We start from the raw sequence: 56,717 nt of genomic DNA, 5'->3' as shown, positions 1-56,717 counted from the left end.
CGCTCGGGTTCGGTCTCGCGCAGCACGCTCCCCGCGACGCGCTCCATCACGTAGAACTCGCAGTCGAGAATCGACTCGTCCTCGCACGCGAGCACCGTCGGCGGGACTCGCACCGTGGTATCCTGAAGGGCGTCCATCACCCGATACTCTCGAAGAACGTCGTGAGCGGTATCGGCGGTCTCACCAGGCGGCGGCCGACGGACCACGAGGTCGCGCTCTCCCCACTCCACGAACAACGTCTCGTTCGAGTGCCCTTCCTGATGGTGTTCGATGCGGTATTCTTCGACAGAACCTAACTCCTCTTCGAAGTAGCTCGCCAGCGCCTCCTCGTCGACGATTCGGGAGAAGTACGCTCCCTCGGCCCCCTCGGTGTCGTCACTGCCGCTCATGCGTTCCACCATAGCGGGTGTGGTCGTTTTGTTACCATTGGTAGGTCTGTTCGTAGACATCGTATGAATAACTGGGGGTTCACGGGGGTAGCGATTCGTTGGGTGGCCCGATCGTTTTACAATGGTGTGTGCCGATGTATCTGCATGAAGTACGACGACTCGGCGGCCGCACGCGAGGCGACCGACCGCGCCCGCGCGTTCATGGAGGAGGTCGTCCTGCCCGCGGAGCGCTCCCACGCCGGCGGCGAGTCGGTTTCGCACGAGACCATCGCCGATCTGCGCGAGCAGGCCCGCGAGTACGATATCTACGCACCGCAGATTCCCGAAGCGCACGGCGGGATGGGGATGGCGTTCCGGGACGTGCTGCCGGTGTTCGAGCAGGCGGGCCGGAGCCTGCTCGGCGCGCCCGCGATGCGGGTCGACGCGCCCGACGAGGGCAACATGCATACGCTCGAACTCGTCGGCACCGACGACCAGAAAGAAGAGTGGCTCCGGCCCCTGGTCGCGGGCGAGATTCGATCCGGGTTCGCGATGACCGAGCCCGCTCCCGGGGGTGGGTCGGACCCGAAGATGCTCCGGACGACCGCCGAGAAGGAGGGCGACGAGTGGGTCATCGACGGCCACAAGTGGTGGACCACACAGGGTGGTGCGGCCGATGTCCTCCTCGTGATGGCGCGCACCGATCCCGACGCCCACCCCTACGCCGGCTGCTCGATCATCCTCGTGCCGACCGACACCGACGGGGTGGAGATCGTTCGCGACATTCCCCACCTCGGCCAGAGCCTCGTACCCGAGAGCCACGCCGAGATCACGTTCGACGGCGTACGGGTGCCCGAGGAGAACTTGCTCGGTGCCGAGAACGCCGGGTTCGACATCGCACAGCAGCGACTGGGACCTGCCCGACTGACCCACTGCATGCGGTTTTCGGGGATGGCCGAGCGCGCACTCGACGTGGCGAAAGCGTACATGGACGAGCGCGACGCGTTCGGATCGTCGCTCGCGGACAAGCAGTCACAGCGCTTTTCGATCGCGGAGGCCGAAACCGAACTCCACGCCGCCCGGACGATGGTCCGCGACGCGGCCGAGAGGATCACGGCCGGCGAGGAGGCCAGAGTCGAGGTCTCGATGAGCAAGGTGTTCGCCGCGCGGGTGGCCCAGGAGACCATCGATCTCGCTGTTCAGTGCTGTGGTGGGGCGGGGATCGGTCGGGACCTGCCGCTCGCGGACTTCTACGAGGCGGTGCGGGCGTTCCGGATCATCGACGGCGCGGACGAGGTTCACAAGCGCACGATCGCACGTGCGGCCTTCGAGAACACCGACCCGGCAGAGATCGCGGCGATCCCGCAGTTCGGGAATCCGGCCGACTGACTCTTCCCCTGTTTGCCCCGACTCCCGTCCTCGATCGAGAACGTGATCGTGACTCAGTAATGGGGCAATCATCAACGCGCAGTAGTTGTGACTCCCAAGAATCGAGAGTGTAGCCCGCCGAATACACGTCGGAGCTACGCGCTCGATCCCGGGACTGTGGAGACAGTAAGACATTGAAAGTAACGAACGTCTATTCACGAATCGATAATACATCGACTACCTTATCACGTTTCAGGATATAATATAGGCATCGGAAACGTTTCGTTATGGATGGGACCCATGCAGTGATACTTGGCGGTGAGGGGGCGGTTGGAGAGACACTCGCGGTGCAGCTCGCCAACGGTTCGCCAGCAGTGACGTTTCTCGCTGGCGACGCCCATGCGGCCGACCGCGCGGCTGAAGCGGGCGCTGACGCCCGCGTGGCCGACCCGAGCGAGCCAGCCACGCTCGACCGTGAGGACATCGGTGAGGCGGACATCGCCATCGTGACCTCACGCCAGGACAGCCAGAACCTGTTGCTCGCACAGTTTCTCCGTCTCCAGCGGACTGGGCGCGTGATCGCACTCGTGAACGACCCCGCAAACCTCGACGCGTTCGCCGAGGCCGGTATCGAGACCGTCTGTGCCTCGACGGCACTTTCGACCGCGCTCGATCGGCAGCGCCGTGGCGTCGAGGCAGTCGAAACCCAGTCCTCGTCAAATCGAGCGACTGCAGATCGGCGCACGGAATACGAGGAACCGACGGACGAACCGGAACGTGAACGACTCCGATCAGGCGGGGCGGGAGGCGACGCGTAGTGCCGAAGAGTCTCGAACGCGACCTCGGACTGATTTCGGTGCTCGCCATCAGCATCGGGGCGATGATCGGGAGCGGCATCTTCATCCTGCCAGCGGTCGCGGTCGGGTACGCAGGCCCGGCGGTCGTGCTCGCGTACGTTCTCGCCGGGATCGTCGTTCTTCCGGCAGCGCTCTCGAAATCCGAGATGGCGACGGCGATGCCCGAATCGGGTGGGACGTACATCTTCATCGAGCGCGGTATGGGGCCGCTCTTGGGGACGGTTGCCGGTATCGGAACGTGGTTTTCGCTGTCGTTCAAGGGTGGACTGGCGTTGGTCGGCGGGGTGCCGTATCTCCTCTATCTGTTCGATGTCCCGCCGACGATCACGACGCCGCTGGCGCTCACGCTTGCCGTCATTCTCGTGCTCGTGAATCTGCTCGGGGCCAAGCAGACCGGTCGCGTACAGGTCGTCATCGTCGCTGTGATGCTCGCCGCACTCGGCTGGTTTGCGGTCGGTGGGACGCCATCGGTGCAGCCGGCAAACTACGCGGGATTCTTCGAGAGCGGTATCGGGGGGATTCTCACGGCTACCGGACTCGTGTTCGTCTCGTACGCGGGCGTGACGAAGGTGGCGAGCGTCGCCGAGGAGGTCGAAAACCCCGAGCGGAACATCCCGCTTGGCATTCTCGGCTCGCTCGGGTTCACGACGGCGCTGTACGCGCTGATCGTGATCGTCATGCTCGGCGTCACCGACACGTCCGCCATCGCCGCCTCGGATGCACCGATGGCAGTCGCCGCGGAGGCCGCACTCGGCCCTGCAGGCGTCGCTGCCGTCGTGGTTGCGGCGCTGCTCGCGCTGGTGAGTACCGCCAACGCCGGTATCCTCTCGTCTTCACGATACCCGTTTGCGATGAGTCGGGACAACCTCGTTCCCCCGTCGCTCGGGCAGATCAGCGACCGCTTCAACACACCGAGCGCATCGATCACCCTCACCGGCGTCGTCCTGCTCCTCCTCATCGCGTTCGTCCCGCTCGAAAGCATCGCCAAGTTGGCGAGCGCGTTCCAGATCCTCGTGTTCGTCCTCGTCAACTTCGCCGTCGTTGCGTTTCGCCGCGGCTCGATGGAGTACGAGCCCACGTTCGAGGCACCGCTGTACCCCTGGATGCAGGGGTTCGGCGTCGTCGGTGGACTGCTCTTGCTCACGCAGATGGGGACCATCCCGCTCCTCGGAGCCGTCCTCATCACGGCCGGAAGCGTCGCGTGGTACTTCTGGTACGCCCGCGACCGCGTCGAGCGCGAGGGGGCCGCCGTCGATGCCGTCCGGCGTGAACTCGGCAAGCAGGCCGTCGAGCGCACCCGTACAGCCGTCAGCCCGACCGGCGAGAGCTACGAAGCGCTCGTTGCGGTCCCCGAAGACGTGGACCCATCACACGAGGCGGCGCTCGTGGACGTCGCTGCGGATCTCGCAGCCCCGCAGCACGGACAGGTGTCGGTCGTCCGATTCGACGAGGTGGCCGACCAGGTGCCTTTGGAAGCTGCCGCCGAGCAATCGCCCGCCGACATCGAGTTCGAGGAGCGGACGGGCACGCTCGCCACCGATGTGAACGTTCCCGTTCACGTGAGCGAGGTCGTGAGCCACGACACCCGCCACGCGCTAGCTCATCACGTGACCGAGACCGGCGTCGACACGCTGGTGATGGAACGGGAAGCAGGCGGCCTCCGCGACCGACTGTTCGGCTCCGACGCGGACTGGGTGCTCGAACACACCGACTGCGACGCGGTGCTGGTGGACGACGACGGCGAGGGACTCGGAACGGTCGACACCGTTGCCGTCATCACCGACGAGGGGCCGTACGACCCGGCGAAGATCGCCATCGCGGACGCGATCGCGACGGCCCACGATGCCGAGGTGACCCTCGAGTACGCTGTCGAGGAGTTCGCTTCCGAGGAACAGCAGCGGACGATCACCGACTACCACGAGGAGGTCGCACAGCTCTGCTCGGCACCCGTTCGAACCGGTGTCGTCGCCGATGGCGGGACCACGCCGCTCGAAAGTCGGGCGGCCGATGTCCTCGTCGTCAGCACCGAAGGACAGCGACTCGTCGCCGATGCCGACTGTCCGGCGCTCGTCGTCCGCCCGCGCGAGGCGACGAAACCCGGATGGCTCGGTCGTGTGCTCGAGCGCTGGCTACTGTAGCTGAACGACAAACGCTTTCGTGGGAGGGGCCGCGTACTCAATCCATGCCACAGCGCGATTTAGACGAGTTGGATCGGTACGTCATCTATCGGCTCCAGGAGAACGCTTGGGAGACCTCGGCCGCCGAGATCGCCGCGGATTACGGTGTCTCGCCGAGTACGGTCCGCAACCGCATCATTCGTCTCAGGGACGACGACGTCATTCAGGGGAGTCATATCGACGTCGACTACGAACGCGTCGGCTATCAGCTGTTCACCATTATCTTCTGTACCGCCCCGATCCCGAAGCGCGAACAGCTCGCTCGCGACACGTTGGAGATCCCCGGTGTGGTCTCGGCCCGGGAGCTGATGACTGGTGAAGAGAACATCCACGTGGTCGCCGTCGGGCGTGATGGCGACGACCTCAGCCGCATCGGGCGGGACCTCGCCTCGCTCGGTTTGGAGATCGTCGAAGAAGAACTGGTACACAACGAGTACTTCTGCCCGTTCCACTGGTTTGGGCCCGACGAAGAGGCTACCGACGACGCGTCGTCCCAGCCTGAGCCGAACGAGGAATGATCGACCACCGAGAATGACTCGCCGGAGCAGTGAAGCGAGGTGGACAGAGTTCGGCGGGCTGTGTCCGGGACTACACGGAACGGCAAACTGAGGCAACTTCACCGTCGCAATCGCCTGTCTTCTAAGTCACATAGAGTCGAACCTCAGCAACCACTTCGAACACACTTCCCAGATACGGATACCATAGTTATTCGAGTTAGTGTCGGAGACAGGCAGCGAACTTTTCCTCGCTCACCGCCATCATCTCCCATGACTGTCGACGCCGACGATCTCCGGTTTGCGGCTCGGGTCATCCGCGAAGCCGACACCGCGGTGGCGATGACCGGCGCGGGCGCAAGCACCGCCTCGGGAATCCCCGACTTCCGGGGCGACGACGGCCTCTGGGACCGACACGATCCCGACGATTTCCACGTCTCGCGGCTCGACCGCGATCCCGGGGGATTCTGGCGCGACCGGCTCGCCCTCCACGACGAGATCTACGGCGACGCCATCGAACCGAACGCGGCCCACGAGGCACTCGCCGATCTCGAATCCACGGGCCACCTCGATCGGGTCGTGACCCAGAACATCGACGGGCTCCACGTCGCGGCGGGCTCTGAAGGTGTCGTCACGATCCACGGTTCGGGCCAGCGTTCGGTCTGTCGGGACTGCGGACGGCGTGTTCCGGCCGAGCCCGTCCGCGAGCGCGCTCGCGATGGCGAACTCCCGCCACGGTGTGAGGAGTGTGAGGGCGTGCTGAAGCCTGGCGTCGTGCTGTTCGGCGAGTCCCTCCCCGAGCACGCACTGTTCGAAGCCCAATCGCTCGCCGAGCGCGCTGACGTCTTCCTCGTCGCCGGCTCGTCGCTCACAGTCGAGCCCGCGGCGTCGCTCCCCCGTACGGCGGCCGATCGCGGTGCGACGATGGTGCTCGTCAATCTGGAGCGCACGCCGCTGTCGGACCGTGCCGAGTACGACTTCCGGGCGGACGTGACCGACGTGCTGCCCCGACTGCGCGATGCGGTCGTGACGGGCGATCCGCACGACCCGAAAGACCCACCGGGGACGGGCCGGCCGTAGACTTCTGCGCTGGCCGCCGTCGCGTGCACGCAGCGTAACCAGCCGGTGGCGAGCCCACCGCACAGCCCGTTCGGACCCACGTCTACGCTGTGAACGGCGCGAACGCTTTTAGTTCGCCCCGCTCGAAACGAACGTGATGGAGCTCGACGATCATGCCGAGGAGCTCGCCTCCACCCTCGGCGTTGACAAAGCGGAGGTCAGAGCGGATCTCGAAAAGTTGGTGAACTACAGCGTCCCGATCGACGAGGCGAAGGACAGCCTCCGGCGGAAGTACGGCGACGGTGGTGGTGGCGGTGAGCCGTCGGCCAGGTCGATTGCGGACGTCTCGACCACCGATTCCGCGGTCGCCGTTCATGGGGTGGTCCTCACCGTCGGCAAGCGCTCGATCCGATACCAGGGTGACGACCTCGTGATCCGCGAGGGCGAGATCGCCGACGAGTCCGGGACGATTTCCTACACCGCGTGGGAGGAGTTCGATCTCACACCGGGTGACACGGTCGAGATCGTCGGCGCTGGCGTCCGTGAATGGGAGGGCAGCCCCGAACTCAACCTCGGTTCCGAGACCACCGTCGAGATCGCCGACGAGCCGCTCGACGTGCCGTACGATATCGGTGGCGACACCCACCTCTCGGCGCTCGCGCCCGGTGATCGTGGTGTCGCGCTCGAGGTCGCGGTCGCGGAGGTCGAACGCAAGACCATCGACGGCCGCGACGGCGAGACCGAGATCCTGAGCGGCGTGTTCGCCGACGGGACGGGACGACTGCCGTTCACCGACTGGGACCCGAACGACGCGATCGAGGAGGGGACGTCGGTGGGGATCGAGAACGCCTACGTCCGGGAGTTTCGCGGAGTACCGTCCGTGAACGTCTCGGAGTTCTCCACGGTGGAAGCGCTCGACCGCGCCGTCGAGACCGGTGACGGCGCACCACGAATATCCGTCCGCGAGGCGGTCGCCTCCGAGGGGCTGTTCGACGTCGAAGTGGCAGGCAACGTGCTTGAGGTTCGGGATGGCTCGGGGCTGATCCAGCGGTGTCCCGAATGCGGGCGCGTCGTCCAGAAGGGTCAGTGTCGATCACACGGCGACGTCGACGGCGAGGATGATCTCCGAGTGAAGGCGATCGTCGACGACGGCACCGACTCGCTGACCGCGGTGCTCGGGACCGACCTCACCGCCGCGGTGTACGGCGGCGGGATCGAGGCGGCGCGCGAGGCCGCCCGCGACGCGATGGATCAGGAAGTCGTCGCCGACGACATCCGCGAGTCGATCGTCGGCCGGGAGTTCCGCGTCCGTGGAACCCTCTCGGTCGACGACTACGGTGCGAACCTCGAAGCGACCGAGTTCGAAGCGTGCGACGACGATCCTGCCGACCGGGCCCACGAGCTGCTCGATTCGACCGACGCGGTGGCGGCCGACGGTGGAACGCTCGACGGCGTGTCGCATGACGGGACGATGGGAGACGGGGTTAACGAACCTCGACGGGGAGACGAATGAGTACCCGTCCACAGCGCGAGACCGCCTACCGGGTGTTCGCCGCGGAGTTCGACGACACGACCCTCTCGTACGCCGAAAGCGACGAGGAGCGCGCACCGAACTACGTCGTGACGCCGACCGGCGCGCGGGTCAACCGTCTCTTTGTGGTGGGCGTCCTGACCGAGATCGAGTCGGTGAACGAGGAGCAGCTCCGCGCGCGAGTGGTCGATCCCACCGGCGCGTTCGTGGTCTACGCCGGCCAGTACCAGCCCGAGGCGCTCTCCTTTCTCGAACGCACCGATCCGCCTGCGTTCGTCGCCGTCACCGGGAAGGCACGCACCTTCGAGCCCGAGGACTCCGATCGAGTATTCACCTCGATCCGTCCCGAGTCGCTCGCCGCGGTCGATGCCGCGACCCGGGACCGCTGGACGATCACCACTGCCGAGCGGACCGTCGAGCGCACCACGACGATGCGCGACGCGCTCGATCATAACGAGCGGGGTGACGCGCTCCGCGAGGCGCTCGAAGCAGAGACCGTCGAGACTGGCCTCGCGGCCGGTATCCCGCGCGCGATCGAACACTACGGGACGACGCCGACGTATCTCGACGCGGTGCGGGGAATGGCGCTCGACGCGGCGCGGGTGGTCGCGGGCGAGCGCGAGGAAGTCGGCTCGCTCACCGTCGCCCCCGACGAAGGCGATGCGCCCGAACCCGAGGGACCCGATCGCGACGAGATCGATCCCGACACCGCCGACGCGACCGATCGTGACGAAGCCGATCGCGGCGAACCAGCGGCCGCCGCGGCGTCGGACGACGACGCTACCGTCGGAGCCGAGTCGACGCCGACGGCCGAATCGTCCGACGAAACTCGGACGAACTCGGGGCTAGACTCCGATACGACGGCCATCTCGGACGATGAGAGCGAGCCCGTTTCCGGAACCGACGAACCGGCCACCGTGGAGACGACGGCCGAACCAGGCCAGGCGTCGGAGACAGACCGTGCGACCGACACGGACCGAGCGACGAGCGAAAGCGAGGTCGACGCCGGTGGGACGCCAACCGACCCATCCATCGAGGACGGCGAGCCGATCGGCGAAATGGACGAGACCGAGGCGAGCGTCGACGAAGCCGACAACGGGGCGGACGAGGAAGCTGCGGCCGACGTCGATCTCGATGACCCCGACGCGTTCGAACTCGACGACGAGGTGCGCGAGCAGGTCGAAGCGGAGTACGGCACCGACTTCGAGAGCGCCGCGGAGGTCGACGGACCAGGCGAGGCCGACATCGAGACGCCCGACCCTTCGGAGAGAGACGAGGAAATCGAGGTGTCCGATACGACCGACGAAGCAACGACCGAGGCCGACGAACCCGAACCGTCGGGAGCCGATGGGAGCGACGACGGCGAAGCTAGCGAAAGCGACGAAGCCGAGGCGACGGACGATGCCGAGGCTGAGGAGGGCAACGAGGTGGACGCCGACACCGAACCGGAAGAGGCGGTCGTCGCGGTGATGCGTGACCTCGACGACGGCGACGGTGCGGACCGTGAAGCGGTCGTCGAGCGCGTGATCGAGGAGTACGGGCTGACTCCCGACAAGGCCGAAGACGGCATTCAGGACGCGCTGATGAGCGGCGAGTGTTACGAGCCCGACGACGACACGCTCAAACCCATCTGATGGCGCGGGCCGAGTCCGGGCGCGTCGAACCCGTGCCCGGCGAATCCGTTGCCGTGATCGAGGGCGATGACGAGCGCGCACTCTGCGTGGCGGACTACCACGCCGGGCTCGAAGCCGGGCTGGGTCGACAGGGCGTCGAGCTTCCGAGCCAATCACGCGAGCGGCGCGAACACCTCCTCTCGTTGCTCGATACGACCGGTGTCGACCGCGTCGTGTTCCTCGGCGATCTCGCCCACGCGATCGGCGGCGCACGGGGAGCCGAACGCGACGAACTCACGACACTGTTCGCCGCACTCGACGGTCGGGCGTCGGTGACGGTCGTGAAAGGGAATCACGACGGCGAGATCGACTCGTTGGCCGACGATGTGGGGATCGAGATCGACGTGACACCGACCGACGGCACCACGTTCGGGGACGTGGGACTCTCACACGGCCATACGTGGCCGAGCCAGGAGGTCCTGGAGTGCGAGGTGGTCTGTATCGGCCACGAACATCCGACCGTGCGCCTGGAAGACGACGTGGGCGGGAGCCGGGCCGAGCGCGCCTGGCTCCGTGGTCGGCTCGCCCCGGAGCCGTTTCGCGACCACCACGACGAGGAACTCGCGATCGACGGCGAGTTGGTGGTGTTCCCGGCGTTCAACGATCTATCGGGCGGGACGTGGGTGAACGTGCCTGGCCAAGAGTTCCTCGCACCGTTCTTGCCGGACGGACTCGCGGAAGGCGAGGCGTACCTGCTCGACGGGACGCGCCTCGGCACATATCGGGACGTCTGAATCAGCATTCCCCGTTAGCCTATCGTGAGTGCACGCAATCGGCGGACGCTATCGCGCTGGGAATCGTAGTCGTCAACGAGGCCATTGCACTCAGAATCGAGAACAGCTCGATGCTGAGTTTCTCCGGCATCGTGGACTATGAGACCGTCGCCGACGTGGTGCGGGAACGACAGCGTGCGCTCGAAAACTGATCGCCGATTCTGCCGAAACGCCGACGAGACGGAGTTCTTAATCGGCTCGCGCTCTTTTCCACTCCAATGGCAGACAGCGAGGCCGCCGACTCTGCGGCGGCCTTCACGCATCTCGGCAGCGCTGTCAGGACGGCGCTCTCAGAACGCGGATTCGAGACGCCAACCGAGCCACAGCGCAAGGCGATCCCGCCGCTCGCCACCGGCCGAGACGGACTCGTGATCGCACCGACGGGGACCGGCAAAACCGAGACCGCGATGTTGCCGGTGTTCGACGCGGTCGCCGGGACGGAACGGTTCGGCATCTCGGTGCTCTACATCACGCCGCTCAGGGCGCTCAACCGCGACATGCGCGATCGGCTCGACTGGTGGGGCGATCAGCTCGATCTGGATATCGACGTGCGCCACGGCGACACCACCCAGTACCAGCGACAGAAACAGGCCGACGACCCACCGGACGTGCTCGTGACGACGCCCGAAACCCTTCAGGCGATGCTCACGGGCGAAAAACTCCGGAAAGCGCTTTCGGATGTCTCGCACGTCGTGATCGACGAGGTCCACGAACTCGCGGCGTCGAAGCGCGGAGCCCAGCTCACGATCGGGCTCGAACGCCTCCGCGAGCTCGCGAACGCGTTCCAGCGGATCGGGCTCTCGGCGACCGTCGGCGACCCCGGCGAGGTCGGCGCATTCCTCACCGGCGGTCGGGGCTGTGAACTCATCGAGGTCGATGTCGGCAGTCGACTCGACGTCAGGGTTCGCGAGCCCCACGTCACCGACGAGGACGAACGGCTCGCGGGCGAACTCGCCACCGAACCCCCGCTCGCGAGCCACGTCCGCGCGATCCGCGATCTCGTCGCCGACAACGAGTCGACGCTGATCTTCGTCAACACCCGCCAGACCGCCGAAGCGCTCGGTTCGCGGTGCAACGCGCTTGACCTTCCTATTGGAGTGCACCATGGCTCGCTCTCGAAGGAGGCCCGGATCGAGATCGAGGACGCGTTCAAGGCTGGCGAACTCGACGGACTCCTTTGCACGTCCTCGATGGAACTTGGAATCGACGTGGGACGGGTTGATCATGTGATCCAGTACCAGAGCCCTCGTGAAGTCGCCCGCCTCCTCCAGCGAGTGGGGCGGGCGGGCCACCGCGCCGACCGGCTTTCGTCCGGAACTGTGCTCACGACCCGGCCGGACGACACACTCGAAGCGCTCGCGATCTGCCGGCGCGCGCATGAGGGCCTCGTCGAACCCGCGGAAATCCACCACGGCAGCCTCGACACGGTGGCGAACCAGATCGCGGGGCTCGTGATGGACTTCGGCGAGATCGCCGCAGCGCGGGCCTACGAGATCGTCACTCGTGCCTATCCGTTCCGCGACCTCTCGCGCGAGCGGTTCAAAGAGGTCGTCCGCGAACTCTCGGGCAATCGGATCCTCTGGCTCGACGAGGAGGCCGACCGTCTCGAAAAATCGGGCGGCACGTGGCAGTACTTCTACGCCAACCTCTCGATGATCCCGGACGAGGAGACCTATACTGTGGCCGACATGGCCTCCGGTCGGACGATCGGCACGCTCGACGAGCGCTTCGTGGTCAACTTCGCCGGGCCAGGTGAGGTGTTCATTCAACGGGGCGAGATGTGGCGGATCGCGGAGGTCGACGACGAAGAGAGCGAAGTGAAGGTGAGCCCGATCGAGGACCCCGCGGGCGAAGTGCCTTCCTGGACCGGTCAGGAGATCCCGGTGCCGCAACCGGTCGCGGGCGAGGTCGGCGCGATTCGCGGACGGGCAGGCGAGTCATTTTCCGGGGGAGCGTCGCGAGATGGGGTGGCGCGCGATCTCGTCGATCGCTATCCGACTGACGAGTACACCGCGAGCGAGGCGCTCGGCCCGATCGAACGCCACGCCGAGACCGACGCACCGATGCCGACCGACGACCGGATCGTGGTGGAGTTCGAGAACCGCGACGCGGTGGTGAACGCCGCGTTCGGTCACACCGTGAACGAGACGCTCGGGCGCGTGCTGTCGGCGCTGCTCGGCCAGCAAACCGGCTCTTCGGTCGGGATGGAGATCGATCCCTACCGGATCGAACTTGACGTCCCCCGCGGCATAGCGGGTCGAGATATTGTCGAAATTCTCGAAGAAACCGACCCCGCACACGTTGAGGGGATCATCGAACTCAGCCTCAAGAACTCCGACGCGCTGAAGTTCAAGCTCGCCCAGGTCGCGGCCACCTTCGGCGCGCTCAAGTCGTGGCAGGGCAACGAGCGGTTCGGTCGGGATCGGCTGCTCGCGGCGCTCGAAGGCACACCGGTGTACGACGAGGCCGTCCGCGAGGTGTTCCACGAGGATCTGGCCATCGAGATTGCCGGCGAGATCCTCGCGGCGATTCAGAATGGCGAGATCGCGATCGAAACCCACGGCGGGCGCACGCCGATCGGGATCGATGGCCGATCGTCTGGCACGGAGCTACTTGCGCCCGAAAATGCCGATGCGAGCGTGATCGAGACGATCCGCGAGCGGATCCGGGAGGATCGGATGCGCCTGCTCTGTCTGCACTGCGAGGAGTGGGAGCGCACCCAGGAGGTGGGCCGGATTCCCGACCAGCCCGAGTGTCCGCTGTGTGGGTCGACCCGGATCGCGGCGCTCAACCCGTGGGCCGAGGAGGTCGTCGCGGCCGTCCGGGCCGACGAGAAGGACGACGAGCAGGAAAAGCAGACTCAGCGCGCACACCAGGCCGCGACGCTCGTCCAGAGTCACGGCAAGCAGGCCGTGATCGCGCTCGCTGCCCGCGGGGTCGGCCCGCACAACGCCGCCCGAATCATCGCGAAACTCCGCGAGAACGAGGACGACTTCTATCGCGACATTTTAGCCCAGGAACGCCAGTACGCTCGCACCCAGTCGTTCTGGGATTAATGTCTTCAGTAAACGAATTTTAATACACAGTACGTTTGTGAGTCTCGCTGCACTCCTCTGGGAAGAGAAGTCTCGCTCGCCAGTGCGGGATACTGTTAGCCAGTGGAGTCACCGATCTGATCGGCTTCAACAGTCAGTTCACCTCGCCGAGTGAGCTTATACATCCTCCTGCGACCGTCTTCGTGACTTGTGACGTAGCCTGCTCCTTCGAGCTGCTGCAAGTGTTCATACATTGTGCTCCCCTGGACGCCAACCTCGCTCGCGAGCGCGTATCCATGCCGGGGCTTGTCCGCGAGGAGAGCGAGGATGGTCCGTTTGGCGTCCGTCAGCGTCAAACTCATTCACAGAGATGTTTCTTTAGGTCGGTCATAAACTATACATACCTAATCACCTATGCCTAGGTAGAAACCTATGCATTCGGGAGTAGAATGAAGAACTCAAGTCACCGAGAACGAGAAGGGATAGATGATCGGATGTACTTCGTTGACCTCACTGCTTGTGTTTCTCAGGCGACTTCTATAGACGGTTTGCTAGATGAGACGAGTGGTCTCTGGTCATCTATCTACGACCGAATGAGCGATAGTGAGGTCCTCTGGGTCATTGCCCCAAACGACTACCGAGGCGGTCGAATGTGGCCTGCAGCGATGGCAATAGCAGACCATGCCAGAGGGGAGGCAAACCTTGTGCTGAAGAACACCATCACTGTCCATCGATGGGAAGACCGAGGGGCAGACATGGAGAGCGCATACGACGAGATTCTCTTCTTTGTCAAGAACAAGCGCGAATATCGGTTCGAGAAGGACCGAATACGTGTTGCACACGTCTACGAAGGGCACGAGTGGGGTGGGGAACGGAGGAAGGGCAATAGTGCATACCATGACCAGAAAGTGAGTCGGTACAATGAGAACGGCAAGGACCCAGGCAACGTCTGGCTCAAGGAAGATCGGACACAAACAGACAATCAAGAGATCGACGAAACGGGACCGATTCCCCTCGAAGAAGCAGTCCGTCGATGCGTTATCGTTGGTTCAGACGAGGGTGAGGCCGTCTACGTCATCAACGGTGGCGACAGCCTCGTGGATACGGTCACAGGCGAAGACCGGGTCGTTGAGAAACTCGCTCACACGAACCTTACCGGAGAAGTGACCAATTGATGCCAGACATCGACACCTTCGACCAGTTGGACGTACACTGGGGGTCAAGTGAGAATATGGAAGCCGTTGAGGACGGGTCAATCCAGTCTGTGATTACATCGCCCCCCTACTGGAACTTGAAGGACTACGGTCACGAGGACCAGATAGGCACGAACGATGAGTCATACAATCAGTATCACGACCGGATGCAGACAGTATGGAGCGAGTGTTACGACAAACTCGCCGACGACGGGACGATGTGGATTGTCGTTGACACCGTGATGGAGCGGGGGGACCTCCAACTCCTCCCATATCACATCGCTGAACGAGCAGAAGAGGTAGGCTTTGTTCTTCAGGACGTGGTCACCTGGTACAAGCCGACCGCCATCGCAGGGATGACCGCCCGGAACGTCGTGAACAAGAAGGAGTATGTCGTCTACCTCTCTAAGTCGAAGGGCCACAAGTTTCGTGAGGAGCGTGGTTCAAACGGTACTGAAGACCCCGCGGTGGAGACCGGACATCGGCTCGGCAATCTCTGGCGGCATCCAGTGAAGCGGGGGTCGGTCGGCACGAACGTCCTGCACAAAGCACCGTTCCCTGTCTCGCTCAGCAACCGAATCGTTCAGGTCTCAACAGATGAAGGGGACACCGTCCTCGACCCGTTCTTCGGAAGCGGCACGACTGCGTGCTCAGCTCTTGACCTTGAGCGGGCGTGCATCGGGTACGAGCTGAACGAAGAGTTCAGAGCTGTCATCGAAGAGCGTCTCGCCCCCATTCAGCAACAGTCGCTGGCCGACTTTTAGCGGACTTCGAACCAGCAGACAGCTAAACCCACTATCCACTCATCCGTGCGGTCTCGTTTCGTTCACCGAACTGAAGACCTATCTGTTTGCGTAGGTAGAAACCTATGCATCGATATTCTCGGATCTATTCTATTTGCAGAGACGGTGTCCGAATCAGTATGTGGTAGAGAAAGACCCCTGGACAGATACGCTCGGATTCACAGACTTGGGCACTGCAGACCGTAAGAAGACGTTGGAAGAGGTGAAACGATTGATAGAGAATCTCGGAGACACTCACCCGGAAGTGTTTGATGACGAGGCAATCACTCCCCAAGACTATTCACGGGAACTTCGGGACGCCGTCTTCTCCCTTGGAGGAATGTATCGACAGGGCCACGGAGCAGACAACGAGGATGTCGTGCGTGACGTTTTCCTTGAATCTGCAGAGGAGCAAGGTCTACTAACGTACGTTGACCAGCGAGGGAGTGAGCGTATCGACTTCAAAGGGAGGCTGGATGATACTGGTGAATCCTTCGCGATGGACGTGAAGGGTGGTGAGGGCCAGTCCATCGGCCACCTATTAGTTCCGAGTAACACTGACGTGCTGATGCTATGGTCCGAGAGAAATGCACGAAACACAAAGTCACCGTCCTCACGTTTGAACGAGGTCATCAATAGAGCTGTCCGCTGGGGGTTCAACCAATCGCAGGACCCGAGCTATATGGTTATTCGAGACCCACCAGCAGGTGCCGTCACTAACGAGGGGAGCGTAATCCCTGATGTAGTCGTATTCCCCAAGCACTTCCCAACGCCAGGCAACCCTGATCCGCAACTTCCTGTACTTGACGACATCCACTTCGTCGAAATCCTATTTGATGTCCTCACAGGCATCAACGATATCGAAGACGACCGTATCTTGAAACACATCTGGTGGCATGATCTGAACTTTAGCGACGGACGAATCAACAAACGCATCTGGAATGCGTTCGACGAAAGTATCGAACTTCCAACACATTCGATCGACTTCTCGCGTATTTCAGACGTTGTGTAGCTCTTTACTCACTCACCGACGTATGACTTGACTCGCGCGGATTGTACCACGACAGAATCGTGGGCGACTCGAATCAACCATACGGGTAATGACAATCAGTACGCCTCCTTGCCCACAACCATGTGGAGGGCATAGTGCGCATCGTCGTTCGCGCATACGTTCAACAGCGCGTCACGGGATACACCGATGGCCAGCTCTGAAGGAGCAGCTCACGGGTCAACGATCGCGCTGTACGCCCGCTCTTGTGTACGTTCTAGCCAATCACCACGTAGCGGTCCCTATCGCGCTCTCGCCGTTGTCCCATCCGTTTCGCAACTGTTATTGTTCGATTCGGACATGATCTGGTATGGCCGATCTGCCGCCCCGTCGGTGGCTCGTGCGGGGGCTACTCGGGGCGATCGTGGTCTCGCTGTTGCTGTTCAGCGGCGTGCTGACGCTCTCGTACGAGGAGCCGACGCTCGAAGCCGACGTCACCGAATCCGCGCCGGAGGGCGATACGGTGGTCGCCAGCCAGGGCTGGAACGCACGCAACGTCTCGCTGCCCGGCCGCCCGGCCCGGCTCGTCTCGGTTAACGAATCGGGTGCCGTTGAGTGGACACACGACGGGCCGGACGGGGTCGATAACTGGTTTTACGACGTCGACCCGCTGCCGAACGGCAACCTGCTGGTCGTGAACCCGGTCCAGGGCAACACGGTGGTCTACGAGTACGATCCTCGTACTCAGAAACGGGTCTGGACCGAGCGGTTCGATCTCGTCGACATCCACGACGTCGATCTCATCAACGGCGACGAACTCCTCGTCGCGGGTATCAACTACGACGAGAATCGCCCGAGCCGGGATCGGGTGTTCGTCTACAACCGCACTGCCGACGAAGTCACGTGGAAGTGGCTGTTCAAGAACCACTACCCTGCCGACGCGGACAAGGGAGTCCGAACCGAGGACTGGACCCACGTCAACGACGTCGATGCGGTCCGTGACGGCGAGTTCCTCGTCTCGGTGCGCAACATGGATCAGGTGATCTCGATCAACCGTTCGACGAAAGATATCGAACTGCGCCTCGGTGCGGACGACGACCACGACACGCTGTACGAACAGCACAACCCGACCTACTTCGAAAGCGAGAACGGGACGCCGACGATCCTCGTGGCCGATTCCGAAAACGACCGGATCGTGGAGTACGCCCGCGTCGGCGGGCCGCCGGGCGAGGGCGAGTGGAAACGCACCTGGACGCTGACCGGCGATCTGAACTGGCCCCGTGACGCCGATCGCCTTCCCAATGGCAACACGCTCGTGGTGGACTCGATGAACCACCGGGTGATCGAGGTTACGCCGGCCGGCGAGGTGGTCTGGGAGATGGACGCACCGTGGGCCACCTACGACGCCGAGCGGATCGCTCACGGCGACGAGCCAGGCGGACCGACCATCACCGATCAGAACGCCTCGGGGAACGTCACGCTCTACGGCGGGAGCGAGACGGGCGTCTCCGGCGCGCCGACGATTCCGAGTGTGGTCAAGGGTGTGGTCGCGAAAACGCCACTGCCGGCCGGAGTCACGGGTCTCGCCGAGAGCTGGCGACGGGTTTCGCCGTGGTTCAAGCCGACGTGGATGCCGATCTGGGCGTTCTCGATCGTGGTGGTCTCGCTGGGCGTCCTGTTGGTCTGGGGTGTCGGCGAAGGAGTGTATCAGCGTCGGCGCATCCAGCGACGACTCGCGGGTTCACTCGGGAACGTCCGCCACCGGCTGGAGCGCGGTCGGTGACGTCAGGCTGGCGCGATACCGACCGTCGACGACAGGATCTCGTCGCTGCCGACCGACTCCCAGAGAAAGCTTTTACCCTCCCTGCCAGTAGTCCGCGTATGAGCAAGCCGGACATCCAGGAGTGTGTCGAGTGCGTCGCGCCGGCCGACGCGTTCGCGCTCATCGGGAACGAGACCCGGCTGAGCATCCTCGAAGCGCTCTGGCGCGCCGACGAGGAACCCGTGCGGTTTTCGACACTCAACGACGCGGTTGGGATGCGCGACAGCGCACAGTTCAACTACCACCTCGGGAAGCTCACCGACCAGTACGTCCGGAAGACCGACGAGGGCTACGAACTTCGGAACGCCGGTGCGAAGGTCGTCCGGGCGGTGCTCGCGGGCTCGTTCAACGAGCATCCGCGGCTCGAACCGTTCGCGATCGACGACGGCTGCACCAGGTGTGGCGAACCGCTCGTCGCGAGCTATACCGACGAGATGCTGGCGCTCGACTGCCCCGAGTGTGGCCGCGCCCACGGCGAGTACTCCTTCCCGCCTGGCGGGCTCCACGACCGCACCAACCCCGAAGTACTCGACGCGTTCGACCAGCGGGTGCGCCACCTCCACTGTCTCGCGAAGGACGGCGTCTGTCCCGAGTGCAGCGGCCGGATGCGTACCGAAATCTCGAAGGAGGGCGAGTGCTGTCTCGGGGTCGGACTCCGGGCGGATCACGTCTGCGAGCAGTGCGATCACAGCCTCTGCTCGGCGATCGGGCTGAGTCTGCTCGATCGCTCCCCCGTGGTGGCGTTCTACCGGGATCACGGGATCGACCTCGGGGCGACGCCGTACTGGCGACTCGACTGGTGTGTGAGCGACGATCACACCACCGTGCGCTCGACCGATCCGTGGAAGCTCGAAATCGACGTCGCACTCGGCGACGAACGACTCCGCGCGACCCTCGACGAGGACCTGGCGCTCGTCGACACCCGGCGCACCGACGCGTAATTGTCACGATCGTTTTGCCGCTTCGCGGTGTGCTCGACCCCGCTATCTACTGAAATCGAGTTCAGTAACACTCGTTACAGAAATTGTCTTCAGATTACACTTATTGGGGTAGGGACCGTGTCTCTACCTGTATGAGGCGACAAACGACTCGGCACGGGCGGACCGGGGAACCGCGGCTGGACAGACCGATCGGATGGGACGAGCTGGCGGTCGTGAGCGGGGTGGCGCTGCTCATCCCGGTACTGCTGTGGGCGATCACCTATCCGGTGCTCGCGGCGGGCATCGCCGCGTTCGTGGGTGGGACGTACGTGCTGGCACGGATCGGGGCGCGGCTCGTCCGGGAATCGTCCGGCGGCGAGACCGACGAAACTGGCGAAGCGGGCGGCGCGGGCGGTACGAGCGGTCGGGTGGCCGACTGAGAGAGCGAGCCGACCTCACACAAATACGGCGAGGATGCCCTTCCCTTTAGGGGTGGGAGGAATCGCGTAAACTGTGTCGTGGAAGGCCACAGCCGCCGGTTCCGCTGTTCCTGCTGTCTGACTCCCGACCAATACCCACTTAAACTAACTCATCTTAATGTGAAGTGTCGATGGAGATCCGCCGTACCGTCCCCGTCAAGCTCAACGTTCCCGACGAGCGGCGCAATGACCTCCACGAAACGGTTGACCAGTTCCTCTACTGCGCGAACCGTACGAGTGACTTCGCGTGGCACAACAGCTACCGCGACGAATGTGTTACGTCGAAGGCGAAAGCGGAGCGGGCGATGTACGACTCGCTCCGCGACGACACCGACCTGACGGCGAACCTCGTTCAGAAAGCCACTCGCCGCGCCATCGAAGCCGTCAAGTCCGGCGTCGATAGATGGGCGAAGCGAAAGCGTACTTCGTAACCCTTCTTCGACGCTCCGAGCGTCGTGTACGACAAGCGGAGTGCGACGTTCTACCGTGACCACGCTTCGCTTTCGACGGTCAACGGGCGCGTCGAATGTGAGTACGTCCTGCCGTGTGATACCGAGCGCGACACGCCCCACGCGAAGTACCTCTTGAACGGGGATTTTGAGTTCCGCACGAGTACGCTCCAGTACCGTGAACGGACGGATGAGTTCTACCTACACGTCGGCCTTCGTCAGTACGACAACGATGAGGATTCGACAACCACTGGGAACGGAACGGTTCTCGGGGTTGACCTCAACGTTGACGGGCATCTCGCCGTTACGTCCACCGGACTGTTCGGTGAATCGGCGGACTACATCAACCACCGACGACGGCAATTCGAGCAGGTGCGCGGCGACCTTCAGCAAACGGGTACGGAGTCGGCTTACGACACGTTACACCGCCTCAGCGGCCGCGAATGGCGATGGGTCGAAGACCTGTTGCACCGCGAATCGAAAACACTCGTCGCCGAAGCCGTCAAGCACGGTTGCTCGACCATCGCGTTCGAGGACTTGACCGACATCCGCGACCGCATGGCGAACGCCAAGAAGTTCCACGCATGGACGTTCCGGCGACTGTTCGACTATACGGCGTACAAGGCCGAAGAACGTGGTATCTCGGTCGAGCAAATCAACCCAGCGTACACTTCGCAACGGTGTTCGCGGTGTGGAACCACGCTTTCGGAGAACCGTGACGGCGACTCTTTTTCCTGCCGGAAGTGCGGCTACGAACTCCACGCCGACTACAACGCGGCGAAGAACATCGCTCGCAAACACGTCCGTTCCGGGCAGAAGTCTCGGGATGGATGGGCCACCCGTCAGTTGGCCCTGAAGTCGGGGATGCTTTCCGCAAACGGTTCGTTTGAACCTGCCGAACCCGTCAGCGATGGCGCACCGGCTGAAGCGGGCGTCCACCGACAAGCCCACGAGTTTACTCGTGGGTAGCTGACTCGAAGGTCGGCTCGACGGACTCGCGTGCGGCTTCGAAGTGTTCTTCCGTGATACGGATTTCGTCGGCGTGCGTTTCGGCCTCCTCGGGATCGTACGCACCCGCGATCTCGCGGATCGCACGCATCGAGGCCGATCGACAGAGCGCCTCGATATCCGCGCCGGAGTAGCCCACGAGATCGGCGGCCAGCGCGTCGAGATCGACGTCGTCGGCGACCGGCTTCTCGCGGGTGTGGACGCCGAGGATCGCGCGTCTGGCGGCCTCGTCAGGCGCGGGGACCTCGACGTGGGACTCGATCCGGCCTGGGCGGAGGAGTGCGGGATCGATCGCGTCCCGGCGGTTGGTGGCGGCGAGCACCATCAGATTGGGGTTCTCCGCGAGCCCGTCGATCTCGGTCAGGAGCTGGGAGACCACCCGCTCGGTGACTTCGTGTTTCTCGCCGCGCCCGCCAGCGATCGCGTCGATCTCGTCGAAGAAGACGATCGCGGGCGCGGCCTGGCGCGCCCGATCGAACACCTCACGGACTGCTTTCTCACTCTCCCCGACGTAGCGATCGAGGATCTCGGGGCCCGCGACCGAGATGAAGTTGACGTCGCTCTCGCCGGCGAGCGCGCGGGCGAGCATCGTCTTCCCGGTGCCGGGCGGCCCGTAGAGCAACACGCCGGCGGGCGGATCGGTCGCGGCCGCTTCAAATAGCGCACCGTACGAGAGCGGCCACTCGACCGCCTCGGTGAGGGTCTGTTTCGCGGCGTCGAGCCCGCCGACATCCTCGAACCCCACGTCAGGAGTTTCGGCGACGTACTCGCGCATCGCGGAGGGGTCGACGGCCGCCATCGCGCGCTCGAAATCCGCCCGCGTGACGTCGAGTTCGTCGCGCTCGTCGCGGCCCCGGAGCGCGGCCATCGCGGCCTCGACCGCGAGCGATTCGAGGTCCGCCCCGACGAACCCGTGGGTCCGGCCGGCGAGCCGATCGAGCGAGACGTCCTCGGCGAGCGGCATCGAGCGGGTGTGGACGTCGAGGATCTCGCGTCGGCCCACCTCCCCTGGCACGCCGATCTCTATTTCCCTGTCGAACCGGCCGCCCCGCCGGAGTGCGGGATCGATCGCGTCGACCCGGTTGGTCGCGCCGATCACGACCACTCGGCCCCGATCCTCCAGCCCATCCATCAGCGTCAGTAGCTGGGCCACCACCCGGGTCTCCATGTCGGCGTCGTCGCCGCGCGCGCCGCCGATCGAATCGATCTCGTCGATGAACACGACGGCGGGCTCGTTCGCGGCCGCGGCGTCGAACGCTTCGCGGAGCTTCTCCTCCGACTCACCTTTGTACTTCGAGACGATTTCCGGTCCCGAGATGGTCGAGAAGTGGGCGTCGACCTCGCCTGCCACCGCCCGCGCGATCAGCGTCTTCCCGGTTCCGGGCGGCCCGTAGAGCAGCACGCCGGAGGGTGGATCGATCCCCAGCTCCTGGAACAGTTCGGGCTCGGAGAGGGGGAGTTCGATCATTTCTCGCACTTGATCGAGTTCGTCGTCGAGGCCGCCGATGTCCTCGTAGGCCACCCGGGGCGCGCCGTCGCCGCCGGTCGTGTCGGTCGCGGGAGCCGTCCCTGCGTCACCGGTGGCCCCCGTCTGGGCAGGCTCGCTCGACGCCGCGCTCCCGCTGCGGGTCGTGACCCGCGTCTCCCGCGTCACCCGAACGGTGCCCTCCGGGCGTGTTGCGGTGATCGAAAAGGCCGTCGGTCCGAGGCGCTCGATCCGGAACTGCTCGCCCGCCTTGATCGGGCGATCGAGCAGTGCACGTTTGATCAGCGCCGCGAGATCGTCGGCTGCGGCGTCGACCGATCCCGGAACGTCGATCGTGATCCGATCGGCGTCGGCGACCGACACCGGTCGGACACGGACCGTATCACCGACGTTCACGCCGGCGTTGGTCCGGGTATCGGCGTCGATCCGGACTGCATCGCCGGCGAGATCGCCCCCAGCGGGCCAGACCTTCGCCACGGTGGCGTGTTCGCCAACGACTACGACGGTGTCGCCGCTGAGGACGCCCAGCGAGCGCCGCGCGGATTCGGGGAGTCGCGCCACCCCCCGTCCCGCGTCGCGTTTCTGTGCGCCAGACACCGTGAGTTCGACGCCGTCGTCGTCCGCACCGGACATACTGCGGCTTGTGGACCGACCGTCTTCAGCGTTCCCACCCGGAGTAACGTATTTGATGGTCGGCGACCGAAATCACGACATGGTGGTCGAAACCGAGCGCGACGGCACGACGTGGTACGAGTGCGAGGAGTGCGGGCTCATGTTCGACGACACCGAGGACGCGACACAGCACGAGTCGAACTGCGACGCCGAGGACCCGAGTTACATCCAGTAACGGCCGGATTCCTGAATCCCGCCTGTTCGGCCGATCGCGTCGTCGTTAGGTCGTGTCGGGAGCGATATTCGATTACCACTATTAATCGGCGTAATACTTAATCCGAATCGTCGCGTAGTCGGGAGTATGGCGGAAAAGAACATCGACGAGGACGAACTCGACCGGACCGAGGCCGCCGACCGCCTCCGCGAGATCGCGGACGATCTCGAATCGGGCGAGGATTTCGACGTCGATATCGGCAACAAGACGATCTCGCTTCGTCCGCCCTCGGTCATCGGCTTCGAGGTCGGGGCACGGGAGAGTTCCTCGATCCTTCGTGGCCGTCGTGAGTCGGTGACGATCACGATGGACTGGAGGCCGGACTGATGGCGGTCCTCGACAGCGTCATCTTCTTTCTCCTCAGTCTGATCCTCGGGACAGTAGGAATTTACGCCGGGGTTCGACTCGTCGCCGACCGTGACGTCGGCTACGTCAACGCCGCCATCACGGCTCTGATCGGCGCGCTAGTGTGGGGTTTGGTGAGTTTCTTCGTCGGCTGGATCCCGCTTCTCGGGCCGTTGCTGATGCTCGTTATCTGGATCGGCGTCATCAACTGGCGCTATCCCGGCGGCTGGGTCGCCGCGGCCGGGATCGGTCTCGTCGCATGGGTCGTGGTCTTCATCGTAGCGTACGTGCTCGCGACGGTCGGGTTCGTCACGCCGGACGCGCTCGGCGTCCCCGGAATCTGAACCGCCCGACGGCCTCTCCTTCCTCCGATCGGTCCGCTACTCCTCGGCGTTCTGCTGGACGTCCGATCGTGCAACGATGTGCTCGATACCACCGGTCGTCGCTAGTAGGAAGTCGGACTCTCGACGAAGTCCGGGATTTCGTCCTCGTCGTAGTCGCGGTCGGCGACCACCATGTCCCGGTAGCTCTCGATGATCTCCATGAACTCCGCTTCTTCCTCTTCAGGCACGCCCACCTGATGGAGGCTCTGTCGAATCGACGTGGCGACGATATCGAAGTCGTGTTCGCTGACATCGAGATCGGCGTGTGCTTCGTCCATGTCGCGGCCCGGATAGATCTCCGGGCCGCCGGTTGCCTCGATGGACCACGCCGTCACGAGGTACTTGAAGCCCGCCTTCCCGCCCTCCTCGTGGAACTCCTGCACCGCGGGGTTCTGGTTGGCGGCGTCGTTCTCGTACAGTCGATCGACCAGATCGTCTACCGCTCCAGCAATGCCGTACGCACCCCCGAGGCGCTCGTACAACGATTCTCCGCCGTCGGTCTCCGACGCCCCCGGTTCGATCTCCGTAGTCTCTGGTTCGGACACGGCCCTGATTCGCGCCGGTATATAATAATTATTCTGCGGGTTTGCTCCGCCGACGCATTACCGTGGTTGTGTTTATCTATCAATGCACGGTGTGATCGGCAGACTTCCGCCAGTAACGACTGCCGGAGCCATAATAGATCGGTCCGGTCGAACGTCATCGGAACCGAAGTTGTTCGAGAACAACGTCTTTCGGGTAAATACATACCCTCGAATCTGTATGACGCGAACACACGGCTCTCGAAGCCGTTCGACGGGTCACTCGCTCTCGACGATCTCGAAGGATCGTTCGCCCATGTCGTCTTCCTCGAAGACGAACACTCGGCCACGGGCGGTCTCGGGGTCGGCGTCGACGATCGTTCGATAGCCCGTCTCGTGGACGCTCACGCCCGGGAACAGCGTGGTCTCCTCGTCCTGATCCAGCAGGACGCGTCCCACGCCCGTGTCCGCGATGATCGAGTCGGCGGTCGTCCGGTCGTTGACGTAGACCAGTACACCTTCGGTTTCGGTGGGATCGGTGACGAGGACGTGGACCTCCTTGCCCGGTGCGGTCGTGAGCTCGCCGGTGACCGTCTCGGGAACGCCGCCGTAGAACACCTCGCGGCCATCGGTGTACTCCACCACGATCCCAGCATCGGTGAGATCCACTGGAAGGGTATCCGGCGAGAACTCGCTGCGCTGGCTCATGCGGACAGTAGCGACGCCACCAGCAAAAGCGACGTGCTCGAACGCCGACCGGCAGCGGTAAGTGCGACTGTCCGGGAGCCTTCCACATGCACGGACGTGCGAGCGCGCCGGCTGCGGGCACGATCGTGAACGCGCTCGCCACCGGTTGCGGCGCGGCGTTCGCCATCGATCGCGAGACAGCCGCGACGGTCGAACTCCACGACGAAGGGGGTGTCACCGGTGAGATCGACGGCGCACCGGACGCCGACACCCGGCTGATCGAGCGGTGCGTCGAACTCGTTATCGCGGAGTACGGTGACGGTGAGGGGGGGCACGTCCACACCGAAAGCGAGGTGCCGATGGCTGCCGGCTTGAAGAGTTCGAGTGCTGCGGCGAACGCCACCGTGTTGGCGACGCTCGACGCGCTCGGCGTGGCGATCGACGACGGCGAAGGACACACACCGGACGGCAGCACGGTGGCAGTATCGCGCGAGAGGGCCGCCAGGCTCGGCGTACGCGCCGCCCGCGAGGCTGGCGTCACTGTGACGGGTGCGTTCGACGACGCGAGCGCGAGCATGCTCGGTGGTGTCACCGTCACGGACAACACGAGCGACGAACTCCTCGCGCGCGAGACGATCGCGTGGGACGTTGCGGTGTGGACGCCCGACGAGCGCGCGTTCAGTGCCGACGCCGATACCGCGCGGTGCGAGCGGGTCGCACCAGTCGTGAGGGTGGCGACCGATCTCGCGCTCGCCGGCGAGTACGAGCGGGCGATGACCGTGAACGGTCTCGCGTTCTGTGCGGCGCTCGACTTCCCGACCGAGCCGGCGATCACTGCACTCGGGAGCGTCGAAGGGGTTTCGCTCTCCGGGACCGGCCCGAGCTACGTCGCGGTCGGCGACCGATCCGGAGTCGAGAAGGTACAAGAGGCGTGGGACGAGTACGAGGGACATACATGGCTGACGACGACCCGGACCGACGGTGCATGGACGGGATGAGCCTCGACGAGCTGCGGGCGGAGATCGAGTCCATCGACCAGGAACTGGTCGAACTCATTGCGCGACGCACGTACGTCGCCGAGACGGTCGCCGATGTCAAGCGCGAGCGCGACCTTCCGACGACCGACGAGCGACAGGAGGAACGCGTGATGGAACGCGCCGGCGAGAACGCCCAACGCTTCGGCGTCGACGACAACCTCGTGAAGGCGACTTTCCGGCTGCTGATCGAACTCAACAAGGTCGAGCAGCGCGACAACCGATGACGCCGACCGCCGTCCGTCACAGCAGCAATCGGCGAACGTAGCGTCATTCCCTTCGGTCGAGCGCGAACTCGACCCTCACGGAGAGACCGCGAGTGAGAAGTCAGATCCGCAGATGTGCGGGCGGATCGACGACTTCGAGCTGTTCGAGCAGACCGAGCCGATCCTCTTCGAGCCAGATCTCCGCGATCTCGTCGCCGTCGATCCGGTAGGTGGCCATCCCGGTCCACTCGGCCGTGTGGCCCGTCGGCTCGACGTCCCGATACTCGCCCGTGTGAGTCCCGCTGACCGTGTATCGGACGGCGACCGTATCGTCTTCTGCGATCACGGCGTCGGTCGTCCCCGAGTAGTCCGGGAACGTCTCGAAATGTGCGTCGAGGTACGCGAGGATCTCCTCGTGGCCGTGCAGCTCCTCCTGCGCCCCGTGCTCGACGACGTCCTCTGCGAGGAGTTCCGAAAGTGTGTCCTCGTCCCGCTCGTTGAACGCGTTCAGATAGCGCCGGACGAGTTCCGTGTTTGTTTCTGTCGTTGACATTGTCTCGCCTCCGTCGCGCTCCGTTCGACGCCACCACCCATCGCTCGTTGGCCTCGTCGGGAGTGCGTACGGACTTCGATGGCTACCACAATAATCGTTACCGTGGATCATGATTGCTTTGACCGAGACGATCACCGGGAACGTCGAGCGGGGCCGGTGTCGATTCACCCGCCGTCGCCGTACGCCGCACACACCGCATCGAGCGTGTCGTGGTGTTCGGTGGTGTGGGGTGCGGTCAACGGCGAGATGCTCACCCGACCCTCGACCACCGCACGGCGGTCGGTGCCTTCCGGGTCGGGGACGTCGCCTTCGTCCATGCGCTGCCAGATGTGATCGCTGAGGGTGATGGTCGAACCGTCGCGGACGGCGTCCATCTCGTAGACCGTCGAGGGACGGGTGGTCTCCATCGCGGCGCGATCGCCGGTCGCGCGCTCGGGGATCGGCGCGTTCACGTTGAGGTAGTCGGCGTGCTCGAACACGCCGTTGCCGGTGGCGTTGTCGACGAGGTGTGTCGTCGCCCGAATCGCCTCGCCGTACTCGGCCTCGCGGGCGGCGTACTCCCGGAAGTCGATGTCGCCGCCGGGGATGTAGAGCGAGACCGCGATCGCGGGCACATCGAAGAAGGTTGCCTCGACCGCGGCGCTGACAGTACCGGAGCGGCCGAGGACGTACTCGCCGAGGTTCGCGCCCTGGTTGCAGCCCGACACCACGAGATCGATGTCGGGACAGAGCGAGCCGACACCCACCACCACGCAGTCGGCGGGTGTCCCGTCGACCGCATAGCCCAACTCGTGTTCCTCGACGGTGACGCGGTTCGAGAGGGTGCGCCCGACCGCGCTCTGGTCGTCGGCGGGCGCGACGACCGTGACCTCACAGGCTTCGTCGAGGGCCTCGTAGAGCACCTGGAGGCCCGTGCTCTCGATCCCGTCGTCGTTCGTCAGGAGAACGTGCATGCGCCGCATCCGGGCGGGGGTCGCAAAAGCGCACCGGCGAGGCCCGACTACAGCCCGCGAATCCCGTCGACGATCCGATCGCGGTGGGTCGCCTCGTCGACGTCGAGTGCGACCTGCGTGTTCGGAAGGTCGTCGGTCGCCCCATCGATGTCGGGCGCGATCGCCCCACGGAAGGGGCCGTCGCCAGTGCCGACTGCGACCGGTACCTCCCGGTAATCGAGCACGTCGTCGAGGATGTCGACGATCACGGTCGCGTCGTGGATCGCTTGGTCGCCAGCGAGCGCGCCATCGCGGATCGCATCGATCTCGCTGTACCCGAGCCACGCGCCGAGCGTGCGCTGGGGCTCGTCTTCCGCCACGAGTTCCTCGATCGTCGCAACCGGAATCGTCGCTGCCTCGGTGACGTCGAGGCCGACCACCTTGGGCGTCGCGCCACGGAACACCCGAGAGACGGCCTCGGGATCGACGTAGAAGTTGAACTCCGCCGCCGGGGTGACGTTGCCGGGACACAGCGCCGCACCGCCCATCAGGTAGATGTCGTCGACGGTCGCGGGGAGGTCCTCGTCGATCGCGATCGCGGTCGCGAGGTTGGTCTGGGGGCCGATCGCGACGATCGTGAGGTCGTCGCCGTACTCGCGGACGCGGTCGCGGATGAACTCGACGCCGTGCTGGCTCACGGGCTCGCTCGTCGGTTCGGGCGGGTTGCCGGTGATCCCTTCCGGCCCGTGGATCTCTTCTGCGGTTTCGAGGTCGCGACACAGCGGACCGGCGCAGCCACGCGCCACGGGCACGTCGGTTCGATCGAGGAGTTCGAGGATCGCGAGCGCGTTGTGCGTGGTGTTTGCGACGGTAGTGTTGCCGGCGACGGTGCTCACGCCGACGACCTCGATCTCGTCGCTCGCGAGCGCGAGCGCGAGCGCGACGGCGTCGTCACAGCCGGGATCGGTATCGAAGAGGACCTTCTGGGTCATGTCCCGCTCTCGTGGGCGATCGGTAAATACTGTGGGACGGAACCCGTTTCACTCGGATGCAACCAGCGAACGTTCCTGCGTCCTGGCACAGCCACCGACTGCACAGCACGTCATACGGGAATCCGGTCGACGACCGTCTCGCCGTCGACCACGAGGTTGTAGGCCTCCTCGTCGTCGTTCCAGAGCAAGAGACCGTTCTCGAATCGCAATAGTGCACCGTACTCCGCTGCCAACAGGTCACGATTGAGCGCCGACTCGCGCACGCAGACCGCGTAGTGGTCGGTTCGTTCGCTGCCGTCGCTGATCTTGAACAGCGGGTTGTCGCCCGCCGCGAGCGAGTGGCTGAGTTTCGCGGCCACGAGATCGACTCGTTCGGAGACGTGGCCCTCCGATTCGGCCATCTTCGCCGTACGGTTTGCGTCGGGCGTGAACTCGATCCGTCGCCGGCCGTCGGTGCGGAGTATCGAGGAGGAGTACTGGACATCGACGTTCACGAACTCGCCTGGCTCGGCGTCGGGACCGCTCGCTGCCTCGTCGAGGCGGCGTTGAAACGGTGGCACGGCGAGATCGGATTGCACGTCGAACGACCAGCCGCGGTCGGCCGGCGCATGGCCTGGCCACAGCCGCACCGACGGCGCGTAGATCGTCGCCGACCCCTCGTCGGCCACGCTTCGCTCGACCTCCCGAAGACCGATCGACGTCTCGCGGTCGGCGGGGGCGAGTGCGACCAGCGAGCCATCCTCGCTGAGCGCATCGAGCGCGCGCTCGACGATTTCGATCGGTTCGTCGAGCTCGCTCAGCACGTTCGCCGCCAGCACGAGATCGTACTCGTCGTCGAACGCGAACTCCTCTATCGAGGTGCGGTGGATCGTCGGACGGAAATTCCTCCCAGTCCCGTCGAGCAGCGCGTCGAGCACGTCGGCGGCGGGACTCGGCTCGACTGCGTGATACTCGACGAGCGCGTCGTCGGGGAGGAGATCGGCGAGTCCGAGGGCGGGACCGCCGACGCCAGCGCCCACGTCGAGAACGCGCAGCCGGCGGGACAGTAGCCCGTCGGCGGCGAGATCGGCGAGCACGTACTGGATCGCGGCGTAGTAATCCGGGAGGTGGTAGATCGCGTACGCGAGCGCCGTCTCGGTGTCGTACTCTACCGGTGCACCCGCGAAATACGACTCCTTGAACGCCCGGATGCGCTCACGGAGGCCGTCGCCGGATTCACCATCGGGCCATCCCGGCCCGTACCGCTCGACCAGCATGTCTTCGAGCCGCCTGGCGTGGGACTCGGGAAAGCGCTCGACACCCTCGAAGTCGAGAGCGATCGGCTCTGCGGAAACTGGAACGAAGGTCCCGTCCGCCCGCTCGACGAGTCCGAGATCGACCGCCGACTCGCGGAGCACGGTCCGAACGACGGCGGGGTGGGGCTGGCCGTCGACGTACTCGTGGATCTCCTCGGGATCTACGGGTCTGACCTCACGGAGGTACTTCGCGTTCGAGCGGATCGCCTCGCGCTGCTCGTCGTTCATCGCTCGACCTCACGGCCGCCGGCCGGATCGTCGCCCGGTTCGTCGTCCGACTCCCCAGCGCGTGCGTCGCGTGCCTCGCGGTAGAGCTGCTCGAACTCCTCGCCGTCGGCGTCGACGATCCGCTCGGCCGCGGCGGCGACCGCTTCCGCGCCGTCGAACGCAGTTTGAATCTCGCCGTAGACACCTGGTGAGCCCGAGAGAACTTGCTCGGCGAGCGCATCGAGCGGACCGGAGATCGGGGTGTGGAACTCCTCACGAACGTCCTCGGCGGCGAGCGCGTAGGCGAGCACTGCGGCGTGGGTGCGGGCTTGTACCGTGGCCATCGCCTCGTCGTGTTCGGCGGGTGTGGTTTCGAAGAGATCGTTCTCGACCGCGAGCGCCGTGCGGATCTCGTCGGTCACCGGACCGAGCGCGTCGGCGACCACGGCAATGGTGCCTGGCGCGTTCTCGGGTGCGAACAGCGGGTGGACGCTCATCCGCTCGCGGTCCGCGGCGTGTTCGGCCATTGCCGCCACGGGAGCGGCCATCACTCCCGTGACGTCGAGTATCGCGCGGTCGGCTTGCAGGGCGTGCACGGCGATGCGTTCCTCGATCGCCGAGATCGGGACCGCGAGACAGACCGCATCGAAGTGCTCGTCGCTGTCGAGTGGTATCGTCCGTCCGTCGATTGCGTCGGCAGCGGCGGTTGCGGCGTCGGAATCGGCGTCGGTGAAGGCGACATCGGTGTCCGCCGCTCGTTCCGCAATGACGGTCTCGGCGAACCACCGACCCATCGTGCCCGCGCCGACGACGAGTAGTTTCATTGCTCGCCGTTTCCTGGCGGGCGGCAAAAGCCTGTCCGACCGCTATCCGAGCCGCTCGCGCAGCGTCGATTCGACGGTGTCGGGGTCCCCGATAGCGGCGAGCGAACACCGGAACGGGATTGGCCACGGCAGGCGGCGATGAATCGTCAGTACGCGGTCGGACCGCGTGACCGAGCGGAGCCGCCCGAGCGGGACGAACACCCCGTTCATCGTCCCCGAGGTGTGTACCACGAGACCGGTCTCGAAAAGCGTGTATCGTCGCTCGCGGCCCGTGAAGGCCGCGTAAGCGATGAACACGCCGCCAAACGAGGTGAGGAACGTCGTTTCGGTATCGAATTCGAGGCTGATCATGAAGCTGCCAACGATGAACGCCACGGCACCGACGAACAACAGCGTCCGGACGCCCCATTTGTAACGGGCGTCGGGCTCGGCGGTCCACTCGGCGAGAACGCGCTCGTGCTCGCGGACATGAGCCACGTAGCGGCGCATCGCCACGACGGCCACGAACAGTCCGGCAACTGCGAGCGGGAGCAGATACTGGAGCCACAGAAGAGTCGTTTCGAAGGAGATGACGCCGAACGAAGCTCCGACCATGACGGCCAGCAGGGGAGCCGTCGGAGCAAACACGAGCGCGGAATGGAGGCGGCGTTCGACCAGCCACACGACGGGATTCGTCCGAGTTGCTGCGATGCTGGAACCGACAAGCAGGGCGGCGATAGCAGCCACGAACGGCAGCCGGGTGAGGAGGCCTCGCCCGGTCACCGCGGCAGCGGTGACGAGCGCGACCGTCCCCACGTAGACACCGAGCGCGAGATCGAACGCGTCGATCGGCGGGCGGCGCATGTCCTCTCCAAAAGTCACGCGGCTGAAAATATTGGCGGTCGAAGTTGACCCGTTACTCGACCCGGAGCGCCTTCGGGTAGTCGGTCAGGTTCTCGTAGCCGTCCTCCGTGACGACCACGAAATCCTCGATCCGCACGCCGCCGACATCGGGATCGTAGAGCCCCGGTTCGACCGTGATGACGTTGCCGGGTTCGAGTTCCTCACCCTCGAAGCTCAGGCTCGGCATCTCGTGGACCGCGAGCCCCACGCCGTGGCCCGTCCCGTGGATGAACCCTGTCTCGGTCTCGGGATCTGCTCTGAGCGTGGGCTCGCCGGCGTCCTCGTAGACGTCACAGACCGCGTCGTGGACCTCGGCTCCCGTCGCGCCCGGTTCGACGACGTCGAGTGCCGCCTCGAAGGCGTCCTCGGTGAGATCGTACCACTCCTCGATCGCCTCGCTCGGCTCGCCCTTCACGAACGTTCGGGTCATGTCGGCGTGATAGCCCGTATCGTTGTCCTGCGGGAAGATGTCGACGATGACCGCCTCGCCTGGCGCGATCGGGCCGCTGCCGCGGTCGTGGGGATCGGCGGCGTCCGCACCGCTCGCGACGATAGTTTCGGAGAGCGCACACCCCTCGTGGAGGAGGGTGGTCTCGATTTCGGTCTTCACGCGCTCGGCGGTGAGCGTCTCGCCGTCGTGGACGAGCCGGTTGCCCTCGATCGTGGCCTCGCGCAGGAGCTCCTCGGCGGCGGCCATCGCGCGCTCGTTGGCGCGCTGCGCACTACGGACGTGGTCGATCTCCTCGTCGGTCTTCACGGCTCGGATGTCGGTGAGGACCCCCGCGCCGTCGTCCTCGCTGGTCACCGCGACGTCGCGCTCGCGGAGATCGTCGGCGACCCCGACCGGGAAGCGCGGCGGGACGAGGACGGACGAGACGTCGTGGTCTTCGAGGAACGCCGCGAGCACCTCGCCGGCGGCCTCCCGGCTGCCGGCCCCCTCGGTGTAATCGCTGTGGCGTGCGACGGTGTCGGCCCGGCTCGCGGTCTTCGCGCGGCCGTATTCGAGCGCCGAGACCAGGAGGTGTGTGTCGCCGTCGTAGAGGGTCACGAAGGGGTCGGGCGCGTCGAACCCGGCGAGGTAGCGCTGGTCCGGTACATCGGAGTCGGCGTCGAGAAGATAGCCGTCGACGCCGGCCCCGTCGAGCGCTTCGTCGAGCGTGGAGAGGTCTGGGTCCATGGTCGACCCTCGCCAGGCGCGAACAAAACGGTAGTGCTTCGGCAACACTCGACCTGAGGGCGCGATTATTGTCGTGGATGTGTCGGTCGGGACACATCCGCTCATTGGGGTGGCGCGCGGCTGCGCGCCGCTCGTCGGCGCGCAACTCGCGTGCGAGGGATGACTGAGTGAGGGCCAGCGGCCCGAGCGAAGGAATCGGTTGGGGAAGTGTGTGGACTACGGTTCTCATTTGTGTCGGAAGTCATCCCACACGAGCCAGCTATTTTCGAAAACCCTCACTGAACGCCGGTCCGCTGTTTTCGATAAACGGATTGTTGTCGTGGTCGGCAGCCTGATACCATCCCCGTCCGTGCGGGCGATCATGGACGCCGAAATCCGCGAATCAGCGGTCGGGGGACGGGTCGACGCGCCGCCGTCGAAGAGCTACACCCACCGGGCCATCCTCGCCGCGGGCTACACCGACGGGGAGACCGTAATCGAACGACCGCTCGTGAGCGCCGACACCCGGGCGACGATGCGCGCCGTCGAGGCCTACGGCGGAACGGTCACCGAAACCGACGACGAACTCTCGATCCAGGGGTTCGGCGGGCGACCCGAAACGCCCGCGGACGTGATCGACTGCGCTAACAGCGGCACGACGATCCGGCTCACGACCGCGGCCGCGGCGCTCGGCGATGGTCTCACCGTGCTCACCGGCGACGGCTCGCTGCGCTCGCGTCCGCACGGCCCGCTGCTCGACGCGATCCACGATCTCGGTGGGCGAGCCGAGAGCACCCGCGCGAACGGTCAGGCACCGCTCGTCGTGGGCGGGCCGATCGAGGGCGGGACGGTCTCGATGCCTGGCGACGTCTCCTCGCAGTTCGTGACCGCGCTCCTCATGGCCGGCGCACACATGGAAGGAGGGATCGAGATCGGCCTCGAAACCGAACTCAAGTCCGCTCCCTACGTCGAGATCACCCGCGAGGTGCTCGCCGACTTCGGGATCGACACCCGGTCGACCGATGCGGGCTTTGCGGTCGCGGACGGGCAGTCGTACGCGGCGGCGGACGGCCGGTATCGTGTGCCCGGCGACTTCTCCTCGATCTCGTACCTGCTCGCGGCGGGCGCGCTCGCGGCCGACGACGGGCTCGAAGTCCACGGCGCGTACCCGAGCGCCCAGGGCGACGCCGCCATCGTCGAGATCCTCGATCGGATGGGAGCCGAGATCGCGTGGGATCGCGAGACGGGCGTCATCACGGTCCGGCGGTCCGCACTCTCGGGCGTCGAGGTCGACGTGGGCGACACGCCCGACCTCCTCCCGACGCTCGCGGTCCTCGGGGCCGCGGCCGACGACGAGATGCGGCTCGTGAACGCCGAACACGTCCGGTACAAGGAGACCGATCGGGTGAGCGCGATGGCCGACGAGCTGGCGGCGATGGGCGCACGGGTCGAAGAGACGCCTGGTTCGCTCACGGTCCACGGCGGCGACACCGACCTCCGGGGAGCGCGTGTCGACGGGCGCGGTGATCACCGAATCGTGATGGCGCTCGCGGTCGCAGGGTTGATTGCGGACGGCGGGACGACGATCACGGGCTCGGAACACGTCGACGTCTCTTTTCCAGACTTCTTCGGGGAGTTGGCGGGGTTGGGGGCAGACGTGCAGACCACAGAGTGAGCGGCGAGGACGGACGGCAGCGACACCTGTTCGATCGGTGTCTTCTTTGTCCACCGATGTGATTCCGACTCGTGCTTCGAACCGATCTCGCCGCCACTCTCCGCGAGGACGAACTCGCGCCGGGCATGGTTCGTCCCGCGTGGGAGGACTACTCGTTCGGGAACGTCGCCGACACCGTGCTGTCGCTGTTCGACGACGACGCGAGGCGGCCGCTCCCCGAGGACGTCTTCGACGGCGTCGACACCGAGGGAGTGGAGCACGTCGTCGTCGCACTGGTTGATGGGTTCGGCTGGAACCATTTCCGGCGCGCCAGGCCTGATCACCCGTTTCTCGGAACGCTCGCCGAACGGGCGACGGTGACGCCGCTGACGAGCATCTACCCCTCGGAGACGGCGGCAGCGATCACCACGCACAACACCGCGACCCAGCCCGTCGAACACGGCGTGCTCGGCTGGTGGGCGTACTCGGAGGAGCTCGGGACGACGCTCCAGACGCTCCCGTTCGCCGATGCGGACGACGAACCGATCGCGCACCTCCACGACACCGACGCTTCGGTGCTAGTCGACGAACGATCGGTGTACGACCGGCTGTCCGGCGATTCGATGATCGTCGCCCCGGCGGGCCAGGCGGACTCGTCGTACTCCCGCCAGGCGACTCGCGGCGCGCGCCACCGCGACTACCACAACGTCGCGCAGGGTGCCTACCGCGTCCGCGAAGAGTTGGCGGCGGCGACCGACCCGACGTACTGCTATCTCTACGTGCCGAGCGTCGACTCGCTGGCCCACTACGCCGGCGTCGCTCATCCCGAGACCGACGCCCAGCTCGGCTACGTCCTCAATGCCTTGAAACGGGAGGTGGTCGAACTTCTCGACCCAGCTGTGGCCGAACGGACGCTGCTCGTCGTGACCGCCGATCACGGCGAGGTCGACGCGACGCCCGAGACGACCGTCGACCTGCGGGAACTTGCCCTTGACGAGCATCTTCGCCGGGACGCGAACGGCGACCCGATCCGGCCGCTCGGCGGGCCGCGCAACCTCCAGTTCCACGCCCGCGAGGGCCACCGTGACGCGCTCGTCGCGGCGATCGAAACGGGCCTCGATCCGCTGGATCCGCTGGTGGTGACCCGCGAGGAACTGCTCGCCGAAAACCTGTTCGGCGACCGCGAGCCGAGCGAGCGGTTCGAGCGGCGGTGCCCCGATGTGCTCGCGGTTCCGCGCCACGGGTTCGCCGACATGAGCGACGAGGGACTGTCCTATGTCGGCATGCACGGCGGAATGCACCCCGACGAGATGCTCGTCCCGTTCGCGGCCGCCACGATCGATTTGTTGCAGGAGTAACGGCAGCGGTGGCGTGCGGGCGGTGTGGAGTGGTGCGGTCCTGGTGGACTCGAAGGGCGAGCGCTGAAAACGAAGCACGGAGCCGCAAGCACCACAGGAAGCGACCGAGGAGCGCAGCGCGATCCGCGCGAGTTTTCAGCGTGAGGGCTTCGGGAGTATTGTTCACGAGGTTCCGCTCGCATCGCAAAACACCGTGTGGATTGCAACCTTCAAATCCCCACGCCACAACCCTCGAACATGAACGGCAACGAGTTCGGGCGGCTCTTTCGGGTCACCACGTTCGGCGAGAGCCACGGCGAGGCGATGGGGGTCACCGTGTCGGGCTGTCCCGCAGGACTGGAACTCGACGAAGAGACGGTTCAGGCCGAACTTGACCGACGGAAACCAGGCCAGTCACAGATCACGACCAGCCGCGGCGAGCCAGACGCGGTATCGATCAAGTCGGGGCTTCAGGACGGCTACACCACCGGGACACCGATCGGGATGGTGATCCAGAACAAGGACGCACGCTCGGGCAAGTACGAGCCGTTCATCACCGCTCCCCGACCCTCCCACGGCGACTTTACCTACTCCGCGAAGTTCGGCACCCGGAACTGGGGCGGCGGCGGACGCTCCTCCGCCCGCGAGACCGCGAACTGGGTCGCCGCCGGCGCGATCGCGAAGGCGATCCTCGCGAGCGAGGGGATCGAGATCCGGGCGCACGTCAACCAGATCGGGGAGATCGAGGCCCCCGACGTGACCTTCGAGCAGATGGGTGAGCACGTCGAGGAGAACGAGGTCCGGTGTGCACACCCCGAGACTGCAGACCGGATGCGCGAGAAAATCGACGAATACCAGGAAGCGGGCGACTCGATCGGTGGTTCCATTCAATTCGAGATCCGCGGCGCGCCCCAAGGCCTGGGTGCACCCCGGTTCGACTCCGTGCCGGCGCGGCTCGGCCAAGCAATGTTGAGCGTGCCCGCCGCCACGAGCTTCGAGTTCGGGTTGGGGAAGGAGGCCCGCCGGTATCAGGGGAGCGAGCGGAACGAGGACTGGAAATTTGATGAGGATGGCGATCCTGTCCCTGCGGGCAACGATCACGGTGGTCTCCAAGGTGGGATCACGACTGGCCAGGCCATTCGTGGCGAGGTGACTCTCCACGCGCCGACGTCGATTCCGAAAGAACAGACTACCGTCGACTGGGAAACCGGCGAGGAGAAGACCGCTCAGGTCATCGGCCGGCACGATCCCGTCCTCCCGCCGCGGGGCGTTCCCGTGGTTGAGGCGATGTGCGCGCTCACGATGGTGGATTTCATGCTGCTCGGCGGACGGATCAATCCCGATCGACTCGACGGGAACGTGGGCGAGTACGACACTAACTATCACCCGAGCAGTCCGGAGAACGATCCCGCGTACGCACCGACGAGCGCTGAGTCGACCGAGGACTGAGAACGGAATCGATCGAAGGTCGGGTGTGGCGTCGATACCGACGATGTCGACTGCCGGCGACGTTCCTGTGAGAACGGTTCGTTTCGGTCACGGTCGCCAAAACTGTCGGCCGTCAGCGGCGTCGACCGTGCTGCTGTGGGTTAACATGTTAATGCGCATCTTTAACGCGCTGTCCCCGAACGAACGGCCGTGTCACGTAATACAGTCATGACGGCGATCGGCGTCCTGGCGCTCGGGGCGCTGGTGGCCACGATGGTAGGATCGTACCGCGTCCTCTCGTACATCGCCGCGCTGCTCATCGTCGGCGTCGTCGCGAGTTCGTCGATCGAACGCGGATCCCGCGAACTCGACCTCGCGCCGTACTGGGGACTTCTGGGACTGCTTGCAGCGACCTTCTTCGCCGGCGTGACGGCGATCTGGCTGCTCTGGACGCCTGGCCAGACCGAGTACACCTACGTGTTCGGAATCCCGCAGGCGACGCTCGCGTATCTCGTACTGATCTGGCTCTTCCCGCTCGCCGGGGCGATTCTCTACTCGCTTCGGTTCCCCGCGATCGGCAGCGACGAGATCGTCGACGGGATCATGGAACGGGCGCGGTCGGCCCAAGACGGACGACGACTCCCGCTGGTGCCCGACCGGACCGCTCGAGAGGGTGACGACTAATGTTCCCCCTCCAAGCGGAGATTCCGGTCGCCGACGACCCGTTCGTGTTGCTGTTCGGCTCGGTGTATCTTCTCATGGTGCTCGCCATCGGGGCGTGGGGCTATCTCCAGACCGAATCGACGAAGGACTTCCTCATCACCGGGAAGTCGATCGGGACGTGGGTGCTCGCGCTGACGGCCTTCTCGGTCATCCAGTCGGGCTTCGGGTTCGTCGGCGGGCCGGAGCTGATCTACGCCTTCGGGACGACCTCCTTTTGGATCTTCCTGACAGCCCCTCTGGGATTTCTCGTCACGTGGGTCGTCCTCGCGAAGCGAATGCGGGTGCTCGCGGACGTCAGGGACGTGCTCACGCTCGCCGACGGGATGTACGTTCGCTACGAGAGCGCGTGGGTCCGGGGACTGACCGCGGTCGCGGTCGTCGTCGGCGTGATCGCGTATCTCGCGACGAATCTCGCCGCACTCCAGTACGTGATGCGCGCCATCTTCGGGATCCCCGTCATCTACGGGCTGTTCGGCGGCGCGCTCATCCTCCTGCTGTACAGCGCACTCGGCGGGATGATCGCGGGTGTCTGGACCGACTTCGTCCAGGCGATCACGATGATCACAGGCGCTGTCATCGTCTTTTTCTTCGCGATCTCCTTCGGCGGCGGGATCGGCAACATCTCGCGGAACCTCGCGACCGCGGATCCGTCGCTGATCTCGCCGTTCGGCAGCCTCGGCGTCGATACGGCACTCGCGGTCCCGATCTTCACCGGCCTCGGCTGGTGGGTGCTGTTCTCGATCGGGGCGGCCGGCCAGCCCCACCTCATCACGAAGTTCTACATGAGCCGGAATCTCACCATCCTCCGGTGGGGCGCACCGATCGCCGCCATCTCCTATGCGATCTCGAGTCTGCTCGCGCTTTCGACCGGCCTCTCGCTGCGCGCGATGGTCGAGGCGGGCGAGACGTCCGCCCCCGCGAGCGCCTCGATCGCTGGCCCGGTGTTCGTCCTCGAACACACGCCCGGCGTCGTGGCTGGGCTGATCCTCGCCGCGTTGCTCGCCGCGATCATGTCGACCAGCGACTCCTTTCTCAACATCGGCGCGGCGGCGATCTCGCGAGACATCCCGCGCGCGCTTGGCCGCACTATCGACGACGACCGGACCGAGCTCCGGGTCACTCAGGGCGCGCTCGCCGGACTCACCGTGATGGCCACGCTCGTGGTCTTCTTCTCCGACGAGTTGGTGGGAATCCTCGGCACCATCGGCTGGGGCTTCTTCGCCGCCGCCATCTTCCCGATCGCGGCGCTCGGGATGAACTGGAAGGGCGCGACGAAGCAGGGAGCCATCGCCGCGGCCGTCGTCGGGATGGGGATCAACATCGTGTTCAGCGCAGTGCCGCGGATCGGTCAGGCAGCGGGAGCCGAGGCGTTCGGGGCCGGGATCACCGGATTCTACGACGGACTGTTCACCGGCCTGCCGGTCGGCGCAACCGCGTTGCTCGCGGCCATCGTCGCGTTCGTCGGTGTCTCGCTCGTCACCCAATCCGGCTCGTCCGTTCCGGAGGACGTCGCCGCCGTCATGGAGCGATGAGCCAGCACGAAGTGCGGCCCTCGGCGAGCGTTGAGGGACGATTCACCGAGTGGTTCCGGAATCGGCCGACCTCGCTGGAGTTCTGGGAGGTGCTGATCGGCGAGGACCGACTCGCCTGGTGTTTTGCTGGCGAGTCGTTCAGCTCGCACCTCCTCCGGGCCGACATGGGGGAGTCGACTCGCCGCGCACTCGATGACTGCTCGACGATCGAGGCGGCCATCGGCCTCGACGAACGGAACTTCGCCGTCCCGCTATCGTCCGTGACGGCACTCCGGCTCCGCGAGGGCACTCGGACCAGGCGGGCACGGCTGACGCTCACGTGGGACGACGCTGATGGCGGCACGTCGTGGACGCTCTCGAACACGAACCGTGGCGACGACCAGGCCGATCTCGTCGAGACGCTCGCCGAACACGACGCGCTGGCCGGAGCGGACGTCGAAATCGAATCACCCCGGCTCGCCTTCCTCTGAGGCGAACCGTTTTCCGGACTCCAACTGACGATACCGACGATCAATGACTTGGACACTCACCCTCGACGACGACAGCTACGAGACGGCACGTGAGCGATTCGCGTGGGATCTGCCCGACGACTACAACCTCGCACACGATCTCGTCGGGAAACACGACCCCGACCAGCCGGCACTCTACCAGGCCTCCCCCGACGGCCGCCGCGAGAGGTACACGTTCGGCGATCTCGACGCGCTCTCGGATCGACTGGCGAACGGACTCGCCGAACGCGGGATCGAGCGCGGTGATCGCGTGGCGGTCGTCCTCCCTCAGCGTCCCGAGAACGTCCTAACCCATCTCGCATGCTGGAAGCTTGGCGCGATCTCGCTCCCGCTGTCGGTCCTCTTTGGTACTGACGCCCTCCGCTATCGCCTCGACGACAGCGGCGCGCGAGCCGTCGTCACCGACCCTGACGTGACCGGGACCGCGCTCGACGTGGCCCCCGATTGCGACGCGCTGGAACACGTCGTCGAGGCCACACCCGGTGACGTTACAGACGTCGGAACTCCGTCGGAGGGTGCGGTTGCGTTCGCCGACTGTCTCGCTGACGAGGGGTTCGAGACCGCCGAAACGGACGCCGACACGCCCGCGATCATTCTCTACACCAGCGGCTCAACCGGCCCACCCAAAGGAGTGCTCCACGGTCACGGTGTCTGGGTCGGCCACTGTCCGGCCTTTGCGATGTACTTCGAACACGACCTCGACGGCGTCTACTGGACGCCCGCCGACTGGGCGTGGATCGGCGCGCTCGGCGACCTCGTCTTCCCGGCCTGGCACTACGGCCAACCCGTCGTCGGCTACCCGATGGAGGGGTTCGATCCCGAGACCGCGTTCTCACTGATGGCGGAGTTCGACGTGACGGGAGCGTTCGTCCCGCCGACGGCGATACGGATGCTGATGGGGATCGACGAGCCGGCCGAGCGATACGATCTCGCGCTCGAAGCGATCTGTTCGGGCGGCGAGCCGCTCACACCCGAAATCCTCGACTGGGCCGACGAGGCGCTTGCCGGCGTGGTGGTCAACGAACTCTACGGTCAGACCGAGGCGAATCTGCTCGTGACCAACAGTCAGGACTGGTTTCCGGCCCAGCCAGGCAGTATGGGTAAACCGGTTCCGGGCCACGACGTCGCGATCGTCGATCCCGAGACCGGCGCGGAGCGTCCCCGCGGCGAAACCGGCGAGATCGCCGTCCGACGTGGCGACGACCCGGTAATCTTTCAGGAGTACTGGAACGAGCCGGAAAAGACCGCAGCCGCCACCGTCGACGGCTGGCATCTGACCGGCGATCTCGGGATCCGCGACGAGGACGGGTATCTGTGGTTCAAAGCCCGCGACGACGACCTCATCATCACGAGCGGCTATCGCGTCGGGCCGGGCGAGGTCGAGGCGGCGATCCTTGATCACGCGTCCGTTGAGCAGGTCGGCGTCATCGGCGTCCCCGACGAGACCCGCGGCGATATCATCAAGGCATTCGTCCAGCCCGTCGCGGGCGTATCGGGTTCCGACGAGCTGCGCGAGGGGATACAGCAACTCGTCCGTGATCGTCTCGCGAAGTACGAGTACCCGCGGGAGATTGCGTTCGTCGAGAGCCTCCCGCAGACCACGACCGGCAAGATACAGCGCCGAAAACTCCGCGAGCGCGAATCAGAGAACGGGGATGCGACGACGAAACGCGACTGAGACGAACCGACAGTGCCGGCGCGAGCAGGCCGTTTGGTTCCTCCGCCGTCGCCTCACTCCGTGATCGTGAGGACGCCGTTGTTGGCGGCGACTTCGGTGGCCTCATCGGGGAGTTCGAACTCGAACTGTTCGTCGCTGGCGACCACGATCGCCGTGTCGTCGAGGACATCGACCGCGAGATCGCCGCGATCGGCCCCGAAATCCACGGCGACGAGGCTGCCGTCGTCGTATTCGTATTCAGTGACCACGGTACCCCGGTCGTCGGTAGTCCGCAGTTCCTGGGGTGTCCTCACAGGTATGTATCGGTGATCGCCACGGGTAAGCACCCGGCCCGCAGATGCCGGGACCGTTCACGGGTCGATTCCTCCGTATTGGGTCACCAGTATGGGTTCGCAAGCCACCGCCGTGAGCGGCTGCCAACTGCGCTTGCAGCCACGACGTAGAGGGCGGCGAGCGCCACGACGATCACGGCCGCGAGCTGGAGCGACGAGAGGGCGAGCGTTACGAGCGCACCGATCCCTGCGAGGAGCGTCCCAGCGACCACGAGGCCGGCAACGAGTTGTGAAGCACGCATGGATGGAGCTGTCGGGGGTCGATTACGCGACTCGTTCGTGTTCGCGTTCTGGCTCGCAGGCGCGTTCGATCGACTCGACCAGCGCCGCGAGTTCGTCGACTGACTGGCCGTGGGAGATGTCACCCGAACGGTCGTTCCAGTCGACCACACCGGCCGAATCGAGCTTCGGGAGGTGATTCTGGAGCAGGGAGACGTAGACGGTCTTGCGTTGCTCCGCCGAAACCGCCGTCGGTGCGATGTCGTTTTCCTCGCCCGCGATCGTTCGTGCGAGATCGCCCATTCGGACGTTTTCGTCGGAATCGAGCGCCGAGACGTGGTGAATGACCGCGCGCCGGCGGGCGTTGCTGATCAGCTCGCAGACAGTCTCGGTCGAGAGCGGGATCGACCCGGTCGGCCGATCGGTCTCGTCGGCGGCGCTGAGCCCCGAGAGGAGCCATTGTGGGACGCCCCACGACGAACCAGCCGCGTTGTCGGAGACCATTGTTTTCGTACCATTGGACACGGCCATCGTTCATAAGATTCGCGGTCCGCCCGAAACCGCCACCGGCCGCATCGTTGGGACGGCGACCACGGTTCGACGTTCGCCGCATCCGACCCGCGTCGTTGAAGGGACCACGACGACGATATCGACTATGCCCACTACCGCCGTGCTCTGTGATCCGCCGCACGAGGGAGTCGTTCTGTCCGAGCTGGCGGCGACGACGTCGCTCTCGAAAGCCGAGGCCGCCGACCTCTACGCCGCAATGTGTGCCGACACCCTTCGGGCGGTCGAAGCCAGCGCGAGCGAACTGCTCGTCAACTACCGATCCGACGAGGACTTGCCGGAGGAACGTAGCGGCGAGGACGCTGACGACGCCGAAAGCGCGGTGCGGGCGCTCGCCGACGCGGCGCTCGACGATCCGGAGGCAGCGCGCTACGAGGTTCAGGTCGGCTCGACGTTCGCGGCTCGCATGGGTAACACCGTGAGCCACCTGCTCGATACCGAGGAAGCGGGTTCGGTGGCGGTGATCGAACCCACCGTCCCCTTCCTGACGCGCAGCGCCCTCGACGGGATGGCGATGAAACTCCGTCGGAGCGACGTCGTGCTCGGGCCGACGTCGGAAGGCCGGGTTCACTACGCCGGCTTCGCGTCGCCCATCGATTTCGAGGACGCCGACGCACCGCCCGCGATCGAGACGCTGACCGATCGCGCGCACGACGCCGGCCACGAGGTCGACTTCGGTCCAATGGCCCCCGTCATCGAGACCCGCGAGGACCTGATCGGTGCGCTCTCGCTGATCCGGGCGCGCCGGCGCGCCGGCCGTGAGATCCCGGCACGGACCGCCGCGTGTCTCGACGATCTCGGGGTGGAACTCGTCGAAGACGAGAGCGGCCTCGCGCTTTCGAAACCGAATACCGACAGCGATTAGGTGCGTGGGTCGATAGACCCGAGCGCGGTGGGGTGGCAGAGTGGACTATCGCGCCTGTCTTGAAAACAGGTGGCCCTATGGCCTCATGGGTTCGAATCCCATCCCCACCGATGGATTGCGAACACACCTGCGAGCGCCCTGTGCGCGAGCAACGCGTGGGCAAGCAATCGAGACGCTGGGGTTCGAATCAGGGAGAGCGCAGTCTTCCGAGCGAAGTGAGGAAGGAAGCGATCGACCGTGGTTCGAATCCCATCCCCACCGCGTTTCTCTGAGTCCGCATTCGACTACCGGTTAGCAAGGGTCACGATGAATACTATTTAATATTAGGCAATCCAGTATTCGTTTCGCTGTATGGTGCTCGTCCTCGAAGACACGCTTTTTCTCGTCATGGTCGTTTCGCTGTGGGTCGTCCTTGGACTCTACGGCCTCTCGGCGCTGTGGTGGCTCGTCGAGACCGCTGGCTTCTCGTGGGGCTGGAGAGGTAAAAACAGGACCGAGGAGTGGGGCGTCGAAGACGTCCAGGTCCGGGTGCTCACGATCGGCGCGGAGGCGGTCGTTCAGGGAACGGTGGATTCGATCCCCGACGGAATCGACGACGTGCGCGTAGTGAGTGAGCGAGAAATCGACATCGACGGCGCGACCGTCCACGTCGTCCCCGAGTCGTTCGACTGTACGGCCACCAACAAGGGCCGGGCGCTCGAATGGGCGCGGCGCAACGTCGACTGTGACAAGGAGTACGTGCTCTATCTCGATGAGGACACGCTCGTGACCGGCTTCACTGGACTTCCGGACGCCGATTTCGTCCAGTTCACCGAGAAACCACTCTACACGGGGTCGTGGTTGACGTATTTCTGTGAGGTGTTCCGGGTGGGCTACCAGTTCGAACAGTACGGTTTCCACCGCCTCTCGTACCCGCTGTACGCGTGGGGTGGCGGGATCGCGGTTCGCCACTCGATCGAACAGCAGATCACGTGGGACGTCGCTACCATCACGGAAGACACGAACTTCATCTGGCGGGCCGCCGACCGGAGTGAGGTATCCTATCGTCTCGTCGACGCACGGTTCCGGAACCAGGCTCCGCCCTCGCTCCGGGCGATGATCAAGCAGCGTCGACGGTGGATGTCCGGAACGGTTAGAGACGGTTCGCTGTTGCCCCGACGCTACCGCCCGCTCTATCTCACTCGGGCGATCGCGTGGGGGTTCTCGCCGGTCGTTCCGGCGCTCGTCGCGGCGGCGACGTTCCTTCCGAACGCGTTTCCGTACCGCCGGCTATACACGGTGCTCTCGATCGGACTGTTCGGCATCCTCTTCGTCTACATGTTCGCTGGCGTCGTCGGCTATCGCAAACATCCCGTGCTGTGGCCGGTGTTCGTGGTGCTGACCCCGCTGGCGGCGCTGTTCCACGCCGTCGGGGCGTTGTGGGGCATCGTCCGGCCGATCGAGCGATTCGAGGTCACGGAGAAGGTCTCTCCGACGGAAATCGAAGTCGAGCATCCGGAGCTCGAACCCGGAGCGATCGCGGACCACGACGGCACCGAGCGCCTCGTCAGAGAGTCGACGGACGAGTACAGTTGGACGCCGCTGGATGACGATGGCGAGTGGTTGACGGATGACGACTGAACCACGATCGCACCATCACGGGAACCCACATACCTCGTCGCCCGACGGCGAGCAGCAACCCTTTTGCGCCGACCGATCCATCGGCCGGTATGGCTGACTGGCCGCACGATCCCGACGGCGAGGAGGGCAGCGAGGGGATGCGCAAGTACGGACAGGCGATCGTGGCGAAGAAAGTCGACGACGAGGAGGACTTCCCGCTCGATGTCGCCGAGTTCGTCGAGGCACACGGCGACGACCCGATCCGACTCAACCACGAGCGGGTCGTAAGCCTCCGTGAGATCTTCGACAGCGTCGAGGACGAGGAGATCGGGGACATTCAGACGATGCACCGGCGGGTCGGCGAGGCGATGCGCGCAAACGGGTTCTGGGAGTACACGCCCGGCTCCAACGCGGCGAACCGCGGCGGGGCCTGATCGATAGCTCGTCGCAGATACCGTGGGCCACAGGCGAGCCGATTCGTTCCACGATCGTGTCTGCGGCGAGACGGAAGTGCCTAAACCCCATCGATCGGAGAGGTGGACATGGCTGGCGGCACCGACTCCGGAGCGCACCCGGGACTGTTCTCGCTCCGTGAGATCATCGTTGCGGGCTGGGTGACGGTCGCGTCACTGATATTTTTCAACGTCTTCGTCCGGTTTTTCTACCGCACGATCCTCGACAACGACGTCGGGGTACCGATCCACTGGCCGATCAGCAAGTTCGCGGTTCGGCTCGGCCGTCTCGAGGCCTCGCGCGTCGCGGTGTTGGTCGTGCTCGCGATCGTCGTTTTCACGGTTGCGACCGTGTATCTGCGGTGGTTCGATCGTACCAGCCTCTGGCCGGTCGTCGTTGCCGGGACGGTGCTGCTCGTGCTCACCACGCTCACACAGGGTCACCAAGCCGGACTCATCAGACCGATCGCCAACGGCGGGTCGTACTACCGTGCGGCGGTCACGATCACCGATCCGGTCGCGTTCGTCGAGACGTTCGAGGCGAACCAGCTGGGGCTCCCGCTTCACGCCCGGACCCACCCGCCGGGAGCCGTACTGTCGTTCTGGATCCTCGACACGCTCCTGCCGTCGACACGCGCTGTCTCACTCGCGGTCGGGATCGGTTCACTCGCGCTCTCGGCGCTTCTTCTTCACCGACTACTCGCGACGTACTACCCGCGCGATGTCGCACAGTACACCACATACCTGTTCGTGCTCCTACCAGCGGTCCAGATCTACTACCTCACGACCCTCGACGCGCTCATTACTGTGGCGGCACTCGGCGCGATCTACTGCTTCACCCGCGACTCACAGGTCATAGCGACGTTCGGCACGCTCGCCTGCTTGTTCGTCGCCGCCTCTCAGACGTTCATGACCGTGTTTCTCGGACCTGTGCTCGTCGGGCTCGCGCTCCTGCGCCGCGACCGCATCGCACCCCTCGTCGTGATCGGCCTCTCGTCGCTCGGGATCTACGCCCTCGTGAACGTCGTCTTCGGCTACGACTACATCGCCTCGTTTCTGACCGCTTCTCACCAGCAGAACCCGAACGGGTTCTTCCCGCTCGCCGAGCCGTTGCGCTATCTCACCACGCGGGTTGAGAACGTCGCCGAGATCGCGCTCTTTTTCACGCCGGTCCTCGCCGTGCTCGCGGTTCGCGGGGTGGGTGTGCTGTGGCGGTCCGCACGTGGTCTCAGCAGGATCGACAGCGAGCCCCTCGTCATCTTCGGGATCGCGACCGGATCGCTGCTCGGACTGTTTGCGGTCGGCGTCTACCACACCGGCGAGACCGCCCGCGGCGCGATGTTCATCTACCCGTTCCTCATGCTGCCGGTCGCCGCCGCACTCCGTGCTGCCGACCCCACGAGACGGCGCGAAGCGCTGCTCGCGGCCGCGGTGTTCGGACAGGCACTCCTGATGCAGATCGTTGGGGACTACCTCTGGTGAGGGTGTAGCAATCAGTACGGACGGCTACCGTCACCGGGTCGTTATGCGTCGGGACTCGGCTCGTCGGCGAGATACTTGTGCGCCGAGAACACGATGAATCCGAGAATCGCTGCGTACCAGAGCGTACCGACCCGGATCACCATCGTCGCGCCCGCCGCGACGGATTGGGAGATCCCGAAGGTGAGCAGGAGGCCGGCCATGCTCGCCTCGGCCGCGCCGAGGCCGCCGGGCAGCATGCTGACTGCACCGATCACGGAGCCGAGCGCGAAGACGAACACTCCCACGAGGAGCGCGGCCTCGATACCGAACCCCGCAAGCACGATCCAGAGCGCGACGCCTTCGAGCCCCCACGCGATGATCCCCAGCAGCGTGGCCACCGAGAGCGGACGGAGTCGGAAGAGAGCGTAGGTGCTCTCGTAGAACCGTTCGAGCGACGTGGCGTACTGGCCGACGACCGGGAGCGATGCGGCGGCATCGAGCAGTCGGAGACAGCCCGCCCGCCACTGGAGCAGCCCGATCCCGGCGGCGAAGGCGACCGCGAACACGACCAACACCGTGGGCGAGCGGCCGTAGGCCACGACGCCGACGCCGGCGAGCATGGCGAGCGAGACGAGGTCGGTCACGCGCTCGGCTCCGACCACCGAGGTCGTGAGACTGGCTGGAGTTCCTTCCATGTCGCGTAGCAGCCACGCCTTCCAGACCTCGCCGGCCTTGCCAGGAGTGACGACCATCATCAGCCCGCTAAAAAACACCGTGAGGCTGGTTTTCAGGGGTATTTCGACCCCGAGTTCCCGGAGGTAGAACTCCCACTTTCCGAACCGGAAGGCGTAGCCCACGGTGGTAAGCCCGATCACCGCGGCGAACGCGGGCCACTCGAACCGGGAGAAGGCCTCAATGACCGCACCGGCGTCGGCATAGAGGAAGAGCGCGCCGAACACCACGAGCGTGAGCACCGCGGTGGCCTGGACGCCGTGTTCGCTCACCCACCGTCGGATTCGTCCAGATTGGTCGTCGGTGTCGTCGCCGGGATCCGCTCCACCGGGCCGGTCACCGCTTGCCTCGCGGTACTCCGCCATTACCGCCACCCCGCGACCGCGCGGCGCGCTTGGTGGAGCTTGGTGGCGACGTGGCCGGAGAGGTATCGGCCGCGGCCCCGTGGGACAGTCGTGCCGGTACGGATGGCCTCGCGGAGCGATCCCTCGCACTCGGTGTACGCGCGCCCGACCTCCATCGGGAAGTGGGCGTCGCTGCCGCCGGTCGTCGCGAGGTCGTGGTGGGCGGCGAACGCCCGCGCTTCGTGGTTGAACGACTCCCGGACACACCGCGCGTTGATCGCCTCGACGCCGTCGACCGCCGCCGCGAGGGCGGCGAGATCGGTGTCGTACACCTGGCGGAGCGCGTCGAACGGATGCGAGAGCACCGCGAGCCCGTCCTGATCGTGAATGTCGTCGATCACGGAGAGCGGATCGGTTTGTGGGGGCGCGCGCTCGATGTCGATTCCGAGGAGGTGGCCTTGGGTGGTCGTGACTTCGACGCCCGAGACGACGTCGAGATCGTCAGGTGCGGACGATCGAACGCGATCGACGTTTGCGAGCGTGTCGTGATCGGTGACGACGATCCCATCGAGAGCTGCCTTCTCGGCCGCCTGAGCGACCGCTTCGGGCGACGTCGCCGAGCACGGCGAGGCGTCTGTGTGAACCTGAAGGTCGTACCGCGAGCGCGACCGACTCATCCGACCAGCCCGACGAGCCACGCCCGCGGGCGTCCGTAGAGCACGACGACCGCGACGACGCCCCACAGCCCGAGATTGAGCAGGAACTGGCGGTCGAAAAGTAATGTTCCTGGCGACGCGGCGACCCCGTTGGTGGTGTGAACGAGGTGGTGGTAGCGGAAGACGCCGAAGAAGGCGAACGGCAGCGTGAGCATCATCGCGAGCTTCGCGCCCGTGAACGTGTAGATCGAGTACGAGATGAGGAGTGTGGAGATGACGACCACGAGCAGCTGGTCGAGCGTCTCGGGGGTGTACTCCTCCAGCGTCGCGCGAGTCTCAGCCGGATTCGCGCTCGCTTCGAACTCGTGGCGGCGCTTGCCGAGCGCGAGCAGGAGTGCAGCGAGGAACGTGCAGACCACGAGCCATGGACTGAGCGCGACACCGATCGCGACCACGCCCGCGACCGCCCGCAGCACGAACCCGAACGCGATCAGGAGCACGTCGACGAGGACGACGTCCTTCAGGTACAGCGAGTAGGCGGCGTTCTGCGCCAGATAGGTTGCCACGATCAGCACGAACAACGCGCCGAGCGCGTACGACAGCGCGAACCCGAACAACAGGAGGCCGACGCCGAACGCAGCCGCGGTCGGCACGCTCACCTGGCCGCTCGCGATCGGTCGCTTTCGCTTTTCGGGATGGCGGCGGTCGGCCTCGACGTCGCTGATGTCGTTGAAGATGTAGGTCGCGCCGGCGACCGCACAGAACGCCGCGACACCGATCGCGACCTGCCCCCACGCGACGGGATCGAACAGCCGGCCCGAGAACACGATCGCGATCAGGAGTACCGCCTGCTTGTACCACTGCCACGGGCGGACCTCGCGGGCGAGCCCGGCGGCCGTCTGCGCGAGGCTCGCCTGATGAGTCTGTGCCTCGGCCATTGTCCCTCGTGTGTCGTCGCGAGCCATAAACCTGACCGATCGATACGCACCGTTCCGGATCGTTTCGTGCCTCCGTCGGGCAGTTGAAGAGTAAAATCACCGAATGAGTGCTCGAAGTCGTATCGGTAGATAGTTGAAACCGGGTCGTCAACCCCGACTTAATGTCATCTCCCTCCGAGGGCGACGAGCGACTCGCGGAGCCAGGGTCGATGCTGGTCACCGGTGGCACCGGCTTTTTGGGACTCCACACCTGCCAGTATTTCAAAGAGCGCGGCTGGGACGTGACCGCCCTCGATCTCAAACCGTTCAAAGACGAAGACGAGATCGAGGGCGTCGAGTACGTCGAGGGCGATGTCCGCGACGAGGAGAGCATTCGCCGGGCGATCGAGACGACCGGCGCTGACGCGGTGGTTCACACCGCCGCCGCGCTCCCGCTGTGGGACGACCAGCGTATCCGCGAGACCACCATCGACGGCACCCGGAACGTGCTCTGGGCCGCCAAGGAGGAGGGCGTCGACCGCGTGGTGTACGTCTCCTCGACGGCGGTCTACGGCACCCACGATTCGCACCCGATCACCGAGGAGTCGCCGCTCGACGGCGTCGGGGCGTATGGTGAGGCGAAGATCGAGGCCGAGAAGATCTGTGCTGACTTCCGCAGAATGGGGATGTGCGTGCCGATCCTCCGCCCGAAGACGTTCATCGGCCCTCAGCGCCTCGGGGTCTTCCAAGTTCTCTTCGACTGGATCGAATCCGGCGCAAACGTCCCCATGGTGGGCTGGGGCAACAACAAGTACCAGCTCATGCACGTCTACGATCTCGTGCGGGCGATGGAGTTCATGTTCGCCAAGGACGAAGCGGACGTGAACACGACGTTCAACGTCGGGGCCGACGAGTTCGGCACGATGAAAGAGGACTTCCAGGCTCCGATCGACTATGCAGGAACCGGCAAGCGCACGATCGGGACGCCCACGCCGCTCACCGTGTTCGCGCTCCGTGTCCTCGAAAAACTGAACCTCTCGCCGCTTTATCCGTGGGTCTACGAGACCGCCCACGAGGATTCGTACGTCTCGGTCGAGAAACTGAAATCGCTCGGCTGGGAGCCCAACTACTCGAACAAGGAGGCGCTGGTCGAGACCTACGAGTGGTATCTCGACAACTACGAGGAGCCCGAACGCGAGGACGACGCCACGGGACTGGACCACCGGGTCGCGTGGGATCAGGGTGCGCTCGCGCTCGTGAAGGGCGTGTTCAAACGTATCTGACCACTTAGACGGTCCAGCAGAATCTCATGTATCTCGTCGTCGATTACGGCGGTGTCATCGTCGAGCACGGCGACGAGCGCGAACACGCCCACGTTCTGGGCGTCGATCCCGAAACCGATCCCTATCCTGGATGGCTCGCCTACTTCGCATTTCGTGATGGCTTCGTCCAGAGTACCGCAGAGTACATCGAGCTCCTCTCGACGCTCACCGGAGCGCCCCACGAGGCGTGTCGCGAGTACATCGAAAAGACGTGGCTCGACCCCGAGTTTCCCGAAGAGCACGTCGACGTTCTCCAGGACCTCGCTCGCGATCACACGCTCGTCCTCTTCGGAAACATGGCGCGCCCGTGGATCGAGACGGTTCTCTCGGAGCATGACGTTCTCGACTGCTTCGACGATCTCGTCGTTTCCTCGGATCTGCAACGGCCGAAACCCCATCCGAAGGGGTACTTCGAGTGCCTTCCCGAGGGCGACGAACCAGTCGCCTTCGTCAGCGACGAATACAACGAGGACCTCATGATGGGCGAAACGCTCGGGATGGCGTCAGTGTGGGTCGAAAACGACGAGGAGACGCCGTACCGAGAGCCCGACGTTCGGATTTCGACGCTCGGTGACCTTCCGGACGTCCTCTCTGCGGACGGACGTCTGCCGCTTCGATGATTCGTCGTTTTTGACGCAGTTCGGACCGCAGTGTTGTGGGAAATTCGGCTGTCCGTCCTTCCGCCACGCACAGATACTTCCTATCGTGTGACGTGATAGCGCACATGGGGAACGCCAGCGCGGGGGGAAGCGCCGGATCCAGGCCGTTCGATGACTCGTCGCGAGGCCAGGCGCTCGACCGTGGTCGGGAACGCCGATGACGGCGCGCTCGCTGTACTTCACCGATCCGAACGCGCTCGAACTCCGCGAGACGGCGGTCCCGGAGCCGGCCAACGGGGAGGTGCGGGTCCGCACGGCCGCGTCGGCGATCAGTGCCGGTACGGAGCTGCTGGTGTACCGCGGCGAGGTGCCCGAATCGATGGCGGCCGACGAATCGATCGACGCGCTCGACGGCGACTTCGAGTACCCGCTCCAGTACGGCTACGCGGCCGTCGGCCGGGTGACGGCCGTCGGAGCGAACGTCGACGACGCGTGGCTCGATCGCCGGGTGTTCGGGTTCAACCCGCACGAGAGTCACTTCGTCACCACGCCGGCAGAGCTCCGCGAGGTTTCCGAAGCCCTCTCGGACGCCGAGGCCGCGCTGCTGGCGAACGCCGAGGCCGCGGTCAACTTCCTGTTGGATGGGCGGCCCGCGATCGGCGAGCGCGTCGCGGTGTTCGGTCAGGGCGTCGTCGGCCTTCTTACGACGGCGTTACTCGCCGAACTCCCGCTCGAAACGCTGGTCACCGTCGACGGCTACGAGCGCCGACGGGCGCTGTCGGTCTCGCTCGGAGCCGATGCCGCGATCGATCCCGACGACGACCTCGACGCGTGCTTCGACGGCCACGAACCGCCCTGCGGCGCGGACCTCGCCTACGAACTCTCGGGCGAGCCCGACGCGCTCGACAACGCCATCGGCGTCGTGGGCACTGCCGGCCAGGTAGTTATCGGATCGTGGTACGGCACGAAACCCGTCGCGCTCGACCTCGGAGGCGAGTTCCACCGGAGTCGGATCCGCCTCCAGAGCAGCCAGGTCAGCACTGTAGACCCCGTCGATCGTGGTCGGTGGTCGAAGGACCGCCGGCTGGGCGAAGCCTGTCGACTCCTCGAACGGATCGATGCCGAACGACTCATTACCCATCGGGTCCCGATCGGGCGGGCCGACGACGCCTATCGCCTTCTCGACGAACGCCCCCGTGAAGCGGTCGGTGTGTTGCTCACCTACTAGACACCCACTTTTTTACTTCGTCGGGTGTCCTCGCGCTCGCTGCGCTCGCGCTGCGGGCACCACTCCTCGTAAAAACCTGGACTAAAAACACCCGCTCGCTCACTCCGTTCGCTCGCACGGAGGTTTTCCACTCACACCCGCAACCGCACCGCCGAAGCCCTCGCGCCCTGCGGGCGCTCCGAGACCGCAGGACGCCAGGCCCGCACCGCAACCGCCACCACCGCCGCAGCCACTTCCGCGGCGCAACGGTATTTACGTCGGGCGAGTGTGCAAGTGGTATGTACACAGTCAGCGTGATGGAGGACTTCATCGCCCAGCACTACCTCACGGTGCCCGATCCAGGGCCCGAGGGTGAGGTCCACTCCCATCACTATGAGGCTGAACTAACGCTCTCAGGTCCCGAACTCGACGAGTACGACTACCTCGTCGACATCGAGACGGTTGAAGAGGTTCTCGCTGTGGTCCGCGCGCGCTACGAGGACGCGCTGCTCAACGAACAGTCGAAATTCGCGGGCCACAACCCGAGTGTCGAGCACTTCGCGCACGTCGTCTGGGACCTCGCGGCCGACGAACTCGACACCGATCACCTCTCGACGCTCACAGTCACGATCTGGGAGGACGATGACACGTGGGCCGCCTACGAGGAGTCGGTGTGAGCGCCGACACGAACCCATGAACGTCGGCCTCGTGTGCTACGGCGACCTCGACACCAACACCGGCGGGTTCCGGTACGACCGGCAGCTCGTCGAGGGCCTGCGCGAACGCGGCGACCACGTCGAGGTGATCGAACTCCCGTGGCGTGACTACGCACGCGGGCTGCTCGACGGCCTCTCGGGGCGACTGCTCGATCGGATCGACGTTCCCGTCGACGTCATCATCCAGGACGAACTCGCCCACCCTTCGCTCGTCGGGCTCAACGCCCGGCTGCGAGCGAGGCGCGACGTGCCGATCGTCGCCATCGTCCACCACCTCCGGTGCAGCGAGGCACACTCCCGCCCCGCAAAGGGGCTGTACCGCGCGGTCGAGCGGCGCTACCTCGCCGGCGTCGACGGCGCGATCTGCAACAGCGAGGTGACGCGCGCGACGGTCGAGGACCTCGCCACGACCGAAACGGTGGTCGCCCCGCCGGCGGGTGATCGGTTCGACCCCACCATCGACTCGGCCACGATCGACGCCCGTGCCCGGGAATCGGGGCCGCTCCGCGTGGTCTTCCTCGGCAGTCTCGTTCCACGCAAGGGGCTCGACACCCTCATCGAGGGACTGTCGCGGCTCCCCGACGAGCACTGGCGACTCCGGGTCGTCGGGAGCCCGGACGCGAACCCGGGGTACGTCTCGTCCGTCCGCCGCCTGGTCGCCAGGCTCGGCGTCGACGACCGCGTGACGTTCGTGGGCAAACTTCCGGACGGCGCGCTGCGGGACGCTCTCGGCGAAAGCCACGTCCTCGCGATGCCCTCGACCCACGAAGGGTTCGGGATCGCGTACCTCGAAGGGATGAGCTTTGGCCTACCGGCGCTAGCCACGACCGCCGGCGGGGCACGATCGGTCGTCACCCATGGCGAGACCGGATTCTTGCTCCGCCCCGGCGATCCCGGCGCGGTGGCGCGCGCCGTCCGAACGCTCGCGGACGATCGTGAACGCCTCACTCAGATGGGGACGGCGGCCCGTGATTGTTACGAAACGTGGCCGACGTGGGATGAGACCACCGATCGAGTTCGGACCTTTCTCGACGGGTTCGTTGCGGACGGCACCGAACTGAAGGGACAATCACAGCGCCGGAACCCGGCTGGGACGGTGGATCGTGTCGAACACTGACGACCGGTTCCGCCGGTATCTCGCCGCGAAACGGACGGTCGACGACCGCGCACTCGATCGACAGGTGTTCGATCGGCTAGCGACCGAGGTGACGCGACTCGACGAAGAACGGGGCGAACGACCGTTTCGCGTACTCGATGTCGGCGCGGGGATCGGCGCGACGCTCGAACGCCTCGTCGAACACGACGTGCTCCCGGCCGCCGTCGAGTACACGCTGGTCGACCGCCAGGCGGCGAACGTCGACGCCGTGCGTGAGCGTCTGCCCTGGTGGGCCACCGACGTGGGTTACGAGGCAACGGAGGTCGATTCCGGGCTCCGGATCGAGAACGAGGATCGATGGATCGATATCGAGTTTGCGGTTGCGGACGCCTTCGAATACGTCGAGACCAGCACGTGGGATCTACTGATCGGCCAGGCGTTCCTCGACCTGTTCGACACCGAGCGAGCGTTCGACGCCCTCCGCGACGGGCTCCGCCCCGGCGGCTGCTGGTACTTCCCGATCACCTTCGACGGCGGGACGGTGCTCCGTCCAACTGTGGACCCCGACCTCGACGCGAGGATCGAACGGGCCTTTCACGCCCACATCGACGACGGCGGCGACAGCCACGCCGGCAGCCATCTCCTCGCTCGCGCGAGCGAGATCGACACGGTGCTCGCCGCCGGTGGCTCGGACTGGGTGGTCCACCCTCGATCGGGAGAGTACCCCGACGACGAGACGTTCTTCCTCCGGTACATCGTGGACACGATCGCGGGCGCGCTCGACGAAACGGGACAGTGCGACTCGGCAACGCTCGCGGGCTGGGCCGCGGCGCGCCACCGCCAGATCGACCGTGGTGAGCTGGTGTACGTCGCCCACCAGCTCGACGCGCTCGGCCGCATCCCGGCGGAGCGCTGAAGACTGTCGAGGGCCAAGGCCGGGGCCGTGGCGTCCGACAGCGCGGCGTGGGCAGGCGAGCCGGTAGGGGAGCGCGTCGTCATCGATCACTGGCTCGCCGCCGAAGCCCGGAAGGGGGCGGTCGTCGCGGTCGACGGCGAACCAGGCGACACGCGCGACGATCGACGGGCGGGCACGCCCGACGGCCGGCGAGAGCGGACGCCCGACGACCCGGCGACCGGAGCACTCGACGACGGTCGGGGTCCCGTGTCGAAGTGGAGCGCCACCGCGCCCGACGGGAGCGAAACGATCGAAAGCACAGTCGACGCGCTGAGCGACGACGAGGCGCTCGACGCGCTGCTCCGGCGGAAACCCGGGGCCGCTGCCTTCCTCTGGCGGGCGCGACCGGTCGAGTGGTCACGCATCGCGCTTCGTCGGGCGGAGTTCGAACGGCTTCGGTTCGTCGACGGTCCCGACGGTCTCGCCTGGCACGCGCTCGCGCCGAGCGGCAA

Annotated in this window: 55 protein-coding genes, 1 tRNA gene and 2 pseudogenes (1 of these 58 running past the window's edge); 40 read left to right on the top strand and 18 right to left on the bottom strand. The window is 65.4% G+C overall.

Annotated elements, in window-relative coordinates; all coding sequences use genetic code 11:
• A protein-coding gene (locus C449_RS02265) for a phosphotransferase family protein (RefSeq protein ID WP_049913833.1) crosses the window boundary here: on the bottom strand, window positions 1-389 show its 5' end (the start). Its footprint begins 706 nt before the window's first position; 389 of the gene's 1,095 nt are visible here — the first part of the coding sequence; the start codon lies at window positions 387-389; its stop codon lies off the left edge, out of view.
• A 144-nt stretch (window positions 390-533) separates the two neighbouring features.
• On the opposite strand from C449_RS02265, the gene C449_RS02260 reads away from it, so the two are divergent.
• The 9 genes from C449_RS02260 (at window position 534) to C449_RS02220 (ending at window position 13,356) form a co-directional block, all read left to right on the top strand.
• Complete coding sequence (locus tag C449_RS02260; protein ID WP_006076261.1) at window positions 534-1,757, top strand: acyl-CoA dehydrogenase family protein; 1,224 nt, start codon at window positions 534-536, stop codon at window positions 1,755-1,757.
• 266 nt (window positions 1,758-2,023) lie between these two features.
• Window positions 2,024-2,554: an NAD-binding protein gene (locus tag C449_RS02255; RefSeq protein WP_006076260.1), complete on the top strand. Its 531-nt coding sequence runs from the start codon at window positions 2,024-2,026 to the stop codon at window positions 2,552-2,554.
• Window positions 2,554-4,731 carry a universal stress protein gene (locus C449_RS02250; protein WP_006076258.1) on the top strand — a complete coding sequence of 726 codons (2,178 nt, stop codon included), beginning with the start codon at window positions 2,554-2,556 and terminating at the stop codon, window positions 4,729-4,731. Before C449_RS02255 ends, C449_RS02250 begins: the two co-directional genes overlap by 1 nt.
• A gap of 44 nt (window positions 4,732-4,775) precedes the next feature.
• Window positions 4,776-5,288: an Lrp/AsnC family transcriptional regulator gene (locus C449_RS02245; protein WP_006076257.1), complete on the top strand. Its 513-nt coding sequence runs from the start codon at window positions 4,776-4,778 to the stop codon at window positions 5,286-5,288.
• A 249-nt stretch (window positions 5,289-5,537) separates the two neighbouring features.
• Window positions 5,538-6,344 carry an SIR2 family NAD-dependent protein deacylase gene (locus C449_RS02240; protein ID WP_006076256.1) on the top strand — a complete coding sequence of 269 codons (807 nt, stop codon included), beginning with the start codon at window positions 5,538-5,540 and terminating at the stop codon, window positions 6,342-6,344.
• A 136-nt stretch (window positions 6,345-6,480) separates the two neighbouring features.
• Window positions 6,481-7,836 carry a Single-stranded DNA binding protein gene (locus C449_RS02235; protein ID WP_006076255.1) on the top strand — a complete coding sequence of 452 codons (1,356 nt, stop codon included), beginning with the start codon at window positions 6,481-6,483 and terminating at the stop codon, window positions 7,834-7,836.
• Window positions 7,833-9,488, top strand: a complete 1,656-nt coding sequence (locus C449_RS02230) for a hypothetical protein (protein WP_006076254.1) — start codon at window positions 7,833-7,835, stop codon at window positions 9,486-9,488. The genes C449_RS02235 and C449_RS02230 overlap by 4 nt, the downstream gene beginning before the upstream one ends.
• The gene (locus tag C449_RS02225; RefSeq protein ID WP_006076253.1) at window positions 9,488-10,261 is read left to right on the top strand and encodes a metallophosphoesterase; all 774 of its coding nucleotides are present in this window, start codon (window positions 9,488-9,490) and stop codon (window positions 10,259-10,261) included. Before C449_RS02230 ends, C449_RS02225 begins: the two co-directional genes overlap by 1 nt.
• 257 nt (window positions 10,262-10,518) lie before the next feature.
• Entirely contained in the window at window positions 10,519-13,356 is a 2,838-nt protein-coding gene (locus C449_RS02220; RefSeq protein WP_006076252.1) for a DEAD/DEAH box helicase, read from the top strand.
• A 95-nt stretch (window positions 13,357-13,451) separates the two neighbouring features.
• Here C449_RS02220 and C449_RS02215 read toward each other — a convergent pair whose 3' ends face one another.
• The gene (locus tag C449_RS02215; RefSeq protein WP_006076251.1) at window positions 13,452-13,697 is read right to left on the bottom strand and encodes a winged helix-turn-helix domain-containing protein; all 246 of its coding nucleotides are present in this window, start codon (window positions 13,695-13,697) and stop codon (window positions 13,452-13,454) included.
• An 87-nt stretch (window positions 13,698-13,784) separates the two neighbouring features.
• Here C449_RS02215 and C449_RS02210 point away from each other — a divergent pair, with 87 nt between their 5' ends.
• The 7 genes and pseudogenes from C449_RS02210 (at window position 13,785) to C449_RS02180 (ending at window position 20,941) form a co-directional block, all read left to right on the top strand.
• Window positions 13,785-14,510, top strand: coding sequence for a DNA methyltransferase (locus tag C449_RS02210; protein WP_338035204.1), 726 nt, complete (start codon window positions 13,785-13,787; stop codon window positions 14,508-14,510).
• Entirely contained in the window at window positions 14,510-15,292 is a 783-nt protein-coding gene (locus tag C449_RS02205; RefSeq protein ID WP_006076249.1) for a DNA-methyltransferase, read from the top strand. Before C449_RS02210 ends, C449_RS02205 begins: the two co-directional genes overlap by 1 nt.
• Before the next feature lie 160 nt (window positions 15,293-15,452).
• A complete protein-coding gene (locus tag C449_RS02200) occupies window positions 15,453-16,322 on the top strand; it encodes a hypothetical protein (protein ID WP_006076248.1) in 870 nt (289 codons plus the stop codon).
• Window positions 16,323-16,668: 346 nt separating this feature from the next.
• Entirely contained in the window at window positions 16,669-18,081 is a 1,413-nt protein-coding gene (locus tag C449_RS02195) for an aryl-sulfate sulfotransferase (protein WP_006076247.1), read from the top strand.
• 98 nt (window positions 18,082-18,179) lie between these two features.
• On the top strand, window positions 18,180-19,061 hold the full coding sequence (locus C449_RS02190) for a winged helix-turn-helix domain-containing protein (protein ID WP_006076246.1): 882 nt from the start codon (window positions 18,180-18,182) through the stop codon (window positions 19,059-19,061).
• A gap of 131 nt (window positions 19,062-19,192) precedes the next feature.
• Entirely contained in the window at window positions 19,193-19,480 is a 288-nt protein-coding gene (locus C449_RS02185) for a hypothetical protein (protein WP_241430055.1), read from the top strand.
• Between the two features lie 170 nt (window positions 19,481-19,650).
• Window positions 19,651-20,941 (top strand): annotated as a pseudogene (locus tag C449_RS02180) (RNA-guided endonuclease InsQ/TnpB family protein).
• On the opposite strand, the gene C449_RS02175 reads toward C449_RS02180, so the two are convergent.
• Window positions 20,924-23,095 carry an AAA family ATPase gene (locus tag C449_RS02175; protein ID WP_006076244.1) on the bottom strand — a complete coding sequence of 724 codons (2,172 nt, stop codon included), beginning with the start codon at window positions 23,093-23,095 and terminating at the stop codon, window positions 20,924-20,926. The pseudogene C449_RS02180 and the gene C449_RS02175 overlap by 18 nt on opposite strands.
• 79 nt (window positions 23,096-23,174) lie before the next feature.
• Between C449_RS02175 and C449_RS18780 the strand changes: the two genes are divergently transcribed.
• From C449_RS18780 to C449_RS02160, 3 genes are all read left to right on the top strand, one after another.
• A complete protein-coding gene (locus C449_RS18780; RefSeq protein ID WP_006076243.1) occupies window positions 23,175-23,309 on the top strand; it encodes a DUF7128 family protein in 135 nt (44 codons plus the stop codon).
• 126 nt (window positions 23,310-23,435) lie between these two features.
• Window positions 23,436-23,675 (top strand): amphi-Trp domain-containing protein, encoded by a 240-nt coding sequence (locus C449_RS02165; RefSeq protein ID WP_006076242.1) that lies wholly within the window; start codon window positions 23,436-23,438, stop codon window positions 23,673-23,675.
• Window positions 23,675-24,037 (top strand): hypothetical protein, encoded by a 363-nt coding sequence (locus C449_RS02160; RefSeq protein WP_006076241.1) that lies wholly within the window; start codon window positions 23,675-23,677, stop codon window positions 24,035-24,037. Before C449_RS02165 ends, C449_RS02160 begins: the two co-directional genes overlap by 1 nt.
• Before the next feature lie 101 nt (window positions 24,038-24,138).
• Here C449_RS02160 and C449_RS02155 read toward each other — a convergent pair whose 3' ends face one another.
• On the bottom strand, window positions 24,139-24,621 hold the full coding sequence (locus C449_RS02155; protein WP_006076240.1) for a group I truncated hemoglobin: 483 nt from the start codon (window positions 24,619-24,621) through the stop codon (window positions 24,139-24,141).
• A 255-nt stretch (window positions 24,622-24,876) separates the two neighbouring features.
• Complete coding sequence (locus C449_RS02150) at window positions 24,877-25,305, bottom strand: DUF5796 family protein (RefSeq protein ID WP_006076239.1); 429 nt, start codon at window positions 25,303-25,305, stop codon at window positions 24,877-24,879.
• A gap of 86 nt (window positions 25,306-25,391) precedes the next feature.
• Between C449_RS02150 and C449_RS02145 the strand changes: the two genes are divergently transcribed.
• Both C449_RS02145 and C449_RS02140 read left to right on the top strand, forming a co-directional pair.
• Window positions 25,392-26,282 (top strand): shikimate kinase, encoded by an 891-nt coding sequence (locus C449_RS02145; RefSeq protein ID WP_006076238.1) that lies wholly within the window; start codon window positions 25,392-25,394, stop codon window positions 26,280-26,282.
• Entirely contained in the window at window positions 26,240-26,545 is a 306-nt protein-coding gene (locus C449_RS02140; RefSeq protein WP_049913828.1) for a chorismate mutase, read from the top strand. The genes C449_RS02145 and C449_RS02140 overlap by 43 nt, the downstream gene beginning before the upstream one ends.
• A gap of 100 nt (window positions 26,546-26,645) precedes the next feature.
• Here the strand turns inward: C449_RS02140 and C449_RS02135 are convergent, their stop codons facing one another.
• From C449_RS02135 to C449_RS02105, 7 genes are all read right to left on the bottom strand, one after another.
• Entirely contained in the window at window positions 26,646-27,077 is a 432-nt protein-coding gene (locus C449_RS02135) for an ester cyclase (RefSeq protein ID WP_006076236.1), read from the bottom strand.
• A gap of 164 nt (window positions 27,078-27,241) precedes the next feature.
• Entirely contained in the window at window positions 27,242-28,030 is a 789-nt protein-coding gene (gene surE, locus C449_RS02130; RefSeq protein ID WP_006076235.1) for a 5'/3'-nucleotidase SurE, read from the bottom strand.
• Window positions 28,031-28,077: 47 nt separating this feature from the next.
• Window positions 28,078-29,001, bottom strand: a complete 924-nt coding sequence (locus C449_RS02125; protein ID WP_006076234.1) for a nucleoside hydrolase — start codon at window positions 28,999-29,001, stop codon at window positions 28,078-28,080.
• Window positions 29,002-29,111: 110 nt separating this feature from the next.
• Window positions 29,112-30,524 (bottom strand): small ribosomal subunit Rsm22 family protein, encoded by a 1,413-nt coding sequence (locus C449_RS02120; protein ID WP_006076233.1) that lies wholly within the window; start codon window positions 30,522-30,524, stop codon window positions 29,112-29,114.
• Entirely contained in the window at window positions 30,521-31,327 is an 807-nt protein-coding gene (locus C449_RS02115; protein WP_006076232.1) for a prephenate dehydrogenase/arogenate dehydrogenase family protein, read from the bottom strand. The genes C449_RS02120 and C449_RS02115 overlap by 4 nt, the downstream gene beginning before the upstream one ends.
• 42 nt (window positions 31,328-31,369) lie before the next feature.
• The gene (locus tag C449_RS02110; protein ID WP_006076231.1) at window positions 31,370-32,170 is read right to left on the bottom strand and encodes a hypothetical protein; all 801 of its coding nucleotides are present in this window, start codon (window positions 32,168-32,170) and stop codon (window positions 31,370-31,372) included.
• A gap of 52 nt (window positions 32,171-32,222) precedes the next feature.
• Complete coding sequence (locus tag C449_RS02105) at window positions 32,223-33,386, bottom strand: M24 family metallopeptidase (RefSeq protein ID WP_006076230.1); 1,164 nt, start codon at window positions 33,384-33,386, stop codon at window positions 32,223-32,225.
• 361 nt (window positions 33,387-33,747) lie between these two features.
• On the opposite strand from C449_RS02105, the gene aroA reads away from it, so the two are divergent.
• The 7 genes from aroA (at window position 33,748) to C449_RS02070 (ending at window position 42,226) form a co-directional block, all read left to right on the top strand.
• On the top strand, window positions 33,748-35,040 hold the full coding sequence (gene aroA, locus C449_RS02100) for a 3-phosphoshikimate 1-carboxyvinyltransferase (protein WP_006076229.1): 1,293 nt from the start codon (window positions 33,748-33,750) through the stop codon (window positions 35,038-35,040).
• Window positions 35,041-35,111: 71 nt separating this feature from the next.
• Window positions 35,112-36,377 carry an alkaline phosphatase family protein gene (locus tag C449_RS02095; RefSeq protein WP_006076228.1) on the top strand — a complete coding sequence of 422 codons (1,266 nt, stop codon included), beginning with the start codon at window positions 35,112-35,114 and terminating at the stop codon, window positions 36,375-36,377.
• Between the two features lie 237 nt (window positions 36,378-36,614).
• Window positions 36,615-37,805 carry a chorismate synthase gene (gene aroC / locus C449_RS02090; RefSeq protein ID WP_006076227.1) on the top strand — a complete coding sequence of 397 codons (1,191 nt, stop codon included), beginning with the start codon at window positions 36,615-36,617 and terminating at the stop codon, window positions 37,803-37,805.
• Window positions 37,806-37,994: 189 nt separating this feature from the next.
• Window positions 37,995-38,468, top strand: a complete 474-nt coding sequence (locus tag C449_RS02085; RefSeq protein ID WP_241430054.1) for a hypothetical protein — start codon at window positions 37,995-37,997, stop codon at window positions 38,466-38,468.
• Window positions 38,468-40,039 (top strand): sodium:solute symporter family transporter, encoded by a 1,572-nt coding sequence (locus C449_RS02080; RefSeq protein WP_006076225.1) that lies wholly within the window; start codon window positions 38,468-38,470, stop codon window positions 40,037-40,039. Before C449_RS02085 ends, C449_RS02080 begins: the two co-directional genes overlap by 1 nt.
• Window positions 40,036-40,509, top strand: a complete 474-nt coding sequence (locus C449_RS02075; RefSeq protein WP_006076224.1) for a hypothetical protein — start codon at window positions 40,036-40,038, stop codon at window positions 40,507-40,509. The genes C449_RS02080 and C449_RS02075 overlap by 4 nt, the downstream gene beginning before the upstream one ends.
• Before the next feature lie 43 nt (window positions 40,510-40,552).
• A complete protein-coding gene (locus C449_RS02070) occupies window positions 40,553-42,226 on the top strand; it encodes an acyl-CoA synthetase (protein ID WP_006076223.1) in 1,674 nt (557 codons plus the stop codon).
• 53 nt (window positions 42,227-42,279) lie between these two features.
• On the opposite strand, the gene C449_RS02065 is transcribed toward C449_RS02070, so the two are convergent.
• From C449_RS02065 to C449_RS02055, 3 genes are all read right to left on the bottom strand, one after another.
• On the bottom strand, window positions 42,280-42,519 hold the full coding sequence (locus C449_RS02065; RefSeq protein ID WP_006076222.1) for a DUF7127 family protein: 240 nt from the start codon (window positions 42,517-42,519) through the stop codon (window positions 42,280-42,282).
• 83 nt (window positions 42,520-42,602) lie between these two features.
• Window positions 42,603-42,800 carry a hypothetical protein gene (locus C449_RS02060; protein ID WP_006076221.1) on the bottom strand — a complete coding sequence of 66 codons (198 nt, stop codon included), beginning with the start codon at window positions 42,798-42,800 and terminating at the stop codon, window positions 42,603-42,605.
• A gap of 22 nt (window positions 42,801-42,822) precedes the next feature.
• Window positions 42,823-43,281, bottom strand: coding sequence for a DUF7344 domain-containing protein (locus C449_RS02055; protein WP_006076220.1), 459 nt, complete (start codon window positions 43,279-43,281; stop codon window positions 42,823-42,825).
• 151 nt (window positions 43,282-43,432) lie between these two features.
• Between C449_RS02055 and C449_RS02050 the strand changes: the two genes are divergently transcribed.
• From C449_RS02050 to C449_RS02030, 5 genes are all read left to right on the top strand, one after another.
• The gene (locus C449_RS02050) at window positions 43,433-44,209 is read left to right on the top strand and encodes a DUF2064 domain-containing protein (protein ID WP_006076219.1); all 777 of its coding nucleotides are present in this window, start codon (window positions 43,433-43,435) and stop codon (window positions 44,207-44,209) included.
• A 26-nt stretch (window positions 44,210-44,235) separates the two neighbouring features.
• Window positions 44,236-44,319, top strand: a tRNA-Ser gene (locus C449_RS02045).
• A gap of 241 nt (window positions 44,320-44,560) precedes the next feature.
• Complete coding sequence (locus C449_RS02040) at window positions 44,561-45,829, top strand: glycosyltransferase family 2 protein (RefSeq protein WP_006076218.1); 1,269 nt, start codon at window positions 44,561-44,563, stop codon at window positions 45,827-45,829.
• An 89-nt stretch (window positions 45,830-45,918) separates the two neighbouring features.
• Window positions 45,919-46,242, top strand: coding sequence for a DUF5785 family protein (locus tag C449_RS02035; protein WP_006076217.1), 324 nt, complete (start codon window positions 45,919-45,921; stop codon window positions 46,240-46,242).
• A 108-nt stretch (window positions 46,243-46,350) separates the two neighbouring features.
• Complete coding sequence (locus C449_RS02030) at window positions 46,351-47,742, top strand: hypothetical protein (RefSeq protein ID WP_006076216.1); 1,392 nt, start codon at window positions 46,351-46,353, stop codon at window positions 47,740-47,742.
• 41 nt (window positions 47,743-47,783) lie between these two features.
• Here C449_RS02030 and C449_RS02025 read toward each other — a convergent pair whose 3' ends face one another.
• Genes C449_RS02025 through C449_RS02015 form a run of 3 tightly spaced genes read right to left on the bottom strand, consistent with a single transcriptional unit; the run spans window position 47,784 to window position 50,391 of the window.
• Window positions 47,784-48,818: a lysylphosphatidylglycerol synthase transmembrane domain-containing protein gene (locus tag C449_RS02025; protein ID WP_006076215.1), complete on the bottom strand. Its 1,035-nt coding sequence runs from the start codon at window positions 48,816-48,818 to the stop codon at window positions 47,784-47,786.
• Window positions 48,818-49,474, bottom strand: coding sequence for a PHP domain-containing protein (locus tag C449_RS02020; protein WP_006076214.1), 657 nt, complete (start codon window positions 49,472-49,474; stop codon window positions 48,818-48,820). Before C449_RS02020 ends, C449_RS02025 begins: the two co-directional genes overlap by 1 nt.
• On the bottom strand, window positions 49,471-50,391 hold the full coding sequence (locus C449_RS02015; protein ID WP_049913826.1) for a UbiA prenyltransferase family protein: 921 nt from the start codon (window positions 50,389-50,391) through the stop codon (window positions 49,471-49,473). The genes C449_RS02020 and C449_RS02015 overlap by 4 nt, the downstream gene beginning before the upstream one ends.
• Before the next feature lie 161 nt (window positions 50,392-50,552).
• On the opposite strand from C449_RS02015, the gene C449_RS02010 reads away from it, so the two are divergent.
• The 7 genes and pseudogenes from C449_RS02010 to C449_RS01980 form a co-directional block, all read left to right on the top strand.
• On the top strand, window positions 50,553-51,653 hold the full coding sequence (locus C449_RS02010) for an NAD-dependent epimerase/dehydratase family protein (protein ID WP_006076212.1): 1,101 nt from the start codon (window positions 50,553-50,555) through the stop codon (window positions 51,651-51,653).
• 26 nt (window positions 51,654-51,679) lie between these two features.
• On the top strand, window positions 51,680-52,312 hold the full coding sequence (locus C449_RS02005; protein ID WP_006076211.1) for an HAD family hydrolase: 633 nt from the start codon (window positions 51,680-51,682) through the stop codon (window positions 52,310-52,312).
• Between the two features lie 196 nt (window positions 52,313-52,508).
• Entirely contained in the window at window positions 52,509-53,519 is a 1,011-nt protein-coding gene (locus C449_RS02000; protein WP_006076210.1) for a zinc-dependent alcohol dehydrogenase, read from the top strand.
• Between the two features lie 278 nt (window positions 53,520-53,797).
• On the top strand, window positions 53,798-54,175 hold the full coding sequence (locus C449_RS01995) for a 6-pyruvoyl trahydropterin synthase family protein (protein WP_006076209.1): 378 nt from the start codon (window positions 53,798-53,800) through the stop codon (window positions 54,173-54,175).
• 16 nt (window positions 54,176-54,191) lie between these two features.
• On the top strand, window positions 54,192-55,331 hold the full coding sequence (locus tag C449_RS01990) for a glycosyltransferase family 4 protein (RefSeq protein ID WP_006076208.1): 1,140 nt from the start codon (window positions 54,192-54,194) through the stop codon (window positions 55,329-55,331).
• Entirely contained in the window at window positions 55,318-56,226 is a 909-nt protein-coding gene (locus C449_RS01985) for a class I SAM-dependent methyltransferase (protein ID WP_006076207.1), read from the top strand. Before C449_RS01990 ends, C449_RS01985 begins: the two co-directional genes overlap by 14 nt.
• A 27-nt stretch (window positions 56,227-56,253) precedes the next feature.
• A pseudogene (locus C449_RS01980) lies at window positions 56,254-56,717 on the top strand (hypothetical protein); the annotation flags it as partial.

It is taken from the genome of Halococcus saccharolyticus DSM 5350 (assembly GCF_000336915.1).
GTDB classification, from domain to species: Archaea; Halobacteriota; Halobacteria; order Halobacteriales; family Halococcaceae; genus Halococcus; species Halococcus saccharolyticus.
Note: the sequence above shows the minus strand (reverse complement) of the source record. Positions and strands in the feature narration are given on the sequence as shown.

Bases quoted from the DNA above. Each gene is read 5' to 3' on its own strand.
- C449_RS02260 (WP_006076261.1), top strand. From the start codon at position 534: ATGAAGTACGACGACTCGGCGGCCGCACGCGAGGCGACCGACCGCGCC.
- C449_RS02255 (WP_006076260.1), top strand. From the start codon at position 2,024: ATGGATGGGACCCATGCAGTGATACTTGGCGGTGAGGGGGCGGTTGGA.
- C449_RS02245 (WP_006076257.1), top strand. From the start codon at position 4,776: ATGCCACAGCGCGATTTAGACGAGTTGGATCGGTACGTCATCTATCGG.
- C449_RS02240 (WP_006076256.1), top strand. From the start codon at position 5,538: ATGACTGTCGACGCCGACGATCTCCGGTTTGCGGCTCGGGTCATCCGC.
- C449_RS02235 (WP_006076255.1), top strand. From the start codon at position 6,481: ATGGAGCTCGACGATCATGCCGAGGAGCTCGCCTCCACCCTCGGCGTT.
- C449_RS02230 (WP_006076254.1), top strand. From the start codon at position 7,833: ATGAGTACCCGTCCACAGCGCGAGACCGCCTACCGGGTGTTCGCCGCG.
- C449_RS02225 (WP_006076253.1), top strand. From the start codon at position 9,488: ATGGCGCGGGCCGAGTCCGGGCGCGTCGAACCCGTGCCCGGCGAATCC.
- C449_RS02220 (WP_006076252.1), top strand. From the start codon at position 10,519: ATGGCAGACAGCGAGGCCGCCGACTCTGCGGCGGCCTTCACGCATCTC.
- C449_RS02215 (WP_006076251.1), bottom strand. From the start codon at position 13,697: ATGAGTTTGACGCTGACGGACGCCAAACGGACCATCCTCGCTCTCCTC.
- C449_RS02210 (WP_338035204.1), top strand. From the start codon at position 13,785: ATGAAGAACTCAAGTCACCGAGAACGAGAAGGGATAGATGATCGGATG.
- C449_RS02205 (WP_006076249.1), top strand. From the start codon at position 14,510: ATGCCAGACATCGACACCTTCGACCAGTTGGACGTACACTGGGGGTCA.
- C449_RS02195 (WP_006076247.1), top strand. From the start codon at position 16,669: ATGGCCGATCTGCCGCCCCGTCGGTGGCTCGTGCGGGGGCTACTCGGG.
- C449_RS02190 (WP_006076246.1), top strand. From the start codon at position 18,180: ATGAGCAAGCCGGACATCCAGGAGTGTGTCGAGTGCGTCGCGCCGGCC.
- C449_RS02185 (WP_241430055.1), top strand. From the start codon at position 19,193: ATGAGGCGACAAACGACTCGGCACGGGCGGACCGGGGAACCGCGGCTG.
- C449_RS02175 (WP_006076244.1), bottom strand. From the start codon at position 23,095: ATGTCCGGTGCGGACGACGACGGCGTCGAACTCACGGTGTCTGGCGCA.
- C449_RS18780 (WP_006076243.1), top strand. From the start codon at position 23,175: ATGGTGGTCGAAACCGAGCGCGACGGCACGACGTGGTACGAGTGCGAG.
- C449_RS02165 (WP_006076242.1), top strand. From the start codon at position 23,436: ATGGCGGAAAAGAACATCGACGAGGACGAACTCGACCGGACCGAGGCC.
- C449_RS02160 (WP_006076241.1), top strand. From the start codon at position 23,675: ATGGCGGTCCTCGACAGCGTCATCTTCTTTCTCCTCAGTCTGATCCTC.
- C449_RS02150 (WP_006076239.1), bottom strand. From the start codon at position 25,305: ATGAGCCAGCGCAGCGAGTTCTCGCCGGATACCCTTCCAGTGGATCTC.
- C449_RS02145 (WP_006076238.1), top strand. From the start codon at position 25,392: ATGCACGGACGTGCGAGCGCGCCGGCTGCGGGCACGATCGTGAACGCG.
- C449_RS02140 (WP_049913828.1), top strand. From the start codon at position 26,240: ATGGCTGACGACGACCCGGACCGACGGTGCATGGACGGGATGAGCCTC.
- C449_RS02135 (WP_006076236.1), bottom strand. From the start codon at position 27,077: ATGTCAACGACAGAAACAAACACGGAACTCGTCCGGCGCTATCTGAAC.
- surE (WP_006076235.1), bottom strand. From the start codon at position 28,030: ATGCACGTTCTCCTGACGAACGACGACGGGATCGAGAGCACGGGCCTC.
- C449_RS02125 (WP_006076234.1), bottom strand. From the start codon at position 29,001: ATGACCCAGAAGGTCCTCTTCGATACCGATCCCGGCTGTGACGACGCC.
- C449_RS02120 (WP_006076233.1), bottom strand. From the start codon at position 30,524: ATGAACGACGAGCAGCGCGAGGCGATCCGCTCGAACGCGAAGTACCTC.
- C449_RS02115 (WP_006076232.1), bottom strand. From the start codon at position 31,327: ATGAAACTACTCGTCGTCGGCGCGGGCACGATGGGTCGGTGGTTCGCC.
- C449_RS02110 (WP_006076231.1), bottom strand. From the start codon at position 32,170: ATGCGCCGCCCGCCGATCGACGCGTTCGATCTCGCGCTCGGTGTCTAC.
- C449_RS02105 (WP_006076230.1), bottom strand. From the start codon at position 33,386: ATGGACCCAGACCTCTCCACGCTCGACGAAGCGCTCGACGGGGCCGGC.
- aroA (WP_006076229.1), top strand. From the start codon at position 33,748: ATGGACGCCGAAATCCGCGAATCAGCGGTCGGGGGACGGGTCGACGCG.
- aroC (WP_006076227.1), top strand. From the start codon at position 36,615: ATGAACGGCAACGAGTTCGGGCGGCTCTTTCGGGTCACCACGTTCGGC.
- C449_RS02080 (WP_006076225.1), top strand. From the start codon at position 38,468: ATGTTCCCCCTCCAAGCGGAGATTCCGGTCGCCGACGACCCGTTCGTG.
- C449_RS02075 (WP_006076224.1), top strand. From the start codon at position 40,036: ATGAGCCAGCACGAAGTGCGGCCCTCGGCGAGCGTTGAGGGACGATTC.
- C449_RS02070 (WP_006076223.1), top strand. From the start codon at position 40,553: ATGACTTGGACACTCACCCTCGACGACGACAGCTACGAGACGGCACGT.
- C449_RS02060 (WP_006076221.1), bottom strand. From the start codon at position 42,800: ATGCGTGCTTCACAACTCGTTGCCGGCCTCGTGGTCGCTGGGACGCTC.
- C449_RS02055 (WP_006076220.1), bottom strand. From the start codon at position 43,281: ATGGTCTCCGACAACGCGGCTGGTTCGTCGTGGGGCGTCCCACAATGG.
- C449_RS02050 (WP_006076219.1), top strand. From the start codon at position 43,433: ATGCCCACTACCGCCGTGCTCTGTGATCCGCCGCACGAGGGAGTCGTT.
- C449_RS02040 (WP_006076218.1), top strand. From the start codon at position 44,561: ATGGTGCTCGTCCTCGAAGACACGCTTTTTCTCGTCATGGTCGTTTCG.
- C449_RS02035 (WP_006076217.1), top strand. From the start codon at position 45,919: ATGGCTGACTGGCCGCACGATCCCGACGGCGAGGAGGGCAGCGAGGGG.
- C449_RS02030 (WP_006076216.1), top strand. From the start codon at position 46,351: ATGGCTGGCGGCACCGACTCCGGAGCGCACCCGGGACTGTTCTCGCTC.
- C449_RS02025 (WP_006076215.1), bottom strand. From the start codon at position 48,818: ATGGCGGAGTACCGCGAGGCAAGCGGTGACCGGCCCGGTGGAGCGGAT.
- C449_RS02020 (WP_006076214.1), bottom strand. From the start codon at position 49,474: ATGAGTCGGTCGCGCTCGCGGTACGACCTTCAGGTTCACACAGACGCC.
- C449_RS02015 (WP_049913826.1), bottom strand. From the start codon at position 50,391: ATGGCCGAGGCACAGACTCATCAGGCGAGCCTCGCGCAGACGGCCGCC.
- C449_RS02010 (WP_006076212.1), top strand. From the start codon at position 50,553: ATGTCATCTCCCTCCGAGGGCGACGAGCGACTCGCGGAGCCAGGGTCG.
- C449_RS02005 (WP_006076211.1), top strand. From the start codon at position 51,680: ATGTATCTCGTCGTCGATTACGGCGGTGTCATCGTCGAGCACGGCGAC.
- C449_RS02000 (WP_006076210.1), top strand. From the start codon at position 52,509: ATGACGGCGCGCTCGCTGTACTTCACCGATCCGAACGCGCTCGAACTC.
- C449_RS01995 (WP_006076209.1), top strand. From the start codon at position 53,798: ATGTACACAGTCAGCGTGATGGAGGACTTCATCGCCCAGCACTACCTC.
- C449_RS01990 (WP_006076208.1), top strand. From the start codon at position 54,192: ATGAACGTCGGCCTCGTGTGCTACGGCGACCTCGACACCAACACCGGC.